This window comes from Mycobacterium sp. (assembly GCF_052145595.1).
Lineage (GTDB): Bacteria > Actinomycetota > Actinomycetes > Mycobacteriales > Mycobacteriaceae > Mycobacterium.
Genome location: NZ_JBKQOI010000081.1, coordinates 1 through 56,464, shown reverse-complemented (window position 1 = coordinate 56,464; position 56,464 = coordinate 1). Strand labels below are relative to the sequence as shown.

General features: G+C 66.9%; 58 protein-coding genes and 1 pseudogene (1 of these 59 cut by a window edge). 40 read left to right on the top strand and 19 right to left on the bottom strand.

Features of this window, described 5'->3' with window-relative positions; translation table 11 throughout:
* The 8 genes in view from map to ACLP4W_RS06650 are tightly spaced (at most 45 nt apart) and all read left to right on the top strand, a layout consistent with a single transcriptional unit that may run on beyond the window.
* A protein-coding gene (map, locus tag ACLP4W_RS06685; protein WP_442385322.1) for a type I methionyl aminopeptidase crosses the window boundary here: on the top strand, nt 1-369 show its 3' portion. Its footprint begins 432 nt before the window's first position; only the last 369 of its 801 coding nucleotides appear in the window; its start codon lies off the left edge, out of view; it ends in the stop codon at nt 367-369.
* Nucleotides 370-414: 45 nt separating this feature from the next.
* Entirely contained in the window at nt 415-948 is a 534-nt protein-coding gene (locus tag ACLP4W_RS06680; protein WP_442385320.1) for a sigma-70 family RNA polymerase sigma factor, read from the top strand.
* A gap of 40 nt (nt 949-988) precedes the next feature.
* Nucleotides 989-1,720 (top strand): anti-sigma factor family protein, encoded by a 732-nt coding sequence (locus ACLP4W_RS06675; RefSeq protein ID WP_442385318.1) that lies wholly within the window; start codon nt 989-991, stop codon nt 1,718-1,720.
* 41 nt (nt 1,721-1,761) lie between these two features.
* On the top strand, nt 1,762-3,480 hold the full coding sequence (locus ACLP4W_RS06670) for a thiamine pyrophosphate-binding protein (RefSeq protein WP_442385316.1): 1,719 nt from the start codon (nt 1,762-1,764) through the stop codon (nt 3,478-3,480).
* Nucleotides 3,461-4,108, top strand: a complete 648-nt coding sequence (locus tag ACLP4W_RS06665; RefSeq protein ID WP_442385314.1) for an SRPBCC family protein — start codon at nt 3,461-3,463, stop codon at nt 4,106-4,108. The genes ACLP4W_RS06670 and ACLP4W_RS06665 overlap by 20 nt, the downstream gene beginning before the upstream one ends.
* A gap of 7 nt (nt 4,109-4,115) precedes the next feature.
* Nucleotides 4,116-5,135: a 3-oxoacyl-ACP synthase III family protein gene (locus ACLP4W_RS06660; RefSeq protein WP_442385312.1), complete on the top strand. Its 1,020-nt coding sequence runs from the start codon at nt 4,116-4,118 to the stop codon at nt 5,133-5,135.
* A complete protein-coding gene (locus ACLP4W_RS06655; protein WP_442385310.1) occupies nt 5,135-6,187 on the top strand; it encodes an aminotransferase class I/II-fold pyridoxal phosphate-dependent enzyme in 1,053 nt (350 codons plus the stop codon). Before ACLP4W_RS06660 ends, ACLP4W_RS06655 begins: the two co-directional genes overlap by 1 nt.
* 8 nt (nt 6,188-6,195) lie before the next feature.
* Nucleotides 6,196-6,696 (top strand): MarR family transcriptional regulator, encoded by a 501-nt coding sequence (locus ACLP4W_RS06650; protein ID WP_442385308.1) that lies wholly within the window; start codon nt 6,196-6,198, stop codon nt 6,694-6,696.
* 56 nt (nt 6,697-6,752) lie between these two features.
* On the opposite strand, the gene mmsB is transcribed toward ACLP4W_RS06650, so the two are convergent.
* The 3 genes from mmsB to ACLP4W_RS06635 are packed head-to-tail and all read right to left on the bottom strand — an operon-like array spanning nt 6,753 to nt 10,359.
* Nucleotides 6,753-7,637: a 3-hydroxyisobutyrate dehydrogenase gene (gene mmsB, locus ACLP4W_RS06645; protein WP_442385306.1), complete on the bottom strand. Its 885-nt coding sequence runs from the start codon at nt 7,635-7,637 to the stop codon at nt 6,753-6,755.
* Nucleotides 7,638-7,649: 12 nt separating this feature from the next.
* Nucleotides 7,650-8,825, bottom strand: coding sequence for an isobutyryl-CoA dehydrogenase (locus ACLP4W_RS06640; RefSeq protein WP_442385304.1), 1,176 nt, complete (start codon nt 8,823-8,825; stop codon nt 7,650-7,652).
* 13 nt (nt 8,826-8,838) lie between these two features.
* Nucleotides 8,839-10,359: a CoA-acylating methylmalonate-semialdehyde dehydrogenase gene (locus ACLP4W_RS06635; RefSeq protein ID WP_442385302.1), complete on the bottom strand. Its 1,521-nt coding sequence runs from the start codon at nt 10,357-10,359 to the stop codon at nt 8,839-8,841.
* 99 nt (nt 10,360-10,458) lie between these two features.
* Here ACLP4W_RS06635 and ACLP4W_RS06630 point away from each other — a divergent pair, with 99 nt between their 5' ends.
* The 6 genes from ACLP4W_RS06630 to ACLP4W_RS06605 are packed head-to-tail and all read left to right on the top strand — an operon-like array spanning nt 10,459 to nt 14,997.
* A complete protein-coding gene (locus tag ACLP4W_RS06630; RefSeq protein ID WP_442385300.1) occupies nt 10,459-11,886 on the top strand; it encodes an NAD(P)-binding protein in 1,428 nt (475 codons plus the stop codon).
* A 39-nt stretch (nt 11,887-11,925) separates the two neighbouring features.
* Nucleotides 11,926-12,465: an RNA polymerase sigma factor gene (locus tag ACLP4W_RS06625; RefSeq protein WP_442385298.1), complete on the top strand. Its 540-nt coding sequence runs from the start codon at nt 11,926-11,928 to the stop codon at nt 12,463-12,465.
* A complete protein-coding gene (locus ACLP4W_RS06620; protein ID WP_442385296.1) occupies nt 12,462-13,175 on the top strand; it encodes a Rieske (2Fe-2S) protein in 714 nt (237 codons plus the stop codon). The genes ACLP4W_RS06625 and ACLP4W_RS06620 overlap by 4 nt, the downstream gene beginning before the upstream one ends.
* A gap of 30 nt (nt 13,176-13,205) precedes the next feature.
* On the top strand, nt 13,206-13,673 hold the full coding sequence (locus ACLP4W_RS06615; protein WP_442385294.1) for a cupredoxin domain-containing protein: 468 nt from the start codon (nt 13,206-13,208) through the stop codon (nt 13,671-13,673).
* Complete coding sequence (locus ACLP4W_RS06610; RefSeq protein WP_442385292.1) at nt 13,670-14,599, top strand: metallophosphoesterase family protein; 930 nt, start codon at nt 13,670-13,672, stop codon at nt 14,597-14,599. Before ACLP4W_RS06615 ends, ACLP4W_RS06610 begins: the two co-directional genes overlap by 4 nt.
* Nucleotides 14,596-14,997, top strand: a complete 402-nt coding sequence (locus ACLP4W_RS06605) for a hypothetical protein (protein ID WP_442385290.1) — start codon at nt 14,596-14,598, stop codon at nt 14,995-14,997. Before ACLP4W_RS06610 ends, ACLP4W_RS06605 begins: the two co-directional genes overlap by 4 nt.
* 78 nt (nt 14,998-15,075) lie before the next feature.
* On the opposite strand, the gene ACLP4W_RS06600 is transcribed toward ACLP4W_RS06605, so the two are convergent.
* From ACLP4W_RS06600 to ACLP4W_RS06565, 8 genes are all read right to left on the bottom strand, one after another.
* Entirely contained in the window at nt 15,076-15,663 is a 588-nt protein-coding gene (locus ACLP4W_RS06600; RefSeq protein ID WP_442385288.1) for a hypothetical protein, read from the bottom strand.
* Nucleotides 15,664-15,731: 68 nt separating this feature from the next.
* Nucleotides 15,732-16,403, bottom strand: coding sequence for a DUF3060 domain-containing protein (locus ACLP4W_RS06595; protein ID WP_442385286.1), 672 nt, complete (start codon nt 16,401-16,403; stop codon nt 15,732-15,734).
* Nucleotides 16,404-16,703: 300 nt separating this feature from the next.
* Nucleotides 16,704-17,312 (bottom strand): dTDP-4-dehydrorhamnose 3,5-epimerase, encoded by a 609-nt coding sequence (gene rfbC, locus ACLP4W_RS06590; protein ID WP_442385284.1) that lies wholly within the window; start codon nt 17,310-17,312, stop codon nt 16,704-16,706.
* 1 nt (nt 17,313) lies between these two features.
* The gene (gene rfbB / locus ACLP4W_RS06585; RefSeq protein WP_442385282.1) at nt 17,314-18,309 is read right to left on the bottom strand and encodes a dTDP-glucose 4,6-dehydratase; all 996 of its coding nucleotides are present in this window, start codon (nt 18,307-18,309) and stop codon (nt 17,314-17,316) included.
* A gap of 27 nt (nt 18,310-18,336) precedes the next feature.
* The gene (locus tag ACLP4W_RS06580) at nt 18,337-19,203 is read right to left on the bottom strand and encodes an LLM class F420-dependent oxidoreductase (RefSeq protein ID WP_442385280.1); all 867 of its coding nucleotides are present in this window, start codon (nt 19,201-19,203) and stop codon (nt 18,337-18,339) included.
* 25 nt (nt 19,204-19,228) lie between these two features.
* Entirely contained in the window at nt 19,229-20,080 is an 852-nt protein-coding gene (locus ACLP4W_RS06575; protein WP_442385278.1) for an LLM class F420-dependent oxidoreductase, read from the bottom strand.
* Between the two features lie 28 nt (nt 20,081-20,108).
* Nucleotides 20,109-21,617 carry an ATP-binding protein gene (locus ACLP4W_RS06570; protein WP_442385276.1) on the bottom strand — a complete coding sequence of 503 codons (1,509 nt, stop codon included), beginning with the start codon at nt 21,615-21,617 and terminating at the stop codon, nt 20,109-20,111.
* A gap of 13 nt (nt 21,618-21,630) precedes the next feature.
* The gene (locus ACLP4W_RS06565) at nt 21,631-23,298 is read right to left on the bottom strand and encodes an FAD-dependent oxidoreductase (RefSeq protein ID WP_442385274.1); all 1,668 of its coding nucleotides are present in this window, start codon (nt 23,296-23,298) and stop codon (nt 21,631-21,633) included.
* A gap of 262 nt (nt 23,299-23,560) precedes the next feature.
* On the opposite strand from ACLP4W_RS06565, the gene infA reads away from it, so the two are divergent.
* From infA to truA, 8 genes are all read left to right on the top strand, one after another.
* Complete coding sequence (gene infA, locus ACLP4W_RS06560; protein ID WP_003418601.1) at nt 23,561-23,782, top strand: translation initiation factor IF-1; 222 nt, start codon at nt 23,561-23,563, stop codon at nt 23,780-23,782.
* 54 nt (nt 23,783-23,836) lie between these two features.
* Nucleotides 23,837-23,950: a 50S ribosomal protein L36 gene (gene rpmJ, locus ACLP4W_RS06555; protein ID WP_003879483.1), complete on the top strand. Its 114-nt coding sequence runs from the start codon at nt 23,837-23,839 to the stop codon at nt 23,948-23,950.
* Between the two features lie 154 nt (nt 23,951-24,104).
* Complete coding sequence (rpsM, locus tag ACLP4W_RS06550) at nt 24,105-24,479, top strand: 30S ribosomal protein S13 (protein WP_442385272.1); 375 nt, start codon at nt 24,105-24,107, stop codon at nt 24,477-24,479.
* 3 nt (nt 24,480-24,482) lie between these two features.
* Nucleotides 24,483-24,902: a 30S ribosomal protein S11 gene (gene rpsK, locus ACLP4W_RS06545; RefSeq protein WP_442385270.1), complete on the top strand. Its 420-nt coding sequence runs from the start codon at nt 24,483-24,485 to the stop codon at nt 24,900-24,902.
* A 12-nt stretch (nt 24,903-24,914) separates the two neighbouring features.
* Nucleotides 24,915-25,520 (top strand): 30S ribosomal protein S4, encoded by a 606-nt coding sequence (gene rpsD / locus ACLP4W_RS06540; protein ID WP_442385268.1) that lies wholly within the window; start codon nt 24,915-24,917, stop codon nt 25,518-25,520.
* An 85-nt stretch (nt 25,521-25,605) separates the two neighbouring features.
* Nucleotides 25,606-26,649 carry a DNA-directed RNA polymerase subunit alpha gene (locus ACLP4W_RS06535; protein ID WP_442385266.1) on the top strand — a complete coding sequence of 348 codons (1,044 nt, stop codon included), beginning with the start codon at nt 25,606-25,608 and terminating at the stop codon, nt 26,647-26,649.
* A gap of 35 nt (nt 26,650-26,684) precedes the next feature.
* Nucleotides 26,685-27,275 (top strand): 50S ribosomal protein L17, encoded by a 591-nt coding sequence (gene rplQ / locus ACLP4W_RS06530; RefSeq protein WP_442385264.1) that lies wholly within the window; start codon nt 26,685-26,687, stop codon nt 27,273-27,275.
* Nucleotides 27,256-28,116: a tRNA pseudouridine(38-40) synthase TruA gene (truA, locus tag ACLP4W_RS06525; RefSeq protein ID WP_442385262.1), complete on the top strand. Its 861-nt coding sequence runs from the start codon at nt 27,256-27,258 to the stop codon at nt 28,114-28,116. Before rplQ ends, truA begins: the two co-directional genes overlap by 20 nt.
* On the opposite strand, the gene ACLP4W_RS06520 is transcribed toward truA, so the two are convergent.
* From ACLP4W_RS06520 to ACLP4W_RS06510, 3 genes are all read right to left on the bottom strand, one after another.
* Nucleotides 28,113-28,739, bottom strand: coding sequence for a cutinase family protein (locus tag ACLP4W_RS06520; protein ID WP_442385386.1), 627 nt, complete (start codon nt 28,737-28,739; stop codon nt 28,113-28,115). The two genes, truA and ACLP4W_RS06520, sit on opposite strands and share 4 nt — an antisense overlap.
* A 66-nt stretch (nt 28,740-28,805) precedes the next feature.
* Nucleotides 28,806-29,384, bottom strand: a complete 579-nt coding sequence (locus tag ACLP4W_RS06515) for a cutinase family protein (RefSeq protein ID WP_442385384.1) — start codon at nt 29,382-29,384, stop codon at nt 28,806-28,808.
* 176 nt (nt 29,385-29,560) lie between these two features.
* Nucleotides 29,561-30,478: a cutinase family protein gene (locus tag ACLP4W_RS06510; RefSeq protein ID WP_442385260.1), complete on the bottom strand. Its 918-nt coding sequence runs from the start codon at nt 30,476-30,478 to the stop codon at nt 29,561-29,563.
* A gap of 102 nt (nt 30,479-30,580) precedes the next feature.
* Between ACLP4W_RS06510 and eccB the strand changes: the two genes are divergently transcribed.
* Nucleotides 30,581-32,005 carry a type VII secretion protein EccB gene (gene eccB, locus ACLP4W_RS06505; protein ID WP_442385258.1) on the top strand — a complete coding sequence of 475 codons (1,425 nt, stop codon included), beginning with the start codon at nt 30,581-30,583 and terminating at the stop codon, nt 32,003-32,005.
* Here the strand turns inward: eccB and mycP are convergent.
* Both mycP and eccD read right to left on the bottom strand, forming a co-directional pair.
* Nucleotides 31,970-33,244 (bottom strand): type VII secretion-associated serine protease mycosin, encoded by a 1,275-nt coding sequence (gene mycP / locus ACLP4W_RS06500; protein ID WP_442385382.1) that lies wholly within the window; start codon nt 33,242-33,244, stop codon nt 31,970-31,972. The two genes, eccB and mycP, sit on opposite strands and share 36 nt — an antisense overlap.
* 35 nt (nt 33,245-33,279) lie before the next feature.
* Nucleotides 33,280-34,665: a type VII secretion integral membrane protein EccD gene (gene eccD, locus ACLP4W_RS06495; protein ID WP_442385256.1), complete on the bottom strand. Its 1,386-nt coding sequence runs from the start codon at nt 34,663-34,665 to the stop codon at nt 33,280-33,282.
* A 127-nt stretch (nt 34,666-34,792) separates the two neighbouring features.
* Between eccD and eccCa the strand changes: the two genes are divergently transcribed.
* From eccCa to ACLP4W_RS06450, 9 genes are all read left to right on the top strand, one after another.
* Nucleotides 34,793-38,527, top strand: a complete 3,735-nt coding sequence (eccCa, locus tag ACLP4W_RS06490) for a type VII secretion protein EccCa (protein WP_442385254.1) — start codon at nt 34,793-34,795, stop codon at nt 38,525-38,527.
* A gap of 8 nt (nt 38,528-38,535) precedes the next feature.
* Entirely contained in the window at nt 38,536-39,828 is a 1,293-nt protein-coding gene (locus ACLP4W_RS06485) for a type VII secretion-associated protein (protein ID WP_442385380.1), read from the top strand.
* A 50-nt stretch (nt 39,829-39,878) separates the two neighbouring features.
* Complete coding sequence (locus ACLP4W_RS06480) at nt 39,879-40,196, top strand: WXG100 family type VII secretion target (protein ID WP_442385252.1); 318 nt, start codon at nt 39,879-39,881, stop codon at nt 40,194-40,196.
* A 26-nt stretch (nt 40,197-40,222) separates the two neighbouring features.
* Nucleotides 40,223-40,507 (top strand): WXG100 family type VII secretion target, encoded by a 285-nt coding sequence (locus ACLP4W_RS06475; RefSeq protein WP_442385378.1) that lies wholly within the window; start codon nt 40,223-40,225, stop codon nt 40,505-40,507.
* 236 nt (nt 40,508-40,743) lie between these two features.
* Nucleotides 40,744-41,187, top strand: coding sequence for a 50S ribosomal protein L13 (gene rplM, locus ACLP4W_RS06470; protein ID WP_442385250.1), 444 nt, complete (start codon nt 40,744-40,746; stop codon nt 41,185-41,187).
* Nucleotides 41,184-41,681, top strand: a complete 498-nt coding sequence (rpsI, locus tag ACLP4W_RS06465; RefSeq protein WP_442385248.1) for a 30S ribosomal protein S9 — start codon at nt 41,184-41,186, stop codon at nt 41,679-41,681. The genes rplM and rpsI overlap by 4 nt, the downstream gene beginning before the upstream one ends.
* A 136-nt stretch (nt 41,682-41,817) precedes the next feature.
* Entirely contained in the window at nt 41,818-43,155 is a 1,338-nt protein-coding gene (gene glmM, locus ACLP4W_RS06460) for a phosphoglucosamine mutase (RefSeq protein ID WP_442385246.1), read from the top strand.
* Between the two features lie 47 nt (nt 43,156-43,202).
* Entirely contained in the window at nt 43,203-43,535 is a 333-nt protein-coding gene (locus ACLP4W_RS06455; protein ID WP_442385244.1) for a type VII secretion target, read from the top strand.
* A gap of 2 nt (nt 43,536-43,537) precedes the next feature.
* Nucleotides 43,538-44,920, top strand: coding sequence for a hypothetical protein (locus tag ACLP4W_RS06450; RefSeq protein ID WP_442385242.1), 1,383 nt, complete (start codon nt 43,538-43,540; stop codon nt 44,918-44,920).
* A gap of 5 nt (nt 44,921-44,925) precedes the next feature.
* On the opposite strand, the gene ACLP4W_RS06445 is transcribed toward ACLP4W_RS06450, so the two are convergent.
* Nucleotides 44,926-45,969 (bottom strand): LLM class F420-dependent oxidoreductase, encoded by a 1,044-nt coding sequence (locus tag ACLP4W_RS06445; protein ID WP_442385376.1) that lies wholly within the window; start codon nt 45,967-45,969, stop codon nt 44,926-44,928.
* A gap of 209 nt (nt 45,970-46,178) precedes the next feature.
* Between ACLP4W_RS06445 and ACLP4W_RS06440 the strand changes: the two genes are divergently transcribed.
* Nucleotides 46,179-46,592 (top strand): DUF4189 domain-containing protein, encoded by a 414-nt coding sequence (locus tag ACLP4W_RS06440; RefSeq protein ID WP_442385240.1) that lies wholly within the window; start codon nt 46,179-46,181, stop codon nt 46,590-46,592.
* A gap of 190 nt (nt 46,593-46,782) precedes the next feature.
* Here ACLP4W_RS06440 and ACLP4W_RS06435 read toward each other — a convergent pair whose 3' ends face one another.
* A complete protein-coding gene (locus ACLP4W_RS06435) occupies nt 46,783-47,622 on the bottom strand; it encodes a dienelactone hydrolase family protein (RefSeq protein ID WP_442385238.1) in 840 nt (279 codons plus the stop codon).
* Between the two features lie 52 nt (nt 47,623-47,674).
* Between ACLP4W_RS06435 and ACLP4W_RS06430 the strand changes: the two genes are divergently transcribed.
* A complete protein-coding gene (locus tag ACLP4W_RS06430) occupies nt 47,675-47,791 on the top strand; it encodes an alpha/beta fold hydrolase (RefSeq protein WP_442385236.1) in 117 nt (38 codons plus the stop codon).
* Here ACLP4W_RS06430 and ACLP4W_RS06425 read toward each other — a convergent pair.
* Nucleotides 47,788-48,018 carry an Rv1535 family protein gene (locus ACLP4W_RS06425; RefSeq protein WP_442385234.1) on the bottom strand — a complete coding sequence of 77 codons (231 nt, stop codon included), beginning with the start codon at nt 48,016-48,018 and terminating at the stop codon, nt 47,788-47,790. The genes ACLP4W_RS06430 and ACLP4W_RS06425 overlap by 4 nt on opposite strands.
* 695 nt (nt 48,019-48,713) lie before the next feature.
* Between ACLP4W_RS06425 and glmS the strand changes: the two genes are divergently transcribed.
* From glmS to ACLP4W_RS06395, 6 genes and pseudogenes are all read left to right on the top strand, one after another.
* A complete protein-coding gene (gene glmS, locus ACLP4W_RS06420) occupies nt 48,714-50,588 on the top strand; it encodes a glutamine--fructose-6-phosphate transaminase (isomerizing) (protein ID WP_442385232.1) in 1,875 nt (624 codons plus the stop codon).
* Nucleotides 50,589-50,636: 48 nt separating this feature from the next.
* Nucleotides 50,637-51,314, top strand: coding sequence for a rhomboid-like protein (locus ACLP4W_RS06415; RefSeq protein WP_442385374.1), 678 nt, complete (start codon nt 50,637-50,639; stop codon nt 51,312-51,314).
* A 92-nt stretch (nt 51,315-51,406) separates the two neighbouring features.
* The gene (locus ACLP4W_RS06410) at nt 51,407-53,284 is read left to right on the top strand and encodes an alpha/beta hydrolase family protein (protein ID WP_442385230.1); all 1,878 of its coding nucleotides are present in this window, start codon (nt 51,407-51,409) and stop codon (nt 53,282-53,284) included.
* 22 nt (nt 53,285-53,306) lie between these two features.
* Nucleotides 53,307-54,728 carry an NAD(P)H-hydrate dehydratase gene (locus tag ACLP4W_RS06405; protein WP_442385228.1) on the top strand — a complete coding sequence of 474 codons (1,422 nt, stop codon included), beginning with the start codon at nt 53,307-53,309 and terminating at the stop codon, nt 54,726-54,728.
* 28 nt (nt 54,729-54,756) lie between these two features.
* Nucleotides 54,757-56,154 carry a glutamate decarboxylase gene (locus tag ACLP4W_RS06400; protein ID WP_442385226.1) on the top strand — a complete coding sequence of 466 codons (1,398 nt, stop codon included), beginning with the start codon at nt 54,757-54,759 and terminating at the stop codon, nt 56,152-56,154.
* Between the two features lie 182 nt (nt 56,155-56,336).
* Nucleotides 56,337-56,464: pseudogene (locus ACLP4W_RS06395) on the top strand (alanine racemase); the annotation flags it as partial.

Genomic DNA, 56,464 nt, shown 5'->3' with positions numbered 1-56,464 from the left:
GGAATCGCCGCGATGGTCGTCGGGAACCGGTTGACCGACGTCGCGCATGCCATCGAAATGGGTACGCGTGCGGCCGAGGCCCGCCACGGACGGTCGTTCGGGATCGTGGAGGGCTACGGGGGCCACGGAATCGGCCGGCACATGCACATGGACCCGTTCCTGCCCAACGAGGGCTCTCCCGGGCGAGGCCCGCTGCTGGCCCCGGGCTCGGTGCTGGCCATCGAACCGATGCTGACCCTGGGGACCAGCAAAACGATGGTCCTCGACGACGCATGGACGGTCACCACCGCCGACGGGACACGCGCGGCGCATTGGGAGCACACCGTCGCGGTAACCGACGCCGGACCGCGCATCCTCACCCTCGCTTGAACCAAGCACCTACTCGACTCGTGTCAATACGCGGGAGGTGATCAAGTGGCTCGTGTGGCCAGCACCGCGGCTACCGAAGCCGCTCTGATGAAGGCGCTCTACGACGAGCACGCCGCGGTTTTGTGGCGCTACGCGCTCCGGTTGACTGGGGACGCGAGCCAGGCCGAGGACGTCGTCCAGGAGACGCTGTTGCGAGCCTGGCAGCATCCGGAAGTGGTCGGCGACACAGAGCGGTCGGCGCGGGCGTGGTTGTTCACCGTCGCCCGCAACATGATCATCGACGACCGGCGCAGCGCGAGGTTCCGCAATGTCGTTGGTTCCCTGGACGAATCGGGCGCGCCCGAGCAGTCCACACCGGACGAGGTGAACGCGGCACTGGACCGGCTGCTGATAGCCGACGCGATGGCCCAATTGTCCGCCGAGCACCGGGCCGTGATCGAACGCTCGTACTACCGCGGTTGGACCACCGCGCAGATTGCTACAGACCTCGAGATCGCCGAAGGGACAGTGAAGTCGCGATTACACTATGCCGTGCGGGCATTGCGGCTCACTCTGCAGGAACTTGGAGTTACCCGATGAGTGGCTCCGAATACTTGAGGGGTGACAGGAGATGAATGAAATGACGACGCCGCTGCGGGGTATCGGCCCGCCCGGTGACCCCTATGTCATGTGGGATGCCGCATACGTGTTGGGGTCGCTATCCGCGGCCGACCGCCGCGAGTTCGAGGCGCACCTGGCCAGCTGCCCGGCATGCCGGGAGGCTGTCGCCGATCTGAGTGGTGTGCCGGCCCTGCTTTCGCAGCTTGGCCGTGAAGAAGTGGCCGCGATCGACGAGTCCGGCCGCGCCGCCCAGCCTTTGTCGGCGACACCCGAGATGTCGCCGCAATTGTTGCCGTCGTTGTTGGCAACGGTCCGTTGGCGGCGGCGCCGCACGCGGGTGGCGACCTGGGTGGCCTCGGCCGCCGCGGCCGCGGTGCTGGGGATCGGCGTGTTCGTTGGTATTCAGGGGTTTACCTCGACGCCCGCCCAGCAGATGACCGCGTCCTCGCAGCCGATGGCACAGATCGGTACCAACCTGCTGACCTCGACGGTGCAGCTGTCCGGCCAGCACTGGGGGACGTCCATCAACCTGCGATGCGTCTGCCTGGCTCCGCTGAATGCCCACCATGACACCCTGGCGATGGTCGTTGTGGGTCGCGACGGCAGCGAAACCCGGCTGGCGACCTGGGTGGCCGAACCCGGCCACACCGCGACGCCGGCGGGCAGCATCTCGACGCCGATCGACCAGATTGCCGCCGTGCAAGTGGTTTCCGCCGACAGCGGCCAGGTCCTGCTGCAGCGATCGCTGTAAAACCCGGTGAACTGAAGTCACCCGGCCGTCGTGTTACAGACATGCCCAGGAAGCAGCGGGTGGTCGACCACATAGTCGAACGCCTCGCGTCCCTCGGCGTCGACCACATCTTCGGTGTGGACGGCGCGAACATCGAGGACCTGTACGACGCCGCGCATTTCCGGTCCGACATCAAGGCGATACTGGCGAAGCACGAGTTCTCGGCTGCCACCATGGCCGACGGGTACAGCCGCAGCGGGGCCGGGCTGGGGGTGGTGGCCGCGACCTCAGGTGGCGGCGCGCTGAATCTCGTAGCGGCCCTGGGGGAGTCGCTGACCAGCCGGGTTCCGGTGTTGGCCTTGGTCGGTCAAACCGCCACAACCATGGACGGTCGGGGAAGCTTCCAGGACACCAGCGGCGACAACCGATCGCTGAACGCACAGGCCGTGTTTTCCGCGGTGTCGTTGTTCTGCGAGCGGGTGCTCACGCCGGCCGAAGTCGCGCCCGCGCTGTCGGAGGCCATCGCCGCGGCGCACACCGGCGGCCCCGCAGTGTTGTTGCTGCCCAAGGATATTCAGCAGGGATACCTGGCCTGCCAGCGCAATGGCTCCCGAATCGGGTTTGCCACCGGAGATCTGCGCCCCATCGGCGACCCCCAGCGGATCGTCGGAATACTGCGCAACGCGAACGGCCCGGTCACCATCATCGTCGGCGAGCAGGTGGCCCGCGACGACGCCCGGGCCGAGCTCGAAGCGCTGCGTGCCGTGTTGCGGGCGCGGGTGGCGACCGTGCCCGACGCCAAGGACGCTGCCGGGACACCGGGGTCCGGGTCGTCGTCTGCGCTCGGGGTGACCGGTGTCATGGGTCACCCGGGTGTGGCCGAAGCGGTGGCCGACAGCTCGGTGTGCCTGGTGGTCGGCACTCGACTGTCGGTCACCGCGCGTACCGGGCTCGACGACGGGCTGGCAGCGGCTCGTACCGTCTCAATAGGGTCGGCGCCGCCGTATGTTCCGTGCACCCACGTGCACACCGACAACCTGCGTGGCTCGCTGCGCATGCTGACCCAGGCACTGTCCGGACCGGGGCGGCCCACGGGCGTGCGGGTGCCGGATGTGGTGCAGCGCACCGAACTGACGCCCCCGCCTTGCGCGGGCCCAGGTGTGCGCTACCGCGACGCCATGGCGGTTCTCGACGGTTCCTTGCCCGACGGGGCGGACATCGTGGTCGACGCCGGCAACACCGGTGCCGCGGCGATCCACTACCTGCCGGCACGGCGGGACGGCAGATTTGCTGTCGCGCTGGGCATGGGCGGCATGGGCTATAGCTTCGGCGCCGGCATCGGGATGGCGTTCGGCCGCGCCAACAGCGGACGGCCCCGCGGTCGCACCGTGGTGATTGCCGGGGACGGAGCGTTTTTCATGCACGGCATGGAGGTGCATACCGCCGTGCATTACCGGCTTCCGGTGACGTTCGTGTTGTTCAACAACAATGCCCACGCCATGTGTGTGACTCGCGAGCAGCTGTTCTACGACGACCTGTACAGCTACAACCGATTTCGTTCCAGCCGGCTGGGTGCCGGCCTGGCGGCCATGTTCCCTGGGCTCACGTCCGTCGACGTCGCCGACCTGGACGGCTTCGCGGCCGCCATGCGCGCGGCGCTGGCCATCGACGGCCCCGCCGTGGTCAGTCTCGAATGCGCCGCCGACGAAATCCCCCCGTTCGCACCATTTTTGATTCCGACTGCAAAGGAGAACCGCGCCGATGTCTCTGCCAGCGCTTGACGATATTCGCACTCCCATCGATGGGGTGATCCGGATCGAAACCAGCCCGCGGGAAAAGGCCACCCCGATCATCATGGACATGATGCGATCGGTGTACCCGCACGATCAGGTCTTCGGCGAATACTGCACCGTCAACGATTACATCGACTGTCCGCCCGACGAGTTGTACGAGTATGTGGCCGACACCCGCAGCCTCGAGGAGTGGACGTACAGCCTGCGCGGTTTCACCCCCACCGACGAACCGGGCTTGTGGCTGGCCTACGACCGGCTCGGTTCGGAGACCAAGATCTACACCCGGACCATCGCCAACGAGCAGGCCCGGACCGTCGACTACCACTGCGCGTGGGATCAGGGCAAGCATCTGTGGATGATTTATCTGATGCGCGTCGTCGACGCCCAGGTGGTCCTCGACAAGCCCGGTTCGGTTGTGCTGTGGACGAATTGCCATCACCCGTTCTACGACCACAACCCGTATCCGGAGACCGCGCCGTCGCAGCGACCGGTGTGGGTCGGTGATTTCTGGGACATGTTCGGCGCCGGGCATCTGCTGGAGTTGAAGAATCTCAAGGCAATCGCCGAGTACCGCCACCGCAATGGGCTGCCGGTGACCCCTTTATGGATGCGGTGAGAACGCCATGAGCCAACCCACCGTCAGTCTGACCGACGTTTCCACCTATCTGCCCGGCGAGCCGATCCCGGCGGACTACTACGCGCAATTCGCCGAGTCCGACGACCTGCGTGACAGCGTCATGTTCCGCGCGCCCAAGTTCCGCCATCACGTCGCGCCGGACGAGAGCGCCATCGACATGGTGGAGCGTGCCACGCGGGGATTGATCGAACGGCACGGCTGCGACGTCATCGAAGGCGCGGACGTGCTGATCACCCACACCCAGGCACCCGACCTGCCATTCTATGGCGCGGGCGGGGGCATCGCGCACCGGCTGGGCATGCGGCCGTCCTGGGTGCTCGACCTGCACAACGGCGGGTGCGCCGCTTTCGTGTTGGCGCTCAACGTGGCTCGTCAGCTGTTGATGTCGGGCTCGGGACACACCGCGCTGATCGCCGTCGCGCAAAATGCTGCCGGCCAGGTCTTCGATCAGCCAGGAGTTCGCCGCAAGGCGCAGGCGGCGGTGCCCGGCGACGGCGCCGCAGTAGGGCTGGTCATGCTGTCCGACAAGTCACCCATTCTCGATATCGAGTGCCGCACCTACGGCGAATACCACGGTGAGATGACGCTGACCCCGGACCCGCCGCGCAAATGGTGGGCAGCGGGGAGCGGTGAGCTTTGCATCGGATTCACCGAAAGCAAGATCACCAAGGTGCTGGCCCGCGGCAACCGGCAGGTCCCGGAAGTGGCGCTGGCGGTCTGTGACCGAATCGGCCTGCCCGCCAAAGAGATCGATCTGCTGGTGACCAACCAGCCCAACCGGGCGTTTCTGCGCAATTGGCGGGAAGCGCTCGAATTGCCCCCCGAACGGCATCGGGACAGCTTTGACGAGTGCGGCAACTTGTTCGGTGCCGGGATCCCGATCAACTTCGACCGCGCTATATCCGACGGCCAGGTCAAGCCCGGCGATGTGGTCATGATGGCTGCCTTTGCCCACGCCGGCGACTTCGCCGGTGCGGCGGCGGTGCGCTGGGGCGGGCGAGGCTGATGCAATCCGTCCCGAGCCTTTTCGCCGGCGAGATCGATGACGCGTTTCCCAACGCGACCGATCAGCTTGCCTTGTCGCTCAACGAGAATCCGTTCCCGCCGCTGCCGGCGGTGCGGTCGGCGGTGATCCGCTCCATCTATGCGGCCAACCGCTATCCGGAGTTTCTGCCGGAACGGCTGCGCGGCCTGATCGCCGACCATATCGGGCTGCCTGCCGACCAGGTGGTGCTGGGTGCGGGCGCCACAGGTGTGGCGCTGCAAGCTCTGCAGGCACTGACCAGTCCGGGTGACGCGATAGCCATGGCGGCGCCGACCTTCGACGGTTATCCGATCCTCGCGCGGATGGCGCGGCTGAACTCGCTGGCCGTCCCCCTCGACCAGCACGGCCACAACGACCTCGACGGGCTGGCCGACGCCGCCGCGGATGCCCGCGTGGTGGTGGTGTGCCGGCCGCACAATCCGACCGGCACGCTGGAGCCCACAGCCGAGCTCCTGCGGTTCCTGCGCCGGGTGCCGCGCGACACCATCGTGTTGCTCGACGAGGCCTATATCGAATTCGCCGCGCCCGAGCACCGGATCGATGTTTCGGCGTTGGTTGCGCGTTTTCCCAACGTGGTGGTGGTGCGCACCTTCTCCAAAGCCTACGGGCTGGCCGGGCTGCGGATCGGTTACGGCCTGGCATCGCCGGAGCTGTCCCACGCGCTGTGGTCCCAGCAGCTGCCGTTCGGGATCGCGATCACCAGTTTGCTTGCGGTCACGGCCTCCTACAACGCCGAAGACCAACTGCTGCAACGGATCCAGGCGATCAATGCCGAGCGTCGCTACCTCCGGATGCGCCTGAGCGCATTGGGTATCTACGCCACCGACGCCCATGCGAACTTCATGTACCTGCCGTCGAGGGGTCGGCCGTGGCATGAGGTATTCGCCGACAGCGGACTCCATGTCCGCTGCTACGCCGACGGGGCCGCGCGGATTACTGTGGGCAACCGTGCGTCGACGCTGGCGGTGCTGTCGGCAATGGGAAAGGCCACGCTCAGGCCGCAAGTGCGGTAAGAAAGGGCGTGGCTGCCTCTCAAAAACGCGACCCAATCGCCGCAGCACGGGCCAACTGGGAGCGCGCCGGGTGGGGCGACGTGTCGCAGGGCATGGTCGCGGTCACCTCGGTGATGCGTGCGCATCAAATCCTGCTGGCCCGCGTCGAGGCTGCGCTGCGCCCCTACGACTTGAGTTTCTCCCGCTACGAGTTGCTGCGGCTGCTGGCGTTCACCCGGACAGGAGCGTTGCCGATCACCAAGGCGTCCGATCGGCTGCAGGTTCACGTCACCAGCGTGACCCACGCAATCCGCCGGCTAGAGGCCGATGGGCTGGTGCAGCGGGTGCCGCACCCCACCGACGGGCGGACGACGCTGGTGCAGATCACCGATCTCGGCCGCTCCACGGTCGAGGACGCCACTGTCACGCTCAACGAGCAGGTGTTCGCCGACATTGGAATAGACGCCGGCGAATCGCAAGCGCTGGTGTCATCGATCGAAACGTTGCGGCGCAACGCGGGCGACTTCTGACCCGTGGCGATCGCAAGCGCGGCGTAGCCAGGCGCGGCGGGTCGCCACCATCGGGCTCAGTTGCCGCGCAGCACCTCGATTACCGCGCTGAAGTCCAAGGCGCCGTGGTCGGCGGCGAACTTGGCGTAGATCGCGGCGGCGTGGGTGCCCAGCGGCGCCGCCGAACCGGTCGAGGCCACCGCATCCATCGCCAGGCCCAGGTCCTTGTTCATCAGCGCGGTCGCAAAGCCCGGCTTGAAGTCGTTGTTGGCCGGCGATGTCGGGACCGGGCCCGGCACCGGGCAATTGGTGTGCACCGCCCAGCAATTGCCGGTCGCACCGGTGATGACGTCGAACAGTGATTGGGCCGACAGCCCGAGCTTCTCGGCCAGCACGAACGCCTCCCCGATCACGATCTGCTGCACCGCCAGCACCATGTTGTTGCACACCTTGGCGGCCTGCCCGGCCCCGGCCGCGCCGCAGTGAATGACCTTGCCCGCCATGGGTTCCAGCACCGGACGCGCTCGCTGCAGCGCGGCCTCGTCGCCGCCAACCATGAACGCCAGCGTCCCCGCAACGGCACCCTTCACCCCGCCGGAGACCGGCGCGTCCAGCTGCGAAACCTCGTGCGACTCCGCCAGCGAGTGCACCTCGCGGGCGTCGTTGACCGAGATCGTGGAGCTGTCGATGAACAGCGCGCCGGATCGCGCGGCGGGCAGAATCTCGGCGTAGCAGCGTTTGACCAACTCGCCGTTGGGCAGCATGGTGATGACCGCGTCGGCCTCCGCCACGGCGTCGGCCGCGCTGTCGAATGTCGTGACCCCGTTGGCGGCCGCGGCGCTCGCCGCGGCGGGGACCGGGTCGAACCCGCGCACGGCATGGCCGGCGGCAACCAGATTCGCCGACATGGGCCCGCCCATGTTGCCCAGTCCAAGGAACGCGATCTTGAGAGGCTCGGTCATGGGGCCCTTTTCCTAAGCGGTGCTGCGGAACCGCGCGGCCTCGGCCCGGCCGATGACCACCCGCATGATTTCGTTGGTCCCTTCCAGGATTCGATGCACCCGCAAGTCGCGGACGATCTTCTCGAGACCATACTCGCGCAGGTAGCCGTAGCCGCCGTGCAGCTGCAAGGCCTTGTCGGCGACCTCGAAGCACGTGTCGGTGACATAGCGTTTGGCCATCGCGCACAGCTCGACCTTGTCGGGGTCGTTGGCGTCCAACGCACTTGCGGCCCGCCACAACATCAATCGCGACGTCTGCAGCCCGGTGGCCATGTCGGCCAGGGTGAACCGGACGGTCGGCTCGTCGAGCAGTGCGGAGCCGAACGCCTGCCGTTCCCGCACATAGGCTCCCGCTTTGTCGAACGCGGCCTGGGCGCCGCCGAGCGAGCACGCCGCGATGTTCAGCCGGCCGCCGTTGAGACCGTTCATCGCGATGCCGAAGCCGGCACCCTCGCCGTCCGCGCCACCCAGCATCGCGTCGGCGGGCACCCGCACCCCATCCAGGATCACCTGCGCGGTGGGTTGCGCGTGCCAGCCCATCTTCTCTTCGAGCGCACCGAAACTTATTCCGGGAGTGCCTTTTTCGATGACGAAGGCCGATATGCCGCGCGGTCCGGTTTTTTCGGGACCGCCCGTGCGGGCCATCACCACGTAGACGTCCGAGGCCCCCGCGCCGGAGATGAACTGTTTGACGCCGTCGAGCACGTAGTCGCCACCCTGCTTGACGGCGCGGGTGCTCAGCGCGCTGGCGTCGGAGCCGGCGCCCGGCTCGGTCAGGCAGTAGCTGGCGATGACATCCATCGAGGCCAGCCGCGGAACCCAGACCTTGCGCTGTTCGGCGGTGCCGAACGAGTCGATCATCCACGCGCACATGTTGTGGATGGACAGGAACGCGGCGGTGACCGGGTCGGCGATCGCCAACTGTTCGAAAATGCGGACTCCGTCGAGCCGACGCAGCCCGCTGCCGCCGACGTCGTCGCGGCAGTAGATCGCCGCCATGCCGAGTTCGGCGGACTCGCGCAGCACGTCGGTCGGAAAATGCTTGGTGGAATCCCACTCGAGGGCGTGCGGTGCAAGGCGTTTGGCGGCGAACGCGGCGGCCGTCTCGGTGATGACCCGTTCGTCGTCGTTCAGGGCGAATAAGTCCATGAGGCGTCCGGCGCTAATTCATTGTCGGAATGACGAATTCGGCGCCGTCCTTGATGCCGGACGGCCACCGCGACGTGACGGTCTTGACCTTGGTGTAGAACTGGATCGATGTCGGGCCGTGCTGGTTGAGATCGCCGAAGCCGGAGCGCTTCCAACCGCCGAACGTGTGGTAGGCCACCGGGACCGGGATCGGCACGTTGACACCGACCATCCCCACCTGCACCCGGGACACGAAATCACGCGCGGTGTCGCCGTCGCGGGTGAACACCGCCACGCCGTTGCCGTACTCGTGCTCCGACGGCAGCCGCAACGCCTCTTCGTAGTCGTGGGCACGCACCATGCACAGCACGGGCCCGAAGATCTCGTCGGTGTAGATCGACATGTCGGGGGTGACGTGGTCGAACAGGGTCGGCCCGATGAAAAAGCCGCCCTCCAGGTTGGCGTCCCCGAACGTGAGGTCGTCGCTGGCCCGCTCGCGACCGTCGATGACCAGTTCGGCGCCCGCTTCGACGCCCTGGCCGATGTAGTCGCGTACCCGTGCCAGGGCGGCCTCGGTGACCAGCGGACCGTAGTCGGCCTTGGGGTCCAGGCTGTGGCCCACCCGCAGGTTGTTGATCCGCTCGACGAGCCTGGCGCGCAACCGTTCCGCGGTTTGTTCGCCGACGGGCACCGCGACGCTGATCGCCATGCAACGTTCACCGGCGCTGCCGTACCCGGCGCCGATCAGCGCGTCGACGGCCTGGTCGAGGTCGGCGTCGGGCATCACGATCATGTGGTTCTTGGCGCCGCCGAAGCATTGTGACCGCTTGTCGGTGGCCGCGGCCGTGGAGTAGATGTAGTGGGCGATGTCGGAGCTGCCGACGAAACCGACGGCCTTGATGTCGGGGTGGTGCAGGATCGCGTCGACGGCTTCCTTGTCGCCGTGTACGACCTGGAACACGCCCGGCGGCAGGCCGGCCTCGATGAACAGCTCGGCCAGTCGCACCGGGACCGACGGGTCACGCTCACTTGGCTTGAGCACGAACGCATTTCCACAGGCAAGGGCGGGCCCGGCTTTCCACAGCGGTATCATCGCCGGGAAGTTGAACGGGGTAATGCCCGCGACCACGCCCAGGGGCTGGCGCAGCGAGTAGACGTCGATGCCCGGCCCGGCACCCTCGCTGTACTCGCCCTTGAGCAGATGCGGAATCCCCATGCAGAACTCGATCACCTCGATGCCGCGCTGGATGTCGCCCTGTGCGTCGGCCACCGTCTTGCCGTGCTCGAGAGACAGCAGCTCAGCAAGCTCGGCGTTATGGTCGTTGACCAGCTCGATGAACCGCATCATCACCCGGGCGCGGCGCTGCGGATTCCACGCGGCCCAGCCCTTCTGGGCCTCGACGGCCGATGCCACCGCCGCGTCAACGTCCGCCTTGCCGGCCATCTGTACCTTCGCCTGCACCTGCCCGGTGCTCGGGTTGAACACGTCGGCAGTGCGGGTGGACTGGCCGGCGGTGCGCTTCCCATCGATGAAGTGCGGGATCTGTGTGGTCATGGGTGTCCTCGAGTGTCGGTTACGGCGCGCAAGCGAATACTTGCATATCCTAGTAAATCGACCCAGACGTTGGCAAGGTGGGTTAGCCTGGACAGCCGTATGCACACCATCGAGGCCGACTACCTCGTCGTCGGCGCGGGCGCCATGGGCATGGCGTTCATCGACACGCTGGTTTCTGAGACTCAGGCAAGCGTGGTGGTGGTGGACCGCAACCACCAGCCGGGCGGGCACTGGACTACGGCCTACCCGTTCGTGCGGCTGCACCAGCCCTCGGCGTTCTACGGCGTCAACTCGCTGCACCTCGGCAGCGACGCCATCGACCAAGTCGGCTGGAACAAGGGGCTCTACGAATTGGCGACCGCCGGTGAAGTCTGCGCCTACTACGACCACGTCATGGGCCGGCAGTTGCTACCGACCGGGCGGGTCTCCTACTTCCCGATGACCGAATACCTCGGTGCGGGCCGCTTCAGGACGCTGGCCGGGACCGAATACGCCGTCGACGTGGCGCGCCGCGTCGTCGACGCCACCTATATGCGCGTCATGGTCCCCTCGATGCGCCCGCCGCCCTACCGGGTTGCGACAGGCGTCCGGTGCGTCCCGCCGAACGACCTGCCGAGGCTTGCCGCCCACGAGCGCTATGTCATCGTCGGGGCCGGCAAGACGGGCATTGACACCTGTCTTTGGCTGCTGAGCCAGGGCATCGCGCCGGACCGGCTGACCTGGATCATGCCTCGCGATTCCTGGTTGCTGGATCGCGCGACGATCCAGCCCGGCTCGTTGTTCGCCGACCGGATCAAGGCCAGCTTCACCGCGCGACTGCGGGCCATCAGGGACGCGGCGTCGGTCGAGGATCTGTTTTGTCGTCTGGAGGATGCCGGTGCCCTGTTGCGGATTGATCCGGCCGTCCGGCCCACCATGTATCGCTGCGCGACCGTCACCCAGACCGAACTGGAGCAGCTGCGCCGCATCACCGACGTGGTGCGCAGGGGCCACCTGCTGCGTATCGACGCCGACAAGATGGTCCTCGACGGTGGCGCCGTAGCCATGGACGGTGGCGCCCTGTACATCGACTGCACCGCGGACGGCGCCGAGAAGCGTTCTGCCACACCGATTTTCGATACCGGGCGCATCACGCTACAAAGTGTGCGCGGGTGCCAACAAGTATTCAGCGCGGCGCTGGCCGCCCACGTCGAAGCGGCTTACCCCGATGACACCGTGAAAAACCAGCTTTGCGTGCCGTTGCCGCACCCCGACACCGACCTGGACTGGTTACGCATCACGCTGGCCGACTTCGGCAATCAGTTGCGCTGGCTCGATGACCCGGACTTGACCGCCTGGCTCTCCGCGGCGCGCCTGGACTTTCTCGGACATCTGATGGGCAATTCGCCGGCGCCGGCGTCGGCGAAGCCCCGGGTGCGGGACCGGATACTGAGAATGACCAAATCGGCGTTATCGGCCACCGCTGCGAAACTGGAGCAGTTGATGGTGGACCCTATGGCCGACCAAGCCGCGCTTGCCGCGCCCTGACTTGTAACCCGGGCTGATATTGATCGGTGAAGGAGGGACGTGGCGGCACAAAACGATCCCGTCGGCCCGCGACCACTGCGCGCGGTCCCCGACGACGGCTACACCGACTGGGAAGCGGTGTACCAGGACAACGTGGCCTGGGTATACCGCACGCTGTTCGCCCGGGTCGGCAATCGGGCCGACGCCGAGGACCTCACCGCCGAAGTATTCCTTGCCGCGCTGCGGCCGCTGCGCCTGACCGCCAGCGTCGGCGAAGTCCGCGCATACCTTCGGGCCACGGCCCGAACGGTGCTGGCCGCGCATTGGCGCGAGACCATGGGCCGAGAGATAACCTCGATCGAGGACATCGAACAACCACCCGATAGCGAGGAAGCGATAAGCACCGCACCGCAACGTGTCGCGCAGGTTCTCGACAATCTGCCCGACCGCTATCGCCAAATTCTGGAACTGCGTTTCTTGCAAAACAATTCGATCAAGGAGTCTGCCGCCGAACTCGGGATCAGCGTGGCCAACGCCAAAGTGCTCCAACACCGCGCTCTGCGACTGGCGGCGCAGGTCAACGATGGAGGACGGCCATGAACGCGCGAGGGTTGCGGCGCTACGTCGACGATCTGCTGCGGGGTCGCCGGCCCAAGCCGTTCGCGCCCGACGACTTCGAGGCGGCGCAGATCCGGACGGCGATCGAGCTACGAGCGGCCCGACAGGGCTCTGATGTGGCCGACGCCCCGGGTCAGGAATTCCTCACCGACCTACACCGTCGTCTCGCGGGGCAGATGTCCGGCACACCACCGAAAGTGGCGCCGAAGCAAAACACGACGCGGCGCCAGGTCATGGTCGGCACGTCGGCCGCCGCGGCCGCCGCGGTCGCCGCGGTCTCCATCGATCGGGCCGTGCTGGGGAGCCCCGTCGAAGGCCCCGCCCCTGATGTTGCGGCGGGGGAGCTCACGCCCAGCGACGGAAGCTGGCAGCGAGTCGCGGCCAGCTCGGACGTGCCCGACGGGGTCATGCACCCCTTCGATCTCGGCTCGGTCAACGGATTCGTCCGACGGGTGGACGGCAAACCCCAGGCCGTATCCGGGGTGTGCACGCATCAAGGATGCCGGTTGTGGTTCGACGCGTCCGATGACGCGCTGCGCTGCCCCTGCCACTCGACGTCGTTCGCGCCCACCGGACAGGTGCTCACCCACCAGTTGCCGATCGCTCCGAAGCCATTGCCCAGGTTGATGGTTCGCGAGGCCAACGGGGTGATCGAGGTGTTCGCCCCGGCGCGGCCCGGCGAGCCGGCCTGAGCGGTGTAACCCGGCGCCATATCTCTTGGCATGGATATCGCCAAGTCTCGAAAACATTTGGTCGTCTTGGTGGCGGTGGGCGTGCTGTTGCTGGCCGGATGCTCGGCCTCGCGGCCCGATGCACAGCCGTCGGTGACCTTCGGCTCGGGTGGCGGCGCGACCCCCGGAATGCCGGGCATGAGCGGGATGCCGATGCCCAGCGCACCGGCGGGCACGTCGTCGGCAACCGGGTCGCCGGCGGCAGTGGCTGGTGACGCGGTCAGCATCGACAACTTCGCGTTCGCCCCCGCGACGTTGACCGTCAAGGTGGGCAGCACGGTCACTTGGACCAACCACGACGAAGAACCGCACACGGTCGCCGCCACCGACGGGTCGTTTCACTCGCCCGGGATGGGGACCGGAGCCACGTATTCGCACACCTTCACAACCGCGGGAAAGTTCGACTATGTCTGCTCGATTCACCCGATGATGCACGGCACGGTGGTGGTGACGGGATGAACCGCGACCCGAACATGATGAGTCGCCGTCAGCTCATCCGGCACACGGCATGGTTCGGAGCGGCGGTCGGCTTTACCGTGGTCGGCGGCGAGGTCATCTCACATGTCGCCGGCACAGCGGCAGCCGAGCACGCTCACGCCCGGCCCACGTTGCGATTCGCCCAAATCAGCGACAGTCACATCGGCTTCAACGGCGCGGCCAACCCCGACGTCGCAAGCACCTTCGGCCACGCGATCGACCACATCAACAACCTCGGTTACACACCGGATTTCGTCATCCACACCGGCGACCTAACCCACCTGTCCAGCGCCGAACAATTCGACCAGGTAAAGCAGATGATGAGCAAGGTGCAAGCTCCGCACATCTTCACGGTGCCCGGCGAACACGATTCGGTCGACGACGCGGGACAGAAGTACCGCAGCGTCTTCGGTGCTGGAACCCGCGGCGACGGATGGTACAGCTTCGACATCGCCGGAGTCCACGTGATCGCGTTGGTCAACACGTTGAACCTGAAGAAGCTCGGGCATTTAGGGGTCGACCAGCTGGATTTCGTCCAAAAGGACGTCGCGGGATTGTCCAGCGATACTCCCATCATCGTGTTCAGCCACATCCCGTTGTTCGCGATGTACCCGGACTGGGGCTGGGGCACCGACGACGCCACCCAGGCGCTGAGCCATCTGAGCCGCTTCTCGTCGGTTACCTGCCTCAACGGGCATGTGCATCAACTGTTTTCCAAGACGGAAGGCAACGTAACTTTCTACAGCGGCACGACGACCGCCTACCCGCTGCCGCATCCAGGGGACGGCCCGGCCCCGAAGCCGGTCACGCTGCCGGCCGGCAAACTCGGCGACGCGCTGGGCATTCGCGAGGTCAGTTATAACAAGGGACAGAGCGCGCTGGCGCTGAAAGAGACTTCACTGCAATGAAATCGACAGATTACTTGTTCCGGGTCGGCGTGGCCGCGTCATTGGCCGTCAGCGCCGCCACTCATGCCTACCTCTATATCCATGGCTACCAGCACATTCCGATCATAGGTACCTCCTTCCTGCTCCAGGCCAGCGTCTGTTTCGCGTTGGCCCTGCTGATCGTCGTCGGCGGTCCGGGGTGGCTCAGCTGGGCAGGCGCCGCGATGGCGGGCGGCTCTCTGGGGGCGTTCGTCCTGTCGAGGACGGTCGGGCTGTTCGGCTTTTCGGAACGGGGTTGGGATCCATCGCCGCACGCGGTCATCAGCGTGGTCGCGGAAGTGCTGACGGTGCTGTTGTGGGCCGCACCGTTGGTCAGGTGGCGTCGACCGATGTTGGCCCCCATCGACGCCGCCGGCTAGGGCGACCCGTTATTCCCGGGTACTCCGAGCAGCCCGCCGGCGCTGGCGGCCCCTCCGGCTGACGGTTCGTTCTGCCAACTACCCCGCGGTTGGTCCGCGCCACCGCCAAACCCATATCAACACCAGGGCCGCGATCGGGACCCCAACAACCGGGATCAAGTAGAGAGCATCGTCTTTCACGTCGGGCGTATAGGCGGTGCCGCCGTGCACACGAACGTCCACAGGTGATCCCTCGGCATGGTCGTAATGGCTGCCCACGATCGGGCCGGTGGATGAGTTTCCGCCAACGCTCCACACCGCCGTGCAGCTTGTGCCCCGGCCATGGCGGACGCAGTGATCCACCGTCGCCGTGGTCGGAGTGCCGACCCGGTACGCGTAGACGTCGTACGCGGTCGCGCCGACGCCCCAGAGTAGGAGCACCACCACGGCGATTGAGGCCAGTCCCTTCGCGAGTCGCCGCAGTCGGCGGCCCCGCCCGGCGCGGCGCCCGACGCCGGGTTGTCCCGGAATGGCGGGCTGCGGCCAAACGCCGGCTGGTGCATTGAAGGACTGGGGTGGCTGCCCGACCGCGTTGGCATACTGACGTTTCAGGTCCGCCTTGCGCTTCTCCTCGGCCAACTGACGTTCCAGTTCGGCGATGCGCTTTTCGGCATCAACCCGGTCCATCAGCAAATGGTCCCACCGCGCGAGCCGCGGCCGCAGAAAATCGTTCAAGGCAACGGGCGACGCGTCGGTCAGCCTCCAAAGCCTTGGTGGATGTGGTTGGAGCTGCCGGTGTCCGCGATGTTCGGAGTGCCTGAATAGTAGGCGACAGTGTTGTCGCTGCCGGAGGCGTTGATGGTGTCGGCGCTGTCGATTTTTACGTTATTGGAGGTCCCGTCGACGCGCATGGTGCCGACGCTGTCGATCCGCACGCGATTGTTGTGGCCGGCGACGGTGACGGTGGCGCAATGCCCGATGATGACGACAGTGCTCGACCCACCGGTCACCGAGATGTCACCTCCATCGCACGTGAGGACGTTGGTCTCGTTCGATCCGGTGAAGGTCATATTTCCACCCCGCGAGACCGTGTCCATGGTGCTCGTGGTGCCGCTGTTGCTCGAAAAATGCTGGCCGAGCAAACCGTAGGCGACCATCACCAGGAGGACGACGGCGATGCCGATAAAGAAGCGGCCCCGAGTGCCCCGCCACGCGGGCTTACCCGACACCCACCCGGGCGGTGGCGCGGCTGGGTAAGGATAGGACGGGGCCGGGGGATGGCTCCATTGGGACGGCGGGAGCATCGACGCCGCATCTGATTCCGTTGGTTCCATCGGCACGGCGGTCGGCTGATCCGACGCGGCGCGACTCTCGGCAAGCTGACGTTCCAGCTCGGCGATGCGCTTCTCGGGGTCATCCTGGTCCATCACCAAATCGTCCCACCGGGAAGTCGCGGCCGCTGAAAAACGCCGACGCGGCGCTGGCGCTCTCGCCGGGCACACCCTCGGTGAAGCTCATGACCACACCGTCGACGGTGCCGAGCCCCGCGTTGTGGACCGCCGATGCGTCGGGCTCCAGAGAACTTGCCGTCGTTGGTCGAGCACACCACCGGGCCACTGACGTTTTGGGGTTGGCCGCCGATGATGACGTCGGGCCGCGCCGGCGACAACCGTAGCGGCGGCGACGGCGATCACCAACTCACGCTTCACCGGTTTCGCCCAGCGAGATTACTTGCCGCGCATACCTTCGACGAACTGCCGGGCTTCCTCCCAGCTGGGCAAAAGACCGGACGCGCGCACTTCATCGAAGCTGGGGGCTACGGCATCGCGGTCGGACAAACTGGGGGCGGCGCCATTGACCAGCGGCCAGTCGATCGCCAGCGCCGGATCCGTCGCGCAGATGGTGTGCTCGCGCTCCGGGTTGTATTCCGCCGAGCACAAATACATCACCGTCGAATTGTCTTGCAGGGCAAGGAAGCCGTGCGCCAGACCTTCCGAGATGTAGATCGTGCGACGGTCCTGGTCGTCGAGCAGGACCGAATCCCACTGGCCGAAAGTCGGTGAGCCCAAACGGATGTCGATGGCGACGTCGAACACCGAGCCGGACACACAGGTCACGTACTTGGCCTGGCTCGGTGGCAGCTGGGCGAAGTGCAGGCCACGCAACACACCGGCCGACGACACCGAGCAGTTGGCTTGGCGGACGTTCAAGCGGTGACCGGCGAACCCCGTGAACCCGCGGTCGGTGAGCCATTCGAAGAACATTCCGCGCGAGTCGCCATGGATGGTCGGGGTGATTTCCCAGGCGCCGGGGATGTCGAGCTCGCGAACTTTCATCTCACTTACCGCGTTCTTCGTAGCGGGTCTCGGTTACATCCTTCAACGGACGCCACCACCATTCGTTGTCGCGGTACCAGTCGATGGTGGCCTGCAGACCCTCGCTGAAGTCGGTATGCTTTGGGGCCCAGCACAATTCGTCGTACAGCGCTGACGGGTCAATGGCGTACCGCAAGTCGTGGCCGACGCGGTCGGGGACGTGGTCGAAATCGTCGGGGTCACGACCCATCATCTTCAGCAGTGTGCACAGCACGGTCAGGTTGTCGCGCTCACCCTCGGCGCCAATGAGGTAGGTCCGGCCGATCTGGCCTTTTTCCAGGATCCGCCGGACCGCGTTGTTGTGGTCGTCGACGTGGATCCAGTCGCGGACGTTGGTACCCCTGCCGTACAACTTGGGCCGCCGGCCGGTGAGCACATTGGTGATCTGGCGCGGGATGAACTTCTCGACGTGCTGATACGGCCCGTAGTTATTCGAGCAGTTAGAGATCGTCGCGCGCACGCCGTACGAACGGACCCAGGCCCGGACCAGTACGTCGCTGGCGGCTTTGGTGGCCGAGTACGGACTCGACGGGTTATAGGGCGTCGACTCGGTGAACCGATTAGGGTCGTCGAGTTCCAGGTCGCCGTAGACCTCGTCGGTGGAGACGTGGTGTAGCCGCACGCCGTGTCGCCGTGCCGCCTCCAGGACGGCGAACGTCCCGATCACGTTGGTGCGCAGCGTCAGCTCCGGGTCGTCCAGCGAGTTGTCCACGTGGGTTTCGGCGGCGAAATGCACGACCGCGTCGGACTCGGCGACCAGCCGCGAAACCAGTTCGGCGTCGGCGACATCGCCCTCCACCAGCCTGATGGCGTCGGCGACCTCGGCCAGCGACTCACGCCTTCCGGCATAGGTCAGGGCGTCGAGCACCGTCACCGCATCTTCGGGATGCTCGCATACGGTGCTGTGCACGAAATTGGCTCCGATAAAGCCGGCGCCACCGGTGACCAACAGCCGCATGGGTGAGACCCTAACTGAGCGGGTTGGTCAGACGGTGCGAGATAGCCCTAATGGCTCTGCCAGTTCGCTCAACGCGGGCAGCAGTGTCTCTTCCTTCCAGCCCCCGAGCACCTGGATCGCGACGTGGTCGGCACCGGCCTCCACGTGCTCGTTGAGGCGTTTCGCAATGGCGTCGGGGGTGCCGTAGGCCACCACCGCGTCGATCAGTTTGTCGCTGCCTGGCTTGCGCACATCGTCTTCGGTGAACCCCAGCCGCAGCCAGCTGTTCACGTAGTTGCTCCGGCTCAGATAACGATCGAGGGTCTCGCGGCCCACCGCGCGGGCCTCCTCGACGTCGGTTGTGACCACCGCCTTGTGCTCTGGCGCCAGGAACACCGTCTTCCCGATGAGTTCACGCGCCTTGGCCGTGTGTTGCGGCGTGGTCAGATACGGGTGGGCGCCGGCGCTGCGCTGGGCCGCCAGCCGCAGCACCCGCGGGCCGAGCGCCGCGAGCACCCGGCGGCTGGTCGGCACCAGCGCGGCGTCGAGTTCGTCGAGGTAACCGACCAGCGCGTCGTAGGGCTTTGCGTACTCTTGTGTGCTCTCGCGATGACCCACCCCGATGCCCAGCAGAAACCTTCCCGGGTGGGCGCTTTCGATGCGCTTAAAAGACTCGGCGACAGCCGGTGCCGGGGCGGACCAGATATTGACGATCCCGGTGGCCAGTTGCAACGAGGTGGTCGCGGCCAGGGCCGGCTCCACCCACGTCAGCTCCGCGTCCGGTGGTCCGCCGATCCAGACCGCGCCGTACCCGAGAGATTCGATCCCCGCGGCCAACTCCGGCGTGATCGAGCGGGTAGGCAGCCACACGCCAAACCGGCCCAGGTCGGGCTTCAGTGAGACTGCCTCGGTCATCCAGGGTCCCCCTCCGTTTGTTGGCTCAAGGCTGAGTCAGCCCGAGCGGCCCCGCCAGCTCGGCCAGCGCCGGGACCAGGTTTTCACCCTTGGTGAGGACTTGCACGGGCACGTGGTCGGCGCCGGCGTCGAGGTGCTCCTTTAGCCGCGCCGCGATCTGGTCCGGCGTGCCGTAAGCCACCAGCGCGTCGACCAGGCGGTCGCTGCCCGGGCGGGCGACTTCCTCGTCGGAAAAGCCCAGCCGTTTCCAGTTGTTGCGGTAATTGGCCAGTTGGAAATAGATATCCAGCGCTGCGCGGCCCACTGCACGCGCCTTCTCGGTGTCGGTGGTCAGCACCACCTTGTGCTCGGGCGCCAGGAACGCCGACGGGCCGATCAGTTCACGGGCCTGCGCGGTGTGCTCGGGGGTGGTCAGGTAGGGGTGCGCGCCGGCGCTGCGTTGCGCGGACAGCTTCAGCACCCGCGGACCCAGGGCCGCCACCACCCGCCGATCGGCCGGCACGCCGTGCTCGTCGAGCTGGTCCAGGTACTGCACCAGCGCGTCGTAGGGCTTGCGGTATTCAGTGTGAGCCTCGGGATGACCGACGCCGATGCCCAACAGGAAGCGGCCCGGGTAGGCCTTGTCGATGCGGTGGAACGATTCGGCCACCGGCTGGGCGGCCGCCGTCCAGATGTTGACGATGCCGGTGGCGACCTGCAAGGTGGTCGTCGCTTCCAGGATGGGCTCCACCCAGGCCAGCTCCGCGGGAGGTGAGCCACCCACCCAGACGGCACCGTAGCCCAGGGACTCGATTTCTTTGGCTTGCTGGGGCGTCACGCCGCGTCCGAACGATCCGAACCGGCCGAGATTGGGTTTGCTTTCAGCAGAATCGGTCATGGTGTGAGCAACCGGCCGCGTGCTGGCGCTATTCCGGGTCGGCTACATCCACAGCGGGCGGCATCTCCAGCGGCAGCAGCACGATGAACCGCGTGTCGCCGGGCACGGATTCCACTCGCAGATCCCCGCGATGGTTCTTGACGACGATGTTGAATGCCAGGTCCAGCCCAAGGCCGGTGCCTTCCCCGAACGGTTTGGTGGTGAAGAACGGTTCGAAGATGTGCTGTCGAACGTCGTCTGGGATCCCCGGCCCGGTATCGCAGATCTCGACCCGGGCCATCTTCTCTCCCTCCCGGCAGGTGCGGATGGTCAGCGTGCCGCCCTCATCGCGCATCGCCGCGATCGCGTTGTCAATGATGTTGGTCCACACTTGATTGAGATCGCCTGGATAGCAAGGGATTTCGGGAAGCGATTGGTCGAAATCCTTGACCAGTGTGATGGCTTTGCTGTCCTTGCCGGTGTCCTTGCTGCCATCCTTGCTGCCATCTTTGCTCAACCGGTCTGCGAACATCACCAGCGTGCTGCGCAGCAGTTCGTGCACGTTGGCCACCTGGAATGGCGCCCGGTCCAGCTGCGAATACTGTTTGGCGTCGGCGACCAATGCCGAGATCCGCTTGCTCGCTTCGGCAATCTGGTTCATCAGCAGCTCGCTTTCGATGGTGTAGTTGATCCATCGGATCGCCTCCTCCAACGATGTCGACGCGAGCTCGTCGGTAACCGCGGAAATCCGCTCCAGCCAATCGGTGTCGATGCCGCCTTCGACGAATGTGGGTGCGATATCCCATCCGCCGTCGATGCCGTGGTCCTCCAGCCAGTCGCCGATGGCGTCCTCGCGGTCGGCGGTCTCAATCGCGCTCATCTGCTCCGATTCCGACTTGGCGACTTGCTCGGCGACCCCCTGCTGCAGTCGCACCAGGCCGCTGAGCGTTTCGGGGGTGACGGTGCCGTCGGCGAGCATCGCCAGCTTGTGGCGCATGCCGCCGACCCGGATGCGCAGGTCGGCCGCGGCTCGCGCGATGGCCGCAGCCGGATTGTTCAGCTGATGGGTCAGCCCGGCCGACAACCGGCCCAGCGCCAGCAGCTTCTCTCGGTTGTCGATGATCCGGCGGGTCCGGTCGGTGCCGACGGCTATCCCGTCGAGCAGGTGGACAGCCATCGGGAACTGGTCCTTCATGAACTTGGCGAACACGGGTGCATCCATCACGAAGAAGCGCGACGGCTTGGTCACATGCACCGATGTGTCGTAGCTCTGCTGCTGCTTGCCGGTGAACGCTCGCCAGGCACCGCAATAAGCGCCGCGCTGCGATGTCCGGGTGGTTTCGATGTCCTGACCGCCGGAGAGCTTCGACAGCGCCAACTCCCCTTCGACGAGGACGTAGAAGCAGGTCGCCGGTTCGCCCTCGACGCAGATCGGGCCCGGCTGGTATTCGTCGATGTGCCCGTTGGCGCACAACACCGCAAGCTGCTCGTCGGTTAGGGCTTCGAACAGGAACAGGGTGCGCAGCACGTCGGGCTCACACGGCACCTCGGCGGTCATGCCCGCGACCTCACTAGGACTCCGAGAGGTAGCGATGGACCAGCATCACGGCCATCGATCCCTCGCCGACCGCGGCCGCGACCCGTTTGGCGGACTCGGAACGCACATCGCCCGCAACGAACACGCCCGGCACGCTGGTTTCCAGGTGGTGCGGTGGACGGTCCAGCGTCCAGCCGCACACGTTGCGCAGGTCCGGACCGGTGAGGATGAAGCCGTGGTCGTCGCGGGCCAGCACCCCGTCCAGCCACTCGGTGCGCGGCGCGGCGCCTATGAAGATGAACATGCGGCCGCATGTGACTTCCTCGGTGTCGCCGGTCCGGTTGTCGACCAGGGTCAGTTTCTCCAGGTGATTTGCTCCGCTGGCGCACATGACTTCGGTGCAGGTGCGAGCGGTGATCTTGGGGTTCTGCTCGATCTGCCGGATCAGGTAGTACGACATCGACGCCGCCAAGGACGGGGCGCGCACGACGATGGTCACCGATTTGGCCTCGCGGGACAGGTGCATCGCGGCCTGGCCGGCCGAATTGGCCCCGCCGATGACGTAGACCTCTTCGTCTTTGCACTCCGACGCGATGGATGTGGCCGCTCCGTAATAGACCCCGCGGCCGATCAGCTCGTCGCACCCGGTTGCTGCCAGCTGACGGTAGGCGACACCAGTGGCCACGATGACCGCGTGCGCGTCGATGGAGCCGCCGTCGGCGAACCGCACGGTGCGCGCACACCCGTTGACTTCCAGCGCGGTGGCCGTGCGGGCGGTGATGAGTTCGGCGCCGAACTTCTCCGCCTGCATGCGCGCCCGCTGGGCTAGCTGGCTGCCCGACACCCCGTCGGGAAAGCCGAGGTAGTTCTCGATCCGGGAACTCTGGCCGGCCTGGCCGCCGGTCGCCGTGCGTTCGATAAGTACCGTGTGCAGTCCCTCGGAGGCGCCGTAGACGGCAGCGGCCAGGCCGGCGGGCCCGCCGCCGATGACGACCAGGTCGTAAAACTCCCGCGACGGTGTGGTGGTCAGGCCCAATGTGTCGGCCAGCTCCGCGTCGCTGGGTTCGACAAGGGTGGCGCCGTGTTCGGTGATGACGACCGGTAGCCGCAGGCCGTCCTCGCCGGCGGCCTGCAAAAGTTGCTCGCCAGTGGGCTCATCGGCCATGAACCAGGTGTAGTAGAGCCCGTTGCGGGCCAGGAAGTCGCGGACCTGCCAGGACCGTGCCGACCACCGATGCCCGATCACCTTGGTGTGCGGAATGGGGTGCTCTGGCGCCAGCTTCCAGGCGTCCAACAGCGCGTCGATGACCGGGTAGAGCTTCTCCTCGGGTGGATCCCACGGCTTGAGCAGGTAATGGTCGAGGTCGACGACGTTGATCGCGTCGATGGCGGCGTGGCTGTCGGCGTAGGCGGTCAGCAGTACCCGTCGCGCCGTCGGATACAGGTCCATCGCCTGCTCGAGGAACTCGATACCCGTCATCTGCGGCATCCGGTAGTCGGCGATCAGCGTCGCCACCGTTTCGCCCCGCAGTTTGAGTTGTTTGAGGGTTTCCAGGGCATCGGCGCCGGATTCCGCTCGCACAATCCGGTGGTCCTCGCCGTAGTGGCGCCGCAGGTCCCGGGCCACCGCACGGGACACCGCGGGATCGTCGTCGACGGTCAGCATCACGGGTTTGCGGGGCTGCGCACCGGGGTCTGTCATCGGAGTCAAGTATGCGCTCGGCAGCGCCAAAGCGGAGAGTGAGGAGTCGGGCCCGACTCCCCCCGAAGCGATTTTGGCTGCAATTTTGGTCGAGCCGACTGACCAGGTATCGTGGAGTAACGGTGCGGCATCCGCGCCCGCTTTTTGCGTGCCCAGTCCCGAGGAATTTCCTGTTACCGGCTCACGTTTGAAGTCGGGGTAAATGTCGCGCCGATCTGGGCGCAGATGGCAACGAAACGAACGACGAGGATTTCAAACAAGTATGGCCAAGAAAGACGGTGCCATAGAGGTCGAGGGCCGCGTGGTCGAGCCCCTGCCCAATGCGATGTTCCGCATTGAGCTGGAGAACGGCCACAAGGTGCTCGCCCACATCAGCGGCAAGATGCGGCAGCACTACATCCGCATCCTGCCCGAGGACCGGGTGGTGGTGGAGTTGTCTCCCTACGACCTGTCCCGGGGCCGCATCGTGTACCGATACAAGTAACGACAAAGCCCAAACCGCAAACCGACGAGTAGACAGAACAGGATCGAAACAGCCGTGAAGGTCAACCCGAGCGTCAAGCCAATCTGTGACAAGTGCAGGGTGATCCGTCGGCATGGGCGGGTCATGGTGATCTGCTCCGATCCGCGGCACAAGCAGCGGCAGGGCTAGTAGCCGCCAGCGCGCACACAACTGAATGCAGACCTCCCAGCACCAGTGAACGGATAGGCCGTTCATCCGCGTCCGGAACGGAGGCCGGACCCCGGGAGCGATCAGCCGGGAACGGACTGGGATCAGACCTCCGCGAAGAGAAGGAATCCCACCCATGGCTCGAGTTGTGGGCGTCGACCTCCCGCGCGACAAGCGCATGGAGGTCGCGCTGACCTACATCTACGGCGTCGGCCGTACCCGGTCGAATGAGATCCTGGCCGCCACCGGGATCGATAAGGATCTGCGCACCAAGGACCTCACCGACGACCAGGTGACCCACCTGCGCGACTACATCGAGGCCAACATCAAGGTGGAGGGCGACCTGCGCCGCGAGGTACAGGCCGACATCCGTCGCAAGATCGAGATCGGCTGCTACCAGGGCCTGCGGCACCGCCGCGGCCTGCCGGTGCGCGGCCAGCGCACCAAGACCAACGCGCGGACCCGGAAGGGCCCCAAGCGCACCATCGCGGGCAAGAAGAAGGCCAGGTAACCGATGCCACCAGCCAAGAAGGCAGCCGCTTCTGCCCCCAAGAAGGGGCAGAAGACCCGCCGCCGGGAAAAGAAGAACATCCCGCACGGTGCTGCGCACATCAAGAGCACGTTCAACAACACGATCGTGACCATCACCGACCCGCAGGGCAACGTCATCGCCTGGGCGTCGTCGGGCCACGTCGGCTTCAAGGGCTCGCGGAAATCGACGCCCTTCGCCGCGCAGCTGGCGGCCGAGAACGCCGCGCGCAAGGCCCAGGAGCACGGCGTGCGCAAGGTCGACGTGTTCGTGAAGGGCCCCGGTTCGGGCCGGGAGACGGCGATCCGGTCACTGCAGGCCGCGGGCCTGGAGGTCGGCGCGATCTCCGACGTCACCCCCCAGCCGCACAACGGCTGTCGTCCGCCCAAGCGCAGAAGGGTCTAGGAGGAGAGAACCATGGCTCGCTACACCGGACCCGTCACTCGCAAATCGCGGCGCCTGCGCACCGACCTCGTCGGTGGCGACCAGGCGTTCGAGAAGCGTCCCTACCCGCCCGGCCAGCACGGCCGCGCGCGGATCAAGGAGAGCGAATACCTGCTGCAGATGCAGGAGAAGCAGAAGGCCCGCTTCACCTACGGCGTGATGGAAAAGCAGTTCCGCCGCTACTACGAAGAGGCCGTGCGGCAGCCCGGCAAGACCGGTGAGGAACTGCTGAAGATCCTGGAGAGCCGGCTGGACAACGTCGTCTACCGCGCCGGGCTGGCGCGCACCCGGCGGATGGCCCGCCAGCTGGTCAGCCATGGGCACTTCAGCGTCAACGGCGTGCACGTCAACGTCCCCAGCTACCGGGTCTCGCAGTACGACATCGTCGACGTGCGGGACAATTCGCTGAACACGGTGCCGTTCCAGATCTCGCGGGAGACCGCGGGCGACCGCCCGATCCCGAGCTGGATGCAGGTGGTCGGGGAGCGTCAGCAGATCCTGATCCACCAATTGCCTGAGCGTGCGCAGATCGACGTGCCGCTCACCGAGCAGCTGATCGTCGAGTACTACTCGAAGTAACGAAGACTTCCGCCGCTGCGACCGCAGCGGGGGAACACCTAACGGCATCAAATAGCGGGTGCCGAGAAGGAGAACAAGAAACACCATGCTGATCTCTCAGCGACCCACACTGTCCGAGGAAATCCTCACCGACAACAGGTCCCAGTTCGTCATCGAACCGCTGGAGCCGGGATTCGGTTACACCCTGGGTAATTCGCTGCGGCGGACGCTGCTGTCGTCGATTCCCGGCGCGGCCGTCACCAGCATTCGCATCGACGGCGTGCTGCACGAGTTCACCACCGTGCCCGGCGTCAAAGAAGATGTCACCGACATCATCCTGAACCTCAAGGGCCTGGTCGTGTCCTCGGAGGAGGACGAGCCGGTCACCATGTACCTGCGCAAGCAGGGTCCGGGTGCGGTCACCGCGGGTGACATCGTGCCGCCCGCCGGCGTCACCGTGCACAACCCCGGCATGCACATCGCGACGCTGAACGACAAGGGCAAGCTCGAGGTCGAGCTCGTCGTGGAGCGCGGCCGCGGCTATGTCCCGGCGGTGCAGAACCGCGCCTCGGGCGCCGAAATCGGCCGTATCCCAGTCGATTCCATCTACTCGCCGGTGCTCAAGGTGACCTACAAGGTGGACGCCACCCGTGTCGAGCAGCGCACCGACTTCGACAAGCTGATCCTGGACGTGGAGACGAAGAGCTCGATCACCCCGCGTGATGCGCTGGCGTCGGCCGGTAAGACCCTGGTCGAATTGTTCGGCCTGGCTCGGGAACTCAACGTCGAGGCCGAGGGCATCGAGATCGGGCCGTCGCCGGCCGAGGCCGACCACATCGCGTCGTTCGCGCTGCCGATCGACGACCTGGATCTGACCGTGCGGTCCTACAACTGCCTGAAGCGCGAGGGTGTGCACACCGTCGGCGAGCTGGTGTCGCGCACCGAGTCCGACCTGCTCGACATCCGCAACTTCGGTCAGAAGTCCATCGACGAGGTCAAGGTCAAGCTGCACCAGCTGGGTCTGTCCCTCAAGGACAGCCCGCCGACCTTCGACCCGTCGGAGGTTGCGGGTTATGACGTCGCCACCGGCACCTGGTCCACCGAGGGTGTCTACGACGACCAGGACTACGCCGAGACCGAACAGCTCTAACTGCTTTGAGAATCATCTAGACAGGAGCGTCAGCTATGCCCAAGCCCACCAAGGGGCCTCGCCTCGGCGGGTCGTCTTCGCACCAGAAGGCCCTTCTGGCCAATCTGGCCACGTCGCTGTTCGAGCACGGCCGGATCAAGACGACCGAGCCGAAGGCTCGTGCGCTGCGGCCGTACGCGGAGAAGCTGATCACGCACGCCAAAAAGGGCACGCTGCACAACCGTCGAGAGGTTCTCAAGAAGATCCGCGACAAGGACGTGGTGCACGCCTTGTTCGCCGAGATCGGGCCGTTCTTCGCCGACCGCAACGGCGGCTACACCCGCATCATCAAGGTCGAGGCGCGTAAGGGCGACAACGCCCCGATGGCCGTGATCGAGCTGGTGCGGGAGAAGACGGTGACGTCGGAGGCCGACCGGGCGCGTCGGGTGAAAGCCTCCAAGAAGGCTTCTGCTGGTGTAGAAGCACCCGTGGCCAAGGCCGAGCTCGAAGAGGCCAAGGTCGAGGAGCCTGAAGAGGCTGAGCCTGAAGAGACTGAGGCTGAAGAGGCCAAGGCTGAGGCGGTCGAGGCCGAGCCTGAGGCCGAAGAGACCCCCGCCGACGAGCCCGATGAGGCCACCGAGGATTAATGAGGACGTCCGTCTGCGGCTCGACATCGCCTACGACGGAACCGATTTCGCGGGCTGGGCGACTCAGGCCGGGCAGCGGACCGTCGCCGGAGTTCTCGACGAAGCGCTGACGACGGTTTTCCGCACGCCGGTGCGGCTGCGCGCGGCCGGGCGCACCGACGCGGGGGTCCATGCCACGGGGCAGGTGGCCGACGTCGATGTGCCCGCCGACGCGTTGCCGAACGCCTATCCGCGATCGCCGCGCGCCGGTGAGGCGGAATTCCTGGCGTTGCTGCGCCGTCTCGGCCGGTTCCTGCCCACCGACGTCCGCGTTCTCGGTATCGCCCGCGCCCCGGCGGGTTTCGACGCGCGGTTCTCGGCGCTGCGGCGTCATTACGTGTACAGGCTGTCGACGGCGCCCTACGGTGTGGAGCCGCACCAGGCGCGCTTCGTCACCGCGTGGCCGCGCGCCCTGGATCTCGACGCGATGACCGCCGCGTCTCGAGACCTGTTGGGGTTGCACGACTTTGCGGCGTTCTGCCGTCAGCGCGATGGCGCCACGACCATCCGCGACCTGCAGCGGTTGGACTGGTCGCGCGACGGCGACTTGATCACCGCGCATGTCAGCGCCGATGCGTTCTGCTGGTCGATGGTGCGTTCGCTGGTCGGGGCGCTGCTGGCCGTCGGCGAACGCCGGCGCCCGCCGTCCTGGTGCGGTGAATTGCTCAGCGCGACGGACCGGTCCAGCGACTACGCCGCCGCGCCGGCACACGGTTTGACGTTGATCGGCGTCGATTACCCACCCGATGACCAACTGGCCGCGCGGAATTTGATCACCCGGGATCTGCGCACACCCAGCTAGATTCGGGCCGCGACGAAGCTTGCGGCCTGGCCGGTCATCCCGGGCACGTAGCCCAGGTGGGCGTTCCACTGGTTGCCACCCGAGCAGATCGGGTCGCCTTGGTTGCACAGGTCGATGGTCTTGCCGTCGAAATTCGGGGTCAGGGCGCTCATCAGCCCGCTCGCCCGGCCCGACGGGTTTCCGAAAAGGGCGACCGCGGCGACGTGATCGGCCGCGTTGGCCGGTAGCGGCTGGTGGAAGCCGAGGCCGGGAAGCGGCGCGGCGGTGACGATGTCGATGACGGCGGCACCCTGTGAGTACCCGCCCAGTACCAGCTTGGTGTTGGGGCAGTTGCCGGCCATGTGCTGGATGTGGTTGCTGGCGTCATTGGCGCCATCCGTGGCGGCCAGGAAGTCCTTGTTGGCCGGATAATTAACCCCATATGCCCCAACGCTTTTGCGGGTCTGCTGGCGCAGCGAGCTGACGAAGGCCTGGCCCACCCGACCGACACCGGGCGGCTCATCGGTTCCCCGGGCGAACACCACTTCGACGTCGGGGCAGGATGCCCAGGCGAAGGGCACCAGCTTCGGTAAGACGAAAAGTGCGGCCGCCGCGAGGATTGCGGCGGCCAGCCCTAGGCGGATAAGCCTCACACAACGATGTTAAGGGCTTGTTGACAACGCGCCGGTAACGATTTAGACCACCGACCGCTACAGCCTGCCGGCGACGAAACTGGCGGCCTGATCGACCAGCCCGGAATTGATGTAGGCGGGCTGCAGATGTGACGACCATTGTGCGTCGCCACCCGAACAGATCGGATCGCCGCCCGCGCATTCCTCGATCGTCTTACCGGCGAAGCTGGGGCTGAAATCGGGGACCGGCCCGAGAATGCGCCGGGTCCCGTTGCCGAACAACGCCACCGCCGCGACGTGCTGGTCGACACCCGGCGGCAGCGGGTTGGTGAACCCGAATCCCGGTTTGGTCGCCGCGATCACGAGGTCGGCCGCCACGGCGCCCAGCGAATAGCCGCCGAGCACCTCGCGGGTGTTCGGGCAGCTTTTCGCCATGGATTGAACGTGGGCGCTCATATCGTTGGCGCCCTTGGCGGGATCGACGTCAGCGGGATAGTTGACCCCGTAGGCAGCGACCGGTATCTGCACCTTGGAGCGCAGCGAATTGACGAACGCGTCGCCGACGAAACCGACGCCGGGTGGTTCCTCTCGGCCCCGAGCGAAAACCACTTCGGCACCCGGGCACGCCGCCGATGCCGCCGGAGGGGCGACCACCATCGCCGTGGCGAGCAACGCCGCGACCGCGAAACCGGCTAAGCGGTTTGCGGCATTTGATCTGCTGCCCGAATTCGCCTGTGGTGGAGCGTCAACCGCGCGAAGCCTCATGACCCGATATTAATGCGCTAACCGACGTGGGCAGCGGATCACCGCGGGCGGTGCCTTCAGCGAACGGCCTAGACCAGCGGGCCCTGCGGGGACGGCGTCGCAGGCGTGGTCGGCGTGTATGGCGAGTATGGCGTGTTAGGCGAGTTCGGCGGGACATTACCGTGTATCGACGGCGGGCCGTACGCGGGCGTCTGCGGCCCGTACCCCGGCGCCTGCGGGCCGTATCCCTGCGGCGGCCCGAATCCGGGTACCTGCTGGCCGGTCCCGGCCAACAGCTTGGAAGCAACGAAAGCCGCGGCCTGGGTGGTGTAGACGGGGACGTAGCCCTCGGTGTGTCCGCTCCACTCGTTGCCGGGGCCCGCGTGACAGATCGGGTCGTTGGGGTTGCACAGGTCGATCGCCCTGGAACCGAGCATGACGCTCTGGGTCGGCAGCGATCCGCCGGCGCGGTCGGCCACGTCGCCGAAGGTGACGACCGCCGCGACGTTGTTGGCGTACTCGGGCGGCAGTGAACTGCCCCAGTTGATGCCGCCGATGGGGACGCCGGCGACGATGTCAATCACGGACGCGCCCTGGGAGTAGCCGCCCAGCACGATCTTGGTGTTCGGGCACTTCTGCACCGCCTGTTTGACGCGATTGATCGTGTCGTTGGCGCCGTCGCCGCCGTGCAGCTGCAGCTTGCTGGCGGCGTAGTTGACCCCGTAGGTGTCGATGTTCAGGCCGCCGGTCTGCTGGCGCAGCGAGTCGACGAAGGCGTCGCCGACCCGGCCGAGTCCGGGTGGCTCGTTGGTGCCGCGGGCGAAGATGACCTCGACGTGCGGGCAGTCATCGGCAGAGGCGACCGGTGCCGCGTTCGGGGCGAGAAGCAGGCCGGCGGCGGTGACCAGTGCCGAAGCTGCCGAAGCGCCCAGGCCGACCCAGTGCCCCCCTGACCGCGCGCTGCCCGCCCGAGGGCCCCAAGGGCTGGGTATGCGGTGAGATTTCACGCCGAAATGTTACCCGTATCGAGGCCTCGCCAAACTTTTCTGACCTGTGGATGGATGCAGCGGGCGCCCCGGACCAGCGGTTATCGTGATGCGGAGTTACGGATGCCACAGATTTCCGGGGGGATCTTGGAGCGATCGTCCTTGCGCCAACCCACGACCCGGCTGCAAATCAGCGCCTACCGATTTCTGCTGCGTCGCGTCGAATGCGCTTTGCTGGGCAGGGACATCCGTACGGTCGACGAATCGCCGCGTGCGCATACGGCATCGCTCGCGGTCGGTTGCGTGCTGGCGACGGTCGCGCTGGCGGCGTGTGCGGCGTTGGCTTTGCTGCGCCCGCACGCGCAACTCGATCAGGCTCAGATCGTCATGGGTCAAGAATCCGGGGCGCTGTACGTGCGGGTGGGCGATACTTGGCATCCGGTGCTGAACCTGGCTTCTGCGCGGTTGATCGCGGCGACCGACGCCAACCCGCGGCCCGTGCCTGAGTCTGATCTGGGACTGACCAAGCGCGGTCCGCTGCTTGGTATTCCGGGTGCACCGCAGCTGCTCGGCGAGCCGCTTTCCGCAGTCGAGTCGGTCTGGACGATCTGCGATACCGACGCCGGTGCGGCAACGACGGTCGTGGTCGGGCCCACCGAGACGTCGTCGATCCGTCGCTTAGGCCGTGATCAAGCCATGCTGGTCGCGCCCCCGTCGGGTTCGCCGGCCTACCTGCTCAACAACGGTCAGCGCGCGGTCGTGGATCTTGCCGACGCCGCGGTTCTGCGCGCACTTCGGCTCGAGGGCCGCGCGCCGCTTGTCGTTTCTCAGGCGTTGCTGAACGCCGTCCCCGAGGCGCCGCCCATCACGGCTCCGCGGATTCGCGGCGCGGGCGCCCAGGCGGCCGGTCTGCCCGGATTTCCGGTCGGCAGTGTGGTGCGCATTACACGCGGCGATGGTGACGAGTACTACGCGGTGCTGGCCGCCGGAGTCCAGCGCATCGGCCAGGTGGCGGCGGATTTACTGCGTTTCAGCAACTCGCGGGGCACCGCCAACACCGTCACGGTCGCACCCGATGCGATCCGCGCGGCGCCTATCGTGAACGCGCTGCCGGTGGCCAGTTTCCCCGACCGGGCACCAACCATGGACGGCGGCAGCACCTCGTGCGTCACCTGGGAGCCTCGGGAGCCAAAGTCGTCCGGGAATTTCGGCGTCGCGTTCCTGGCCGGGAGCGGCCTGCCGGTCCCTGCCGGTCAGACGCCGGTGACCTTGTCACAAGCCGACGGTCGCGGTCCCGCGCTGGACGCGGTCTACCTGCCGCCCGGCCGCAGCTCCTACGTGCGGGGGAATGGCCGAGTCGGCACGCGATACCTCGTTACCGACACAGGAGTGCGGTTCGCGATCCACGACGATGACGCGGCGCATGACCTTGGCCTTACGGCGGCGATCCCGGCGCCGTGGCCGGTCTTGGCGGCCCTGCCGTCGGGACCGGAACTGAGCAGGCAGAAGGCCTCAGTCGCCCGGGACACGGTTGCGGGACCCCCGTAACCGACCCCTGGCCGCGCCGGCTGCCAAGGCCGCCACCAGCGCAACAAGGCAGATGGCCGCGCCGCGCAATGCGATGTCCCGGGCGCGAGAGTTCCGCGGTTTGGGGGGCGGTGGCGCGGCGGTCGGCACGGGCGCTGGTGCTGGTCTGGGTGTGTTGGCGGGCGGACTCGAGTCGGTGCTGACCGCGGCCAGCACATCGATCGTGCCGTGGCCGACGAGGGCATCCCATCCCGCGGGTGGATGATGCGCGGTCGACTCGATGCGCTGCATCACCTGCCGTGCGGTTAACGCGGGGAACCGGGCCCGGATCAGTGCGGCCAGCCCGCTGACCACGGGCGCGGCATAACTGGTGCCCGATACCGGTTGCGAACCGAGCGACGTCACCGCCTCGCCGGTGGCGGCGACATCCACCCAGGGGCCGGCGAGGGTGAACGCCGACGGCGTCCCTTCGGCGTTCACCGAACCTACGGTCAGCACGTAGTCGTCGTACCAAGCCGGACTGACCGCGACCGTGACGGTCTCCCAGGTTGTATCCGGGCGCTGAGGGGGACACTGTGCGGTGCCGCCCGTGTTGCCCGCCGCGGCCACGACGACAGCATTTTTGACGTCGACCGCGTAAGCCAGCGCGGCGCCCAGCGCGCGGTCGTCGAGCGCCGACGCCACGGGAACGCATGCAACCGACGAGATGTTGATCACCGATGCGCCGAGATCGGCGGCCGTCCGGACGGCTTTGGCCATGGTGGCTACGTCACCCATCCCGGTGCGCGACCGGTCGTCGGCGGGAGCGAACTTCGCACTGGACTGCCGGATGCTGATCAGGGTCGCCTCGGGCGCCACCCCGCTGAAGCTATCGGCCTTGGAATCCGCTGCTGCGGAGATAATTCCGGCTACCAGGGTGCCGTGTGCATCGCAATCCTGGGTACCGTCACCAGTGGACACATAGTCCCCTCCGGGGACCACATCGGGCAATCGGCGATGCCGCGAAACGCCGGTGTCAATGACCGCGACCCGCTGTCCGGCACCACGGGTGAGTTGCCAGATCCGCGGCAGGTCGACGAGGTCTGCGAGCTGATGGCGGTTTGGTTCCGGCTCCTCCGTCATCACCGTGCAAACCTCGCGTTGCACGGTGGGCCACGGCGGCGCCGGGAACGCCGGCTTGGGCAGCCACCTGTCGTCGACCTGTGGCGGGGAAACCGCGTACGCCGGCGGCGTTGCGAGCTGGGATAGCGCCGCCAGCATCGACACCGTCAGCAGGCGCGCCACACTTGATGCGCTCACTTGAGATTCAATCCCCGAACGGCGCCGTAGAGGCCGCATATCCAGCAGGTCAGGGGCACTATCGCGACCAGCGCCAGGCACTCCAGCGCTTCGACGCTTCGGCGCACCAATGGTGTGAGCGATACTGCGGGAGCGATGAAGCCCAGGTAAATCGCCGCGGCGGCCAGCGTTGCCGTCACGCCTGCTAGCCATGCCCCGCGCTGCGGCGTGCTCAGGGCGACGACCCCGAAAGTCGTTGCAGTGATGACGATTCCGCTGATGACGAACACCAGCATCCTTTTCACGTCAACCGAACGAGCACGCAACAGCAGCAGCGCGCCGGTGACGGTGCCAAAAGCGATGCAGCTCAGCCGCGGTGCGCCGGCAAGTATGGTGATGATGGCTCCGACGGCGGCTGACGATGCGAACGCGGCGAGCAGGCTGGTCAACCAGTCGTCAGCGCGGATCGCTTTGCCGGCCAAACAAACCCCGTCCGCCTCGGGTGCGGGCGGCAGCCGGGGCGATAACCCCGCCAGCATTATCGACACCCGCGCCGCCACCCCGAGCAGGCCGAGCGATACCAGCGCGGATACCGCACCGATCGCGCGCAGCGGGGCGGCGGCGAACACGCCGACCAGCGCGGCGACGGCGATGACCAGCGCGACGCACGAGACCGCCGTCAATGTGACTACACCGCAGCCCGATACGCGCATCGCCAACACCGAGGTGACGGCTGCCGCCGTCGCACCCAGCAACACATTCGGGATTCCAGGGGTGCCGGGCACCGCGAGAAAGCCGGCAACCGCCGCGAATGCGGTGGCGATCACGCTCAGCGCGAGCCCGGCGATCGCGTCCCGATATGCGCGGTGTGCGATCGCCGCAAACAGCAGGGCGACCAAACCGGCAAGTGCCGCGACGCCGGCGGTGGTGCCGAGGCCACGAGCAATGTTGTTGCCCAGCGCATTCCGGATGAGCATCAGCCCACCGACACCGGTCAGCAAACCCGCCGCCAGTGCGCCGGTGAGCCGGGCTGCCTTTCGGTTCCGGGAATGGTCCCAAAGCCGGGCCGTTCCATCCAGCGTCGCCGACACGGCCTCGGCCACGTCGTCGTAACGCGGAGCGGGCGGCGGGTTAGTGGACTGACCCAGAACCAGAACAGCACCATCGCGGATATCGTTCTGCGCCAGCGTGGTCGACGTATCCAAAGCGGACGCGCCGGGGCGGGAAAGGTGATATCGCCTCGCCTCGAGATCAGCGGAACCGTCGACCTCGCGGCCCTTCAGCATGTCGACGATCGACGCGATGAGGACGGCGACCGGAACCCCGGCGGGCAGGGCCAAATCGACGACGACGGTGCCGGCATGAATTGACACGCGGCGCAGCCCCGGATCGGATACCTGCAACAGTGACCCCTTCAGTCGGATTGTCGGCACGGTAGCCGGTTTTCGATTGCCCGGTATCCGGCTGTCCACAGGTGACTTGCAGCCGATTACGGCGCTCCTTACCGTCGTCAAGCGGTGGGAGGGCGGGATGACGCAAGGTTTCGTGCCCGTGGTGCGGCGACTGCCGGCCGCGGACGTGTCGACGGACATCGTCGTTGAGGCGCCGCCCGGCCTACCGCCGCCACCGTCGAACGGCATGCTGCCCCGCCTGCTGCCGGCTGTCACGTCGGTCGCGACCCTGGGCGTCATGGCGGCGGCCTTCACAACGGGCTCGCCCGTTACCCGCAACCCGATGTTCCTGGCCTTCCCGATGATGACGCTCGTTTCGGTGCTGGTCATGGCCGCAACCGGACGTGGCCGCCGGCAGGGCGGAATTGTCGACGCCGACCGCGCCGACTATCTCGGATACCTGAGCCGGCTCCGCGGAATTGTCGCCGAAGCCGCTGCGGCACAGCGCTCATCACTAAGCTGGAGTCATCCCGACCCGGATGCGCTGTGGACATTGATCGGCGGCGCGCGGATGTGGGAACGGCGAGCGTCCGACCCGGACTTCTGCGTTGTCCGCGTCGGCATCGGAACCCGGCCGCTTGCCGCCCGCTTGGTGGCCCCCGCAACCCGATCCCAGGGGCTTTCGGATCCGGTCACCACGACCGCCTTGTGTCGCTTCCTTCAGGCGCATTCGACGATCGAGGACGCGCCGATCACGATCGGCCTGCGCGATGTTGCCACCGCGACGATCGACGGCGATTTGAGCTCGGTCCGCGGGTTGCTGCGCGCGATGATCTGCCAACTGGCCGTGCTGCACGCGCCAGACCAGTTGCTGATCGTCGCGGCGGTCAGCGACCGGGCGCGGGCCCACTGGGATTGGCTGAAATGGCTGCCGAACAATCAACATCCGGCCGCCGCCGATGAGCTGGGGTCTGCCCGCATGGTGTATCGGAGTGTGGCGGGGGCGCTGGATGCGCTCCCGGGTAGGGGACGGGCACACGTGGTGCTCATCGCCGACCTGGACGAGTACGCCGGCCGGGCCAGCGCTGGTGCTATCGCGGGTGTGACCGTCCTTGAGGTCGGCACCGGCTGCGACGGCGCGCCGTTGTCGATCGGGCGCAACGGCGACGCTCAAGCCCTGCTGTACCCCGACCAGATGGATCCCGTGGACACGCTGCTATGTGCCCGCCGACTCGCCGCCTACCGTACCGCAGCGCCGGGTCCGGCTGGCGGGTCGGGCTGGCCAAGTCTGATGGGACTCGGCGATATCACCCGCTTCGAGCCGATCACACTGTGGCGCAGCCAATACCACCACGACCGACTCTGCGTTCCCATCGCAACCACGGTCGACGGCGTGCCGGTCGAGCTCGATATCAAAGAGTCCGCCGAAAACGGCATGGGCCCACACGGGCTCTGCGTGGGGGCCACCGGGTCGGGCAAGTCAGAGCTGCTGCGCACCATCGCACTAGGCATGATGGCGCGGAACTCTCCAGAGATGCTCAACCTGCTGCTCGTCGACTTCAAAGGGGGCGCAACGTTTCTCGATTTGGCGCGAGCTCCGCACGTGGCCGCGGTCATCACCAATCTCTCCGATGAAGCACCGCTGGTGGCCCGGATGCGAGACGCACTGGCCGGTGAGATGGACCGTCGGCAACGGCTGCTGCGAACGGCGCAGTGCGCCAGCGTCGGGGCGTACGAACTTGCGCGTCGGTCCGGTGGCCAATTGGCCACCCTGCCGACGCTGTTCATCATCGTGGACGAGTTTTCCGAACTGCTCAGCCAGCAACCCGATTTCGCCGATATGTTTGTGGCGATCGGCCGGCTTGGCCGGTCGCTGGGGATGCACCTGTTACTGGCCAGTCAGCGGCTCGACGAGGGCCGGCTGCGGGGACTGGAAGCTCACCTGTCCTATCGGATCTGCCTGAAGACCCTCTCCGCCGGCGAATCACGAACGGTTCTGGGAACACTCGACGCGCACGAATTGCCGAACACGCCCGGCGCGGGCTTTCTGCGCTCCAGTAGCGGCGAGCTGATTCGCTTTCAGGCCGCATTCGTTTCGGGGCCGCTGCGCGCGGACGCGCCGGCTTGTGCGCCTCCGGTGGCGGCGCCTTCGGTGCGCTCGTTCAGCACACGGCCGGTTGGCCGTGTCACCCGCGCCGTGGAGGTTGGCGGCTCGTCCACCCGGACCGTCCTGCAAGCGATCATCGGGCGGTTGTCCGGACATGGGCCGCCCGCGCACCAAGTCTGGCTGCCCCCGCTGGGCCAGGCACCGGCGCTGGACGCCCTGCTCCGCGACACTGTGTCCGCGCCGGCGGGCCTGACGGTACCGATGGGCGTCATCGACCGGCCGTTCGAACAGTGCCGCACGCCGCTGATGGTGGATTTGTCCGGGGCGGCAGGCAATGTGGCGATCGTCGGTGCACCCCAGACGGGCAAGTCGACCGCACTGCGCACGCTGATCACGGCGTTGGCGGCCACCCACGATCCGGGGCAGGTGCAGTTCTACTGTCTGGACTTCGGCGGGGGAGCGTTGGCGTCGGTACGCGGATTGCCGCATGTGGGTGCCGTCGCCGGCCGGGCAGAGCCGCAGCTCGTTGCGCGCATGATCGCCGAGTGCGAATCAGTCGTGCGATCCCGTGAGGCCATCTTTCGCGACCGGGGCGTCGAGTCGATCGGCCACTACCGTCGGCTGAGAGCAGAGCGGCGCGCGGTGCCCGATGAAGACCCGTTCGGTGACGTGTTCCTCGTCGTCGACGGCTGGGCGGGGCTTCGTCATGATTTCGAGGCGCTCGAGTCATCGATTACCGCGCTGGCATCGCAAGGACTTTCGTTCGGCGTACATGTGGTGTTGTCGGCGTCGCGCTGGGCCGAGATCAGACCGTCGCTGAAGGATCAGATCGGCACTCGCATCGAGTTGCGGCTGGGCGATCCCGCGGACTCCGAGCTTGACCGCAAACGGGCGCAGCAGGTACCCCACGACAGACCGGGTCGCGGCCTTTCCCGCGAGGGGCTGCACATGGTGATCGCGCTGCCGCTGGTGGACGGGATCGCCCATGCCGAATCAGTCGCGCCGCCGATCCCGCTACTGCCCCCGCACGTGGACCACGACACCGTCGTCGGCCGAGCGGGTGCCGAACTGGGTGCGCGGATATTGCTCGGTCTCGAGGAGCGCCGATTGCAGCCGCTCGCGGTCGATTTCGAGCGACATTCGCATCTGCTTATCCTCGGGGACAACGAGTGTGGAAAGACCGCCACGTTACGGATGCTGTGTCGCGAGATCGTTCGAACGAAGACCGCCGCGCAGGCTCAGCTGCTGATCGTCGACTTTCGCCGCTCCCTACTCGGCGTGGTCGAGTCGGAACACCTTGGCGGGTACGCCATGTCACCGGCCGCGCTGGGTGCGTTGCTGCCGGCTCTGCTCGATCGCCTGCGGCGGCGGATGCCACCTGTCGACGTCAGCCAGGCGCAGCTGCGGTCCAGGTCGTGGTGGTCCGGGCCGGACATTTACGTCGTTGTCGATGACTACGACCTGGTGGCCACCCCGACGGGCAACCCACTGGCCGCGATTGTCGAATATCTGCCGCATGCAAAGGATCTCGGACTGCACCTGGTCGTGGCACGGCGCAGCGGAGGTGCCGAGCGCGCCCTGTTCGAGCCGCTGCTGGCGGGCCTGCGTGATATCGGCTGCATGAGCCTGACGATGAGTGGACGTCCAGACGAGGGCGCACCGTTCGGTTCCGGCCGCCCCGCGCGATTGCCACCGGGCCGTGGTGTGCTGATCACTCGTGCCGGTGACGACCAGCTTGTGCAGGTGGCCTGGAGCCCGCCGTCATGAGCCCGTACGTGGGCGCACACCGCGCAATCATCGAGGCCGGGCCGGGCACGATCCGCCGATTATGTTGTGACACAGGCCAGGCCGCTGACGGCGACCTGACTGAGATCGTCGAGGCGGCGCTGGGCGCGATAGACGATCGAGTGGCACTGGTGGGCGAGCGCCCCGTCGCCGTCGATTCGCTGTGGCGCACCGCGCTGCGGTCACTGAACTGTGGCAGCCCGGACGGACGGAAATCGATGGCCCTGGTGCATCCGTCGTGGTGGCCGTCGTCGCGCGTCGGCGTGGTGACAGCGGCCGCACAGACCCTGGCCGATGACGTGCTGGTGCGCCCGCGGTCGTGGCTGCTGACGCGGGCCTCCGATAAGGAACACGCGGAATGCGAGGCGACGGTGGTGGTCGAGATCGCCGAGCGGTTGGTGGTGCTCAACGGTCCCGAGGTCGTCGCTATACCCCGCACCGTGGAACCGGACCGCGTTGTTGAGAAAGCCGCGACGGTCATCGCCGGGATGGCGCGAGACATAGCGGCGGTCGTGCTCATCGACGCCCCGAGCACGGTCAACCGCGCACCGGCGCTCGCGACGTTGATCGCCGGTGCGGTGCGCGGGGCCGGTCAGACCGTCGTGGAAATCGATGACGCTGTGCTCACCCGACTGAGCCGGTCGGCGTGGCCGGTTCCGGACGAGCCATCCGAGCCAAGGCAGACCGTCGCTGCCGATGGTGTCCCTTCTGGCGCGCGGATGTCGCGGATGTCGCGGATGTTTAGTGGGGTTGTGGGCGCCGCCGCCGCCTTCACGGTGCTGTCGCTGGGGGTTTCGGCCGTGGCCCCCGCGGGCCGCCATGGCGCGTCGCCCTCGGTGCAGGTGCAGACGGCGCTGACAACATTTCTGGTGGAAGGCCGGGTGGCGGTCGCGGTGCCCGCGAACTGGCCCACGCAGCGGGTGGTCACCGGGCCCGGTTCGGCGCGGGTACAGGTGACGTCGCCGTCGGATTCCGAAGTGGCGTTGCACGTCACACAATCGCTGGTTGCCGGTGAAACGCTCAGTGGCACGGCCGAGCGGTTGAAACGCGCGATCGACGCGGAGCCCGTCGGGGTGTTTGTCGACTTCAACCCATCGGGAACCAGCGCCGGCCGGCCTGCGGTGACCTACCGCGAAGTCCGCGCCAGCCATCACGTGCGGTGGACGGTGTTGCTGGACGGGCCGGTCCGGATCAGCGTCGGATGCCAGAGCCGGCCCGGTGACGAGGGGGCCGTGCGCGATGCATGCGAGCAGGCGGTGCGGTCCGCCCATGCAATCGGATGAGCCGCCGGATCGGGCGGAACCAAACGGAGGTCGGCACGGTCGTATTAGGTATGGCGACATCGAGCACTCTGAGCACCGACTTTGACCTGATGCGTTCGGTTGCGGGCACGACGGACGCCCGCAACGAAGAAATTCGGGCCATGTTGCAGGCATTCATCGGCCGCATGAGCTGCGTGCCTTCCACCGTGTGGGGTGGGCTCGCGGCCGCGCGGTTCAAAGATGTGGTGGATCGCTGGAACGCCGAGTCGATGAGGCTCTACCACGTCCTGCACGCCATCGCCGAAACCATTCGGCACAACGAGGCCACGCTGCGGGAGGCCGGGCAGAACCACGCTCGCCACGTCGCCGCTGCCGGCGGAAGCCTGTGATCGGGGGATCGGCCGTGGATCCGTTAATGTCCTACAACTTCGCCGAAATCGAATACTCCGTGCGCCAGGAGATCCACACCACATCGGCGCGTTTCAATGCCGCGCTGGACGAGCTGCACTCACAAATCTCCCCATTGCAGCAGCTCTGGACGCGCGAAGCGGCTGCCGCGTACCAGTTCGAGCAGCTGAAGTGGCACCAGGCGGCGACCGCGCTCAACAAGATACTGGTCGACCTCGGGAACGCGGTGCGCGAGGGTGCGGAAGAGGTCGCGAACGCCGACCGGCGGGCGGCCGGCGTCTGGGGAAGGTAGCCCTTCATAACAGGCTCTGTGTTGGTCCCGACGGAAGGAGAGCCGTTGGGACCAACACAGTGATTTTGACCTGCGGGGACGCCGATCGGTAAGCTGCTCGGTTGGCGTGCGGTACGCCGGGGCCTCGGGTCAATGTCGGTCGCCGAGATCAAACCCCCACCGCAGACCTACCAGGGCCGCCTGACCGATACCCGGGTCGCACCGGGATCCACCTCGAGAAGAAGAAGGTAAGCGCTGTGCCCACATATGCGCCCAAGGCGGGTGACACCACGCGGTCGTGGTACGTCATCGATGCCACGGACGTGGTGCTTGGCCGCCTTGCCGTGGCGGCAGCCAACCTGCTGCGCGGCAAGCACAAGCCGACGTTCGCCCCCAATGTCGATGGCGGGGACTTCGTCATCGTCGTCAACGCCGACAAGGTCGCCATCAGCGGCGACAAGCTGCAGAGCAAGCTCGCTTACCGCCACTCGGGGTATCCCGGCGGGCTGCACAAACGCACGACCGGCGAGCTGATGGAAAAGCACCCCGACCGCGTCGTGGAGAAGGCGATCGTCGGCATGCTGCCCAAGAACAAGCTCAGCCGTCAGATCCAGCGCAAGCTCCACGTTTACGCCGGTCCGGAGCATCCCCACGCCGCGCAGAAGCCGGTTCCGTACGAGATCAAGCAGGTCGCCCAGTGACCGAAACAACCGAGGCCTTGGAGGCTCCGGCAACCCCCGAAACCCCCGAAACCCCGGAAGCCCCGGCCGAGAGCCCCGCGGCCAGGCCCAGCGATGCGTTCGTGTTCGAGCGGCCCATCCAAACCGTCGGCCGCCGCAAGGAGGCCGTCGTGCGGGTGCGGCTGGTGCCCGGCACCGGCAAGTTCGACCTCAACGGCCGCAGCCTGGAGGCCTACTTCCCGAACAAGGTGCACCAGCAGCTCATCAAGGCCCCGCTGGTCACCGTCGATCGGGTGGAAAGCTTCGACATCTTCGCCCTCCTGCACGGCGGCGGCCCGTCGGGTCAGGCCGGCGCCCTGCGCCTGGGCATCGCCCGGGCGTTGATTCTGGCGTCGCCGGATGACCGGCCCGCTTTGAAGAAGGCCGGCTTCCTCACCCGTGACCCGCGCGCCACCGAGCGCAAGAAGTACGGCCTGAAGAAGGCGCGCAAGGCGCCGCAGTACAGCAAGCGCTGATCAGCGATCACTTTCTGGCCGCGACCGTGCATCTTTGCATGGTCAGCGGCGTGTCTGCGCACGATCGCGCGGGGTTCGGTCAGAAAGTTAAGGGCACGTTAGGTGCAGGACCGCCAACTGTGAGAGGTTTGTGCGCATGGGTCGACTATTCGGCACCGACGGTGTTCGCGGGGTCGCCAACGGCGAGTTGACCGCTGAGCTGGCCCTGGCGCTGGGCTCCGCGGCGGCGCGACACCTGGTGAGTTCGGGCCGACCGGGCCGCCGAGTCGCCGTGATCGGTCGCGATCCACGGGCCAGCGGCGAGATGCTGGAGGCCGCGGTGGTCGCCGGGCTGACCAGTGAGGGCGTCGACGCGCTGCGGGTCGGGGTGCTTCCGACCCCGGCGGTGGCGTACCTGACCGGCGCCTACGACGCCGACTTCGGGGTGATGATCTCGGCGTCGCACAACCCGATGCCCGACAACGGCATCAAGATCTTCGGCCCCGGCGGCCACAAACTGGACGACGACACCGAGGATCGGATCGAAGAGCTGGTCGCTTCGGGACCCGGATTGCGACCGACCGGCGCCGGGATCGGGCGCCTCATCGACGCCGAGGATGCGGCCGATCGCTACCTGCGCCACCTGAGTAAGGGCAGCACACTGCGGCTCGACGGCCTGACCGTGGTGGTCGACTGTGCCCACGGTGCGGCATCGTCCGTGGCGCCGCGCGCCTACCGTGCGGCCGGCGCGCGGGTCATCGCGATCAACGCCGAGCCCAACGGGCTCAACATCAACGACGGCTGTGGCTCGACACACCTGGATTCCGTGCGGTCAGCCGTCGTTGCCTACGGTGCCGACCTGGGCCTGGCGCACGACGGGGATGCGGACCGGTGCCTGGCCATCGATGCCGAGGGGCGGCTCGTCGACGGCGACGCGATCATGGTCGTGCTCGCGCTGGCGATGCAAGAGGCCGGCGAACTGGCTTCCAACACGCTGGTGACCACCGTGATGAGCAACCTCGGGCTGCACCTGGCCATGCGGTCGGCCGGCATCACCGTGCGCACCACCGGGGTCGGTGATCGCTACGTGTTGGAGGAATTGCGGGCCGGTGAATACAGCCTGGGCGGTGAGCAATCCGGTCACATCGTGATGCCCGCGGTGGGCTCCACCGGCGACGGTGTCGTCACCGGGCTGCGACTGATGACACGCATGGTGCAGACCGGGTCGTCACTGGCCGATCTCGCCTCGGCGATGCACGCGTTGCCGCAGGTGCTGATCAACGTCAAGGTCGCCGACAAGGCCTCCGCCGCTACCGCGCCCTCGGTGCGGACCGCGGTCGAGAAGGCCGAGGCCGAACTGGGTGACACCGGTCGAATCCTGTTGCGCCCCTCGGGAACTGAACCGATGATTCGCGTCATGGTGGAAGCGCCCGAAGCAGACATCGCTCAGCAGGTCGCCACCCGGCTCGCCGAAGTGGTGAGCGCCGCGCGCTGATCCGCACGCGCTGGAACCCCAAAGCGGCTCCGGGCGTCGGATTAGGCATGAGATTCGATAGTCGAGCCACTTTCGCCCGCACCCTTACCCGCACCGAAGTCGACGTCGCGGCGGTGCACAGGGTCGCCGACCAGTTGAGCGCCGCCGCCGAACTCATCGACCGCGCGGTCGGAGATAACTTGGCGCGGTTGGTTTTCAGCGGGGCCAGCGCCGGCCGGGCACACGCCGCGCACGGCGACGCGCTGCGCGTCGAGTTGGAGCGGCTTGTGGCGCAGGTGTCGCAGTGGGCGTGGGCGGCCGTCGACATCGCCGTCGCACTGCGGGCCGGCGCCGACCACTACGCCGATGCCGAACTGTATGCCGCGGCGCGGATCGCCTGATCGTGGCTGACCGGTTAGAAGTCGCCGAGCGCCTTGCCGAGGGCCGGCTCAGCGTCGAGCACACGCAGAGTTACGTGCACGCCTGCCATGTGCTCGGCTACGACCATCCCGACCTGACGTCGCACCCCGCCCAGGTCCGCGAGTGGTACGACAGCGAAGAAGGTCTCGACCTGCGGGTCCTCGACTGCGACTGCACGGAACTGCGGGCGGCGGGCGCGGCGGTCGCCGAAGCGTTACGGATGCAGTGTGCCCAGGTTGCCGAACTGGCGGCGGCATGGACGGGGCCGGGCGGGGATTCCGCGGTTCGGTTTCTGGAGCGTCATGTCGACGCCGGAAACGCGGTGGCCACCGAAGTCCGCGCGGCGGCCCAACGGTGTGAGTCACTGCGCGACAACCTGTGGTATCTAGTCGACTCGAAGGTCGCGACGGCCATCGCGATCGACGATCGCACGCGCGCACAACAGCAGACCTGGTTGGCGGCGGCCGCTGCGGTCACAACCGGGGTGGGAGATCGCGCGACCGCCGAGGAGGTGGTCCGACAACAGATAAATCCCTACGTGGACAACGAAATTCGCAATGACTGGCTGACTACCATGCGTTCGACGGTGGCCGGGGTGGCGACGTCCTACGACATGGTCACCAACCGGATGGCCGCCGTGCCGGCGGCATGCTTCGAGTCTCCCGGCGACCTCGGGCCCGGCTACCAATTGCCTCCGCCACGCCCGCCGATGGCGCCGACGACGGCCGCCGCGGTCGCGCCCCCGGCTGAGTTCCGCAGCCTGCCAGCCGATCCCGCGCCGACGCCGACCTTGACGGCTTCGGCTCCGGCTCCGGCCGCGACCACTCCCGCGACGCCGGTGCCGGACTTGGGAACTGCGCTCGGTAACGCCTCGACCATGCCCGCAGGCGACCTGGGCGGCGGACTGAGTGGCCTTGGGGGGCTGGCCAGCCGGATTGTCGATGCGATGGGTTCGCTGCTGGGATCGGCGGCCGGCCAGCTGGGCGCCGAGCATCCGTTCGGGGAGGATGCCTCCGACGAGGATCCCTTCCACGCCGAAGACCAGCACGATGTCGGTGACGGGAAGCACGACAACACCGACGACAAGTCCGATGACGAGGACGACAAGTCCGATGACGAGCCTGCCAAGCCCGAAGAGACCGACGAGGTCGAAGAGACCAAGGGGACCAAACCCGTCGAGGAGGCTAGACCGGTCGACGCCCCACCGCCACCGGTCGACGCGCCTGCGCCGGTCGACCCGCCCGCGCCGGTTGACCCGCCCGCGCCGGTCGACAATCCGCCGAGCGGCGGCCCTGCGGCTCCGGTGAATGAGGGATCGACGCCGTGCGAAATCGCCGCGGACCAGCTGCCGCAGGCCGGGCAGTGATCGCCTCAGGCGGACCGCAGCGCAAGTACGTCCTCGACGAAGCGCACGGACTCGCTGGGGTCGGCCGCCAGAGGGCTCACCAAAAGCGTTGTCACGCCGGCCTCGGCGAAGGCGGCCAGTCGTTCGGCCACATACCCGCGGGGGCCGACCAGCGACATCCCGCGCACCATTTCGTCGGGCACCAGGTCGATGGCCTCACGCTTGCGGCCGGACAGGTACAGCTCCTGGATCCGGTCCGCGACCTCGCCGAACCCATAGCGCGTCGCCAGGTTGTGGTAGAAGTTGCGGCCCTTGGCGCCCATGCCGCCGAGGTAGAGGGCCAGCTGCGGCTTGACCCAGGCCAGCCGCTCATCGACGTTGTCGCCGACGGCCAGCGACGCGTGCACCACGACGTCCAGGGACCCCAGTGCGGGATCCCGTTTGGCGGTGCCGGCGGCCAGCGCCTCGCCCCACACCGAGTGGGCTTTCTCCGGGAGATAGAAGACGGGCTGCCAGCCCTCGGCGATCTCGGCGGTGAGCTCGACGTTCTTCGGGCCCAGCGCCGCGATCGTTATCGGAATGCGTTCGCGCACGGGGTGATTGATGAGTTGTAGGGCCTTGCCCAAACCTGTTCCGCGATCCGCGGGCAGCGGGATTTGGTAGTGCTTGCCGGCGTATTGCAGCCGTTCCCGGCGCCACACCTGCCGGCAGATCTCCACCACCTCGCGGGTGCGGCCCAGCGGGGCGTCGAACTCGACGCCGTGGAACCCCTCGATCACCTGAGGCCCGGACGTGCCGATCCCCAGACGGAATCGTCCGTCGGACACGAAATCCAGGCCCGCGGCGGTCATCGCCAGCAGCGACGGCGTGCGGATGTAGATGGGAAACACCCCCGACGCCAATTCGACGGTGTTTGTCTTGGCGGCCAGATATCCGAGCTGGCTGACGGCATCGAAGGCATACGCCTCGGCCACCACCGCAACCTCGATGCCGGCCTTCTCGAGGTCGACGACGCGGTCGACGGCCTCGTGAAAGCCGCGCGAGTAATCCAAAGCGATCCCGATGCGCACCAACGACTGATACCACGATGACGGCGCGCCGCGGTCGGGCGGGTGCGCGTCGGACCGGCCGGGTGCCATCGGATGGGCATCCTCGATACCGGACTTAGAACTCCGGCGAAATCGCGCAGCGCCGGCAAACGACTGCGGCGGAGATGGGTCGAGAAATGTTCCCGTCGCGTGATGTAGTGCCGTGTAATAGTGTTGCTCGCGTAATAACGATGCAGGGCAAAAGAAATGGGGTGGGAAAGCCCGTGCAGAAGTTAGCAGCGGCGGCGATCGCGATTGGCGTGGCATTCGCAGCAACGCCGATCGCGCATGCCGACGATAATTGGATTGCGATGGCGATATCGGATTCCACCGGGCATATCTCCGGGATCTATGCCGGGCAAGCCAGCCAATCTGCCGCCGAGCAGGTAGTGATGTCGGCGTGTCGCAAGCGAGTCAGCGACTGTCGTGTTCTGGCCAGTGGGCCGGGTGGGTGCGTCGCGCTCGCGATGGACGCCGCGCACACCAAATACTTCGGGGGCTGGGGTCCGACAAGCGATGAAGCGGAGGCAGCGGCTCTGGCTGCCGCCCATGGCGGGACGGTCCTAAAAGACCAGGGCCACTGCCTGGGAGATCCTACGAGCTAATGACTTATGCACACCTCAGCACCGGCGCAACGGTGTGGGTACCTCAAATCTTCTGGGGGACTTGCTAATTGTCAGCCGGATATGCCCGGCCATTTCGAATGCGCTCCCGCGTTTAGCTGCGACGTAATGCAACCTGCGCCGTTATGTTGCCTTGGCGCGCAAATCAAACCGCGCCGGGGCCGCCAAGGGCTTACTTCAGCAGCGCGACGACCTTGTCTTCGAGGGCGACCGGCGGCGCCTCGGGATCCACCGAGTCCGTCTGGGGCAGCTTCACGTCCGGATCGGCGAAGTCGCGGTACGCCTTGTCGCCACCCAGCGCAAACAGCAAATACCCGGTCAGCAGCGCCCGAACCGATCGCTGGGTGCGTCGGTGCGGTCCGGCAAGTCCGAACACCTTGTTCAGTCGCCGGCCCTCAACCAGCCCCCCGGGTTCGGCCTTGCTGACGACACGCAGCGTGGCCGTTTCCCATGCGGCGGAAAGCGTTAGCGCGTTGGAATTCAGCGATTTGGGATCTCCCGGCGCGGTCAAGATCAAACCCGGGACCTTAAGCGTCCCGGCCGGCTCCTCGGCCGGGGGATTGGTGACGGACGGGAACAGCGCCGCCACGGCTTTCGGCTTGTCCGGCATGCCGGCCGCGGCGAACACCGCGGCCGAGCCGCCGAAACCGTGGCCCACCACGCCGAGCTTGGCGGGATGCACGCTGATGTTGCCGGGCCCAAGGCGCACGCCCGCCACGATGTCGAGGGCGGTGCCAAGGTCGAAGGCGAAGTTCAGCACCGAAGGCGCCAGGCCCCGCTGAGTGTCCGGAGCGCCGGCCACGATGCCCCACGACGCCAGATGCTCCAGCAGACCCGAATAGCGACCGGCACCGGTGAGCCAGTCGTGACCGAACGCGACGCCGGGCAGGTTGAGCCCGGTTTCGGGCGTATACACCACCCCCGGCAAACCGGCAAAGGCCAGGTCACCACGCAAAACCCGATGCGGGCCACGGCGGCTGAGGGCTGCGACGAGCTTGCGCTTTCGGGCCACCCGTCGACGTTAGCGGGGATGGGTCCACCGCGTCCACGCACGGATCCTGGACATGACTGACAAGTTGGCCGACTGTGAGCTCGCGGTCATCGGCGGCGTCGGTCACTCTCCGATGATCGAATCTCCCGACGAGTTCAACAGAGCCGTGTTGAGCTTTACCGCTCGTTAGGCCGTGACCTCAATCAGGCCCACCCGCCAGAGCACCGCGTACACCTGGCGCAGTGGGATGCTCAGCAAACGCGTGGCCGCATCCACCAATGGGTCGCCGCCGGCGCCGATCTGCGGCCGAGGCAGCCGCTTCGATGCCTGCTCAGGAGCCTGCTTTTGCGGGGGCGCCAGCGTCAGCCTCGGCGCGCGGGCGGTCGTCACCACATCGTCGTAAAGGACAGCGGTCATGATTCCCTCCTGGGGATTGATGCGCGGGTCAAAAGCCCGGTCTGGAATTAACGTTTATGCACTTTGACCGACCCGGCTTCGGTCTTCTGGGGTCTCCTGGATAAGTTTGCGCGTCCTGCGAATATCTGCTCCACTGGGATCCGTGGTGCAGCATCCAAACGCGGTTGCCGGGTAGCTGGATTATCGGCATTGATACCTGTTGTAAACTGATTGGCAAGAGAACGGTTGCGCGGTCGTGCAGCGATTCCCGGCTGTGGCGAACACATTGCTTTGCAGCATCATTCATCCGTAGCGGCGGCCCCAAACCTCGCGCAGTCGTGATCAGGCGAGCGTCAACACCGTTGTCCTTTCCGCTGGCTCCCGGTGCCGTCTTGCCGTTAGCGGAGCTGCATATCGGCGTTTGCCGATTTCGCAGTTCACGTGACTCCTCGGTGGTTGCCAGCCTTAGCCGATATTCCGGAGCGTAAATGCATATGTTGCTGGGGCAATGAAGCGACCGAAAACGCCAGAAATACATCAGGTGAAATGAGCTTCGGCTTTATGAAGGGAATATGAATTGAAATGAATTCGGCTGCACCACGCCTCGACCTGCTTTGCCGGAGGATCCCGACCTCGCTTCCCCGGCCCGTGGCCGGATTGCGCAGGTCAGGCGTGTGAGGCCGTCCCGGGGGCACGGCTGCACTACCCTGGTCAGAATGTGCGGAATTGTCGGCTACGTCGGGCAGCGCCCGGCCTGCGAGGTCGTCATGGACGCGCTGCGCAGGATGGAGTACCGCGGCTACGACTCATCGGGAATCGCACTGGTCGACGGCGATGGCAAACTCACCGTGCGGCGGCGCGCTGGCAGGCTGGCCAACCTGGAGGAGGCGGTGGCCGAGATGGCGCCGGAGTCGAGGCGCGGCACCACCGGCCTCGGTCACACCCGCTGGGCCACCCACGGCCGTCCCACCGACCGCAATGCGCACCCGCACCGCGACGCGGCCGGCAAGATCGCCGTCGTCCACAACGGCATCATCGAGAACTTCCCGGCCCTGCGCCACGAGCTGGAGACGGCGGGCGTGGAGTTTACGAGCGACACCGACACCGAGGTCGCGGTGCACCTGGTGGCGCAGGCCTACCGGCACGGCGAGACCGCCGGCGATTTCGCCGCTTCGGTGCTGGCGGTGCTGCGCCGGCTGGAGGGCCACTTCACGCTGGTGTTCGCCAACGCCGACGAGCCGGGCACCATCGTCGCCGCCCGCCGCTCGACACCGCTGGTGCTCGGGATCGGCGACGGCGAGATGTTCGTCGGCTCCGACGTGGCGGCGTTCATCCCGCACACCCGCAACGCCGTCGAACTCGGTCAGGACCAGGCCGTGGTGATCACCGCGGACGGCTACCGGATCACCGACTTCGACGGCAATGATGACCTGGAACCCGGGGCATATCGCGAGTTTCATATCGACTGGGATCTGGCCGCCGCCGAAAAGGGCGGCTACGAGTACTTCATGCTCAAGGAGATCGCCGAGCAGCCCACCGCGGTGGCTGACACCCTGCTCGGGCATTTCGTGGGCGGCCGGATCGTCCTCGACGAACAGCGCCTCTCCGATCAGGAACTCCGCGAGGTCGACAAGGTGTTCGTGGTCGCCTGCGGCACCGCATACCACTCCGGGCTGCTGGCGAAATACGCGATCGAGCACTGGACGCGGCTGCCGGTCGAAGTGGAGCTGGCCAGCGAATTCCGCTACCGCGACCCGGTGCTGGACCGCAGCACGCTGGTGGTCGCGATCTCGCAGTCCGGTGAAACCGCGGACACCCTGGAAGCGGTCCGCCACGCCAAGGCGCAGAAGGCCAAGGTGCTGGCGATCTGCAATACCAACGGCTCGCAGATCCCGCGCGAGTGCGACGCGGTGCTCTACACGCGGGCCGGCCCGGAGATCGGCGTGGCATCTACGAAGACCTTCCTGGCACAGATCGCCGCCAACTATCTGGTCGGCCTGGCGCTGGCGCAGGCCCGCGGCACCAAGTACCCCGACGAGGTCGAGCGCGAATACCGCGAGCTGGAAGCGATGCCGGACCTGGTGGCCCGGGTGCTCGCGACGGTCGAACCGGTGGCCGCCCTGGCGCATCGGTTCGCCCAATCGTCGACCGTGCTGTTTCTGGGTCGCCATGTCGGCTACCCGGTGGCGCTGGAAGGCGCGCTGAAGCTCAAGGAACTGGCCTACATGCACGCCGAGGGGTTTGCCGCCGGCGAGCTCAAGCACGGCCCGATCGCGTTGATCGAAGACGACCTGCCCGTCATCGTCGTGATGCCCTCGCCCAAAGGGCAGGCCATCCTGCACGCCAAGCTGCTGTCCAACATCCGCGAGGTCCAGACCCGCGGCGCGATAACCATCGTGATCGCCGAGGAGGGCGACGACACCGTACGCCCCTATGCCGATCACCTGATCGAAATCCCTTCGGTGTCAACCCTTTTGCAGCCGCTGGTGTCGACCATCCCGCTTCAGGTGTTCGCCGCGTCGGTGGCCCAGGCCCGCGGCTACGACGTCGACAAGCCACGGAACCTGGCCAAGTCCGTCACCGTCGAATAGAGGGTGGACGCCGTGGCGCACGCATCGGTGCGGGGACGGCTGCGCCGCATGTGGCTCGTGATGTGGCATTTCGTCATCGGCGCGCCATTGACGTACGGGTGGCTGTTCGTGCTGCTGATCACGACGATCATCCAGCGCCATCTCACTAAGCGCGAGTACCACGCCGTGGCCCTCGACAGCTCCACCAACATTCACCACTTGTTGAAAGATCCACTGGAAGTGCTGTTTAACAGCTTGCTGTGGATCGACGGCCGGTACTTGGCACCGTACCTGCTGCTGTTCACCCTGTTTCTCGCACCGGCCGAACACTGGCTCGGCCATCTGCGTTGGCTCACTGTGGGATTGACCACTCATATCCTCGCCACCTACATCAGCGAAGGCATCCTCTACTACGCGATCAAGGAACACGAAGCGCCGCAAAGGCTGGTGCACGCCCGCGATATCGGGGTCAGCTATTTCCTCGTCGGCGTGATGGCGGTGCTGACCTATCACATTGCGCGGCCGTGGCGTTGGGGCTATCTCGGGGTACTGCTGCTCATCTTCGGTTTTCCGCTGCTCACGATGGACCGCGTCGAGCTGGACTTCACCGCGATCGGTCACTTCGCCTCGATCCTCATCGGGCTCTGCTTCTATCCGATGGCGCGAGAACGCAAGCGCCCGCCGTTGAATCCGGCGAAACTCAAGACCGCCCTCCGGGGGCTTCGTTCTGGCCAGACCCCGACCTGACGCGGCAGTCGAATGCGGTTCTGCTGCAGCACCGGCGGTGTTGCGAGCGCTGCTACCGTCGGGGGTGATCGACCGACGGGAGGGATGAGGCGATGGGACAGCAGGTGCGCGCGCTCTACGGCGCATCGTTGTCCCCGGACGCGACCGCGTTCGCTCACCTCATCGACGACGGCGGCTATCCGCGCGCGGTGCAGCGCTTCCTGCGCGGGCGTCGAGCCAGTTCGTCGCGTGATGTCGAGCTTCCGGTCGAGGGTCCGGTCTCTCGCGTCATTCATTCGGCGGACGGTCAGTGGCTGGCATGCGAGGTAGCTCCCGAAGGGGGCACTCGCAAGCAGATCTGGGTCGTGACCACCGATCCTGACGATCGGATGGCCCAGCGCATCGACGGCGAAGACGCCGGGACCGCCGAACTGATCGGGTGGGACGGTAGCAGGGTGGCGGCGATCCTGACCGGTGAGGACGGAGTTGGGCAGTCTTGCCTGATCGATCCGGCCGACGGCCGGTGCACCGTGTTGGACCGCCGATCCGGCGGTCGACTGGTCGACGCGTGGGCCGGGGCGTCGTTGATCCGGGTCGGGCCACGCGGCTACCGCGAGATGGTCATGCTGTACGGTCACACCGAATTAGCCTTGCTGCCTTCGGATCCCGGCTCCACGACCGCCCACGGCATCATCCTCGACGATCACCAACCTCGCCGCGTTCGGTACGGCCCGACCCGCGAGCTGTCCAGGCTGTACTACCCGGGCGTGGGTGGCGACGGATACGTCCGGGCGCTGATCATCAGCGACAACGGCTGCGAGCACGCCCGGCTGCTGGAAGTGACGGCCACGCTGGACGGCGTCAGCTACTTCGTGGTGGCCGAGCGCCCGGACTGTGATCTCGACGAGTTCATCGTCAGTGACGACCTGTCCACCATCGCAATGCTGTGGAACCTGCACGGCCGCAGTGAGTTACAGATTCTCGAATACACCGACTACACGCTGCACGATCCGATTCCGCTGCCCGGCCTGGTCGCCGGCGAACTCTCCATCAGCGCCGGTGGCTCGATGCTGGCGATGACCGTACAAAGCCCGTGGATGCCACGAACCGTCGAGTTGGTGGACCCGCGCACCGGCGAATGGCAACGCATCGACCGCGAACCCAGTCGCGGTCCGATGGCGCCGGGCTTCTCCGCCGTGCCGGTGCCGGAGAGGATCACGGCACGCGACGGGCTGAGTCTGCCGGCGTGGCTGTACCGGTCGACCGTAAGCGGCCCTGCCTCAGGCGCTTTGGTGTATCTGCACGGCGGCCCGGAAGGCCAGGCACGGCCCGACTACAGCGAGATCATTCCGGAACTGCTCAAGGCCGGCATCACCGTGCTGACGCCGAACGTCCGCGGTTCCGGCGGCTCGGGCCGCACCTTTGTCCACGCCGACGACAAGGAAAAACGGTTCGAAGCCATCGACGACGTCGCCGACTGTGTGCGCTTCCTGGTGGACAACCAGCTGGCCGACCCGCGGCGGATCGCGTGCGCGGGCTGGTCGTACGGCGGCTTCCTGACCATGGCGGCCATGACTTTTCACCCGGACTTGTTCGCGGCGGGCATCACCATCTGCGGAATGAGTGATTTGACCACGTTCTACCGCAACACCGAGCCGTGGATCGCCGATGAGGCGTATCCCGAGTACGGGCACCCGTTCAACGACCGCGAGTTGCTCGAGGAGCTGTCGCCCTTGCGTCGTGTCGAGGCCCTGACTGCGCCGTTGCTGGTCGTGCACGGTGCCCACGACACCAACGTGCCGGTCAGCGAGTCGGAGCAGATCGTCGACGCGCTGCGGCGGGCCGGTCGCGACGTGCGCTATCTACTCTTCACCGACGACGGTCACGAGATCGTCAAGCGCGAGAATCACGCGGCGCTGGCCGCGGCGATGACCGAATGGCTGCACAGGGCTTTCGGCGCCACGAAAGGCATCGGGCGTACGGCCGTCTAGCGAGCATGGAAAGCTGACTCTGGTGCGGCACTACTACTCCGTAGAGGCAATCCGCGACGCCGAAGCGCCGCTGCTGGCCAGCCTTCCCGACGGTGCGTTGATGCGACGCGCGGCCTTCGGGCTGGCCACCGAGATCATCGGGGAGCTGACCGCCCGCACGGGCGGGGTGGCCGGCCGCCGGGTGTGCGCGGTCGTCGGCTCGGGAGACAACGGCGGCGATGCGCTGTGGGCGGCGACCTTCGTGCGCCGTCGCGGCGCGGCCGCCGACGCGGTGCTGCTCAGCCCGGACCACACCCACCGCAAGGGCCTGGCGGCATTCCGCAAAGCCGGCGGCCGCATCGTTGACAGTGTCTCGGCCGCAACCGATCTCGTCATCGACGGGGTAGTGGGCATCTCCGGCTCGGGTCCGCTCCGCCCGGCCGCGGCCGAAGTGTTCGCCGCTGTCGACGAGGCAGGGATCCCGGTGGTCGCCGTCGACACGCCCAGCGGCATCGACGTGGAGACCGGGGCGATCACCGGTCCCGCGGTCCACGCCGCGCTGACCGTCACCTTCGGTGGGCTCAAACCCGTGCACGCGCTCGCCGACTGCGGCCGCGTCGAACTGATCGACATCGGGCTCGACCTGCCCGACACTGACGTGCTGGGCTTCGAGGCCGCCGACGTGCTCGCGCGCTGGCCGGTGCCCGGACCCCGCGACGACAAGTACACCCAGGGCGTGACCGGCGTGATGGCCGGTTCGTCGACGTACCCGGGCGCCGCCGTGCTGTGCACCGGCGCCGCCGTGGCCGCCACCTCGGGCATGGTCCGCTACGCCGGCAGCGCGCACCGCGAGGTGCTCGCGCATTGGCCCGAGGTGATCGCGTCGCCCACCCCGGCGGCGGCCGGACGCGTGCAGGCCTGGGTCGTCGGGCCGGGATTGGGCACCTACGACACCGGGGCCGCGGCGCTGTGGTTCGCGCTGGAAACCGACCTTCCGGTGATCGTGGACGCCGACGGGTTGACCATGCTGGCGGCCCACCCCGAGCTGGTGGTCAACCGCAACGCGCCGACGGTGCTGACGCCGCACGCCGGTGAATTCGCCCGGCTGGCCGGGAACCCGCCGGGGGACGACCGTGTGGGCGCGTGCCGCAAGCTGGCCGACGCGTTCGGCGCTACCGTGCTGCTCAAGGGGAACGTCACCGTCATCGCCGACCCCGGCGGACCGGTCTACCTGAATCCGGCCGGCCAATCCTGGGCGGCCACCGCCGGGTCCGGTGACGTGTTGTCCGGGATGATCGGCGCGCTGCTGGCGTCCGGGTTGCCGGCAGCCGAGGCGGCCGCGGCCGCGGCCTTCGTGCACGCGCGCGCGGCGGCGCTGTCGGCCGCTGACCCGGGCCCCGGCGACGCGCCGACGTCGTCGTCCCGAATGGTCCCGCATATCCGGGCCGCCCTGGCCGTCCTGTAACAGCACCCAGCCAACGAAAGGATTTGCCGTGACCCTCAGCCACCCGTCCGTCCCCGCATACTCGATCGCGCCCGCCTACACCGGACGCATGTTCACCACCCCGGTGCCGGCGCTACGGCTGCCCGAGGAATCGATGGACCCGGAGGCCGCCTACCGCTTCATCCACGACGAGCTGATGCTGGACGGCAGCTCACGGCTGAACCTGGCCACGTTCGTCACCACCTGGATGGATCCCGAGGCCGAGAAGCTGATGGCCGAGACGTTCGACAAGAACATGATCGACAAGGACGAATACCCGATCACCGCATCCATCGAGCAGCGCTGCGTCTGCATGGTCGCCGACCTCTTTCACGCCGACGACCTGCGTGATGACGATCCGTCCAGCGCCATCGGGGCGTCGACCATCGGCTCCAGCGAGGCGGTCATGCTGGGCGGGCTGGCCCTGAAATGGCGCTGGCGGCAAAAGGTCGGCAAGGGCTGGGAGGGCCGCACCCCCAACCTGGTGATGGGCTCCAACGTCCAGGTGGTGTGGGAGAAGTTCTGCCGCTACTTCGACGTCGAACCGCGCTATCTGCCGATGGAGGAGGGGCGCTACGTCATCACTCCCGAGCAGGTCATCGACGCCGTCGACGAGGACACCATCGGCGTGGTGGCAATCGTGGGCACCACCTACACCGGTGAGCTGGAACCCGTCGCCGAGATCTGCGCGGCGCTGGACAAACTGGCCCTCAAACCGGCATCAGCCGGTGGTGTGGACGTGCCGGTGCACGTCGACGCCGCCAGCGGAGGATTCGTGGTGCCCTTCCTGCACCCGGAAATCAAGTGGGACTTCCGGCTGCCGCGGGTGGTGTCGATCAATGTCAGCGGTCACAAGTACGGACTGACCTACCCCGGTATCGGGTTCGTCGTCTGGCGCAGTAAGGAGTATCTGCCCGAGGACCTGGTGTTCCGGGTCAACTACCTGGGCGGCGACATGCCGACATTCACGCTGAACTTCTCCCGCGCCGGCAACCAGGTGATCGGCCAGTACTACAACTTCCTGCGGCTGGGCCGCGAGGGCTACACGCAGGTCATGCAATCGCTGTCGTCGACCGCGAGGTGGCTGGGCGAGCAGCTGCGCGTCGGCGACCACTGCGAGCTGATCTCGGACGGCTCGGCGATCCCGGTGGTCAGCTTCCGGCTCGCCAAGAACCGCGGATACACCGAGTTCGACCTTTCCCATGAGCTGCGGGGCTACGGCTGGCAGGTGCCTGCCTACACCATGCCCGACAACGCCACCAACATCTCGGTGCTGCGCATCGTGGTGCGCGAGGGACTCTCGGCCGATCTGGCCAGGGCGCTGCACGACGACGCCCGCACCGCGCTGGCCTCCCTGGACAAGATCAAGCCGGGCGGACACTACAACGCTCAGCACTTCGCGCACTGAGGGGGCGGCGGTCCGTCGCTCGAGGGCGGGCAGATTGTGTCTGCCGACACACTTACTGGTGTGGCAACTGCGACCGATGGGATGAAATTGACCAGCGGTGCGGCTGTTGGACCGGCGCGCACGAACGGTTCTGGGAGAATGTGGGCAGCGAACCGACACATAGATCTGGGAGCACGACTTCGTTGGCCGTTACGCCGATATCCCTGACACCGGGCGTCCTCGCGGAGGCGGTGGTGGACCTGGGTGCTATTGAGCACAACGTGCGGGTGTTGCGCGAGCACGCCGGGCGCGCGCAGGTGATGGCCGTCGT

Coding starts and splice junctions, on each gene's coding strand:
- ACLP4W_RS06565 (WP_442385274.1), bottom strand. CDS start 23,298: ATGACAGACCCCGGTGCGCAGCCCCGCAAACCCGTGATGCTGACCGTC.
- ACLP4W_RS06535 (WP_442385266.1), top strand. CDS start 25,606: ATGCTGATCTCTCAGCGACCCACACTGTCCGAGGAAATCCTCACCGAC.
- rpsK (WP_442385270.1), top strand. CDS start 24,483: ATGCCACCAGCCAAGAAGGCAGCCGCTTCTGCCCCCAAGAAGGGGCAG.
- ACLP4W_RS06580 (WP_442385280.1), bottom strand. CDS start 19,203: ATGACCGAGGCAGTCTCACTGAAGCCCGACCTGGGCCGGTTTGGCGTG.
- eccCa (WP_442385254.1), top strand. CDS start 34,793: ATGACGCAAGGTTTCGTGCCCGTGGTGCGGCGACTGCCGGCCGCGGAC.
- ACLP4W_RS06640 (WP_442385304.1), bottom strand. CDS start 8,825: ATGGACTTATTCGCCCTGAACGACGACGAACGGGTCATCACCGAGACG.
- ACLP4W_RS06600 (WP_442385288.1), bottom strand. CDS start 15,663: ATGGACCGGGTTGATGCCGAAAAGCGCATCGCCGAACTGGAACGTCAG.
- ACLP4W_RS06455 (WP_442385244.1), top strand. CDS start 43,203: ATGAGATTCGATAGTCGAGCCACTTTCGCCCGCACCCTTACCCGCACC.
- ACLP4W_RS06475 (WP_442385378.1), top strand. CDS start 40,223: ATGTCCTACAACTTCGCCGAAATCGAATACTCCGTGCGCCAGGAGATC.
- glmM (WP_442385246.1), top strand. CDS start 41,818: ATGGGTCGACTATTCGGCACCGACGGTGTTCGCGGGGTCGCCAACGGC.
- ACLP4W_RS06430 (WP_442385236.1), top strand. CDS start 47,675: ATGACTGACAAGTTGGCCGACTGTGAGCTCGCGGTCATCGGCGGCGTC.
- ACLP4W_RS06620 (WP_442385296.1), top strand. CDS start 12,462: ATGAACGCGCGAGGGTTGCGGCGCTACGTCGACGATCTGCTGCGGGGT.
- ACLP4W_RS06655 (WP_442385310.1), top strand. CDS start 5,135: ATGCAATCCGTCCCGAGCCTTTTCGCCGGCGAGATCGATGACGCGTTT.
- rpsM (WP_442385272.1), top strand. CDS start 24,105: ATGGCTCGAGTTGTGGGCGTCGACCTCCCGCGCGACAAGCGCATGGAG.
- ACLP4W_RS06410 (WP_442385230.1), top strand. CDS start 51,407: ATGGGACAGCAGGTGCGCGCGCTCTACGGCGCATCGTTGTCCCCGGAC.
- infA (WP_003418601.1), top strand. CDS start 23,561: ATGGCCAAGAAAGACGGTGCCATAGAGGTCGAGGGCCGCGTGGTCGAG.
- ACLP4W_RS06665 (WP_442385314.1), top strand. CDS start 3,461: ATGTCTCTGCCAGCGCTTGACGATATTCGCACTCCCATCGATGGGGTG.
- ACLP4W_RS06480 (WP_442385252.1), top strand. CDS start 39,879: ATGGCGACATCGAGCACTCTGAGCACCGACTTTGACCTGATGCGTTCG.
- truA (WP_442385262.1), top strand. CDS start 27,256: ATGAGGCCACCGAGGATTAATGAGGACGTCCGTCTGCGGCTCGACATC.
- rplQ (WP_442385264.1), top strand. CDS start 26,685: ATGCCCAAGCCCACCAAGGGGCCTCGCCTCGGCGGGTCGTCTTCGCAC.
- ACLP4W_RS06605 (WP_442385290.1), top strand. CDS start 14,596: ATGAAATCGACAGATTACTTGTTCCGGGTCGGCGTGGCCGCGTCATTG.
- mmsB (WP_442385306.1), bottom strand. CDS start 7,637: ATGACCGAGCCTCTCAAGATCGCGTTCCTTGGACTGGGCAACATGGGC.
- ACLP4W_RS06570 (WP_442385276.1), bottom strand. CDS start 21,617: ATGACCGCCGAGGTGCCGTGTGAGCCCGACGTGCTGCGCACCCTGTTC.
- rfbC (WP_442385284.1), bottom strand. CDS start 17,312: ATGAAAGTTCGCGAGCTCGACATCCCCGGCGCCTGGGAAATCACCCCG.
- ACLP4W_RS06675 (WP_442385318.1), top strand. CDS start 989: ATGACGACGCCGCTGCGGGGTATCGGCCCGCCCGGTGACCCCTATGTC.
- ACLP4W_RS06615 (WP_442385294.1), top strand. CDS start 13,206: ATGGATATCGCCAAGTCTCGAAAACATTTGGTCGTCTTGGTGGCGGTG.
- glmS (WP_442385232.1), top strand. CDS start 48,714: ATGTGCGGAATTGTCGGCTACGTCGGGCAGCGCCCGGCCTGCGAGGTC.
- ACLP4W_RS06425 (WP_442385234.1), bottom strand. CDS start 48,018: ATGACCGCTGTCCTTTACGACGATGTGGTGACGACCGCCCGCGCGCCG.
- ACLP4W_RS06660 (WP_442385312.1), top strand. CDS start 4,116: ATGAGCCAACCCACCGTCAGTCTGACCGACGTTTCCACCTATCTGCCC.
- ACLP4W_RS06595 (WP_442385286.1), bottom strand. CDS start 16,403: ATGGACCAGGATGACCCCGAGAAGCGCATCGCCGAGCTGGAACGTCAG.
- rfbB (WP_442385282.1), bottom strand. CDS start 18,309: ATGCGGCTGTTGGTCACCGGTGGCGCCGGCTTTATCGGAGCCAATTTC.
- ACLP4W_RS06440 (WP_442385240.1), top strand. CDS start 46,179: ATGCAGGGCAAAAGAAATGGGGTGGGAAAGCCCGTGCAGAAGTTAGCA.
- ACLP4W_RS06670 (WP_442385316.1), top strand. CDS start 1,762: ATGCCCAGGAAGCAGCGGGTGGTCGACCACATAGTCGAACGCCTCGCG.
- ACLP4W_RS06610 (WP_442385292.1), top strand. CDS start 13,670: ATGAACCGCGACCCGAACATGATGAGTCGCCGTCAGCTCATCCGGCAC.
- ACLP4W_RS06635 (WP_442385302.1), bottom strand. CDS start 10,359: ATGACCACACAGATCCCGCACTTCATCGATGGGAAGCGCACCGCCGGC.
- eccB (WP_442385258.1), top strand. CDS start 30,581: ATGCCACAGATTTCCGGGGGGATCTTGGAGCGATCGTCCTTGCGCCAA.
- ACLP4W_RS06575 (WP_442385278.1), bottom strand. CDS start 20,080: ATGACCGATTCTGCTGAAAGCAAACCCAATCTCGGCCGGTTCGGATCG.
- ACLP4W_RS06630 (WP_442385300.1), top strand. CDS start 10,459: ATGCACACCATCGAGGCCGACTACCTCGTCGTCGGCGCGGGCGCCATG.
- ACLP4W_RS06515 (WP_442385384.1), bottom strand. CDS start 29,384: ATGGTGGTCGCCCCTCCGGCGGCATCGGCGGCGTGCCCGGGTGCCGAA.
- ACLP4W_RS06415 (WP_442385374.1), top strand. CDS start 50,637: ATGTGGCTCGTGATGTGGCATTTCGTCATCGGCGCGCCATTGACGTAC.
- rpsD (WP_442385268.1), top strand. CDS start 24,915: ATGGCTCGCTACACCGGACCCGTCACTCGCAAATCGCGGCGCCTGCGC.
- mycP (WP_442385382.1), bottom strand. CDS start 33,244: ATGCTGGCGGCGCTATCCCAGCTCGCAACGCCGCCGGCGTACGCGGTT.